General features: G+C 40.3%; 50 protein-coding genes, 1 pseudogene and 1 riboswitch (2 of these 52 cut by a window edge). Of the genes and pseudogenes, 22 read left to right on the top strand and 29 right to left on the bottom strand.

Features of this window, described 5'->3' with window-relative positions; genetic code table 11:
- The 5 genes from H5116_RS10035 to glnA form a co-directional block, all read right to left on the bottom strand.
- Positions 1-343, bottom strand: partial view of a cyclic nucleotide-binding domain-containing protein gene (locus H5116_RS10035; protein ID WP_010554789.1) — the 5' portion only. It extends 116 nt beyond the left edge of the window; the window shows 343 of its 459 coding nt (coding positions 1-343); the start codon lies at positions 341-343; its stop codon lies off the left edge, out of view.
- Positions 344-372: 29 nt separating this feature from the next.
- The gene (gene ntrC / locus H5116_RS10030; RefSeq protein ID WP_182696281.1) at positions 373-1,758 is read right to left on the bottom strand and encodes a nitrogen regulation protein NR(I); all 1,386 of its coding nucleotides are present in this window, start codon (positions 1,756-1,758) and stop codon (positions 373-375) included.
- A gap of 14 nt (positions 1,759-1,772) precedes the next feature.
- Positions 1,773-2,843: a nitrogen regulation protein NR(II) gene (gene glnL / locus H5116_RS10025; RefSeq protein ID WP_002961118.1), complete on the bottom strand. Its 1,071-nt coding sequence runs from the start codon at positions 2,841-2,843 to the stop codon at positions 1,773-1,775.
- Between the two features lie 82 nt (positions 2,844-2,925).
- Positions 2,926-3,447: a DUF4124 domain-containing protein gene (locus H5116_RS10020; protein ID WP_182671859.1), complete on the bottom strand. Its 522-nt coding sequence runs from the start codon at positions 3,445-3,447 to the stop codon at positions 2,926-2,928.
- Positions 3,448-3,560: 113 nt separating this feature from the next.
- The gene (gene glnA / locus H5116_RS10015; protein WP_002961121.1) at positions 3,561-4,967 is read right to left on the bottom strand and encodes a glutamate--ammonia ligase; all 1,407 of its coding nucleotides are present in this window, start codon (positions 4,965-4,967) and stop codon (positions 3,561-3,563) included.
- Positions 4,968-5,474: 507 nt separating this feature from the next.
- Between glnA and typA the strand changes: the two genes are divergently transcribed.
- Together typA and H5116_RS10005 are read left to right on the top strand one after the other, a co-directional pair.
- Entirely contained in the window at positions 5,475-7,298 is a 1,824-nt protein-coding gene (typA, locus tag H5116_RS10010; RefSeq protein WP_002961123.1) for a translational GTPase TypA, read from the top strand.
- A 214-nt stretch (positions 7,299-7,512) separates the two neighbouring features.
- Positions 7,513-7,830, top strand: a complete 318-nt coding sequence (locus H5116_RS10005) for a hypothetical protein (protein ID WP_182716056.1) — start codon at positions 7,513-7,515, stop codon at positions 7,828-7,830.
- 156 nt (positions 7,831-7,986) lie between these two features.
- Here the strand turns inward: H5116_RS10005 and H5116_RS10000 are convergent, their stop codons facing one another.
- The 3 genes from H5116_RS10000 to H5116_RS09990 form a co-directional block, all read right to left on the bottom strand.
- Positions 7,987-8,715 (bottom strand): CBM9 family sugar-binding protein, encoded by a 729-nt coding sequence (locus tag H5116_RS10000; RefSeq protein WP_182716055.1) that lies wholly within the window; start codon positions 8,713-8,715, stop codon positions 7,987-7,989.
- Between the two features lie 67 nt (positions 8,716-8,782).
- On the bottom strand, positions 8,783-9,862 hold the full coding sequence (locus tag H5116_RS09995; protein ID WP_182716054.1) for an MBL fold metallo-hydrolase: 1,080 nt from the start codon (positions 9,860-9,862) through the stop codon (positions 8,783-8,785).
- 74 nt (positions 9,863-9,936) lie between these two features.
- Entirely contained in the window at positions 9,937-10,593 is a 657-nt protein-coding gene (locus H5116_RS09990; protein WP_182716053.1) for a DUF2959 domain-containing protein, read from the bottom strand.
- An 87-nt stretch (positions 10,594-10,680) separates the two neighbouring features.
- Between H5116_RS09990 and H5116_RS09985 the strand changes: the two genes are divergently transcribed.
- Together H5116_RS09985 and dtd are read left to right on the top strand one after the other, a co-directional pair.
- Positions 10,681-11,586 carry a virulence factor BrkB family protein gene (locus H5116_RS09985; protein WP_002961130.1) on the top strand — a complete coding sequence of 302 codons (906 nt, stop codon included), beginning with the start codon at positions 10,681-10,683 and terminating at the stop codon, positions 11,584-11,586.
- Positions 11,587-12,024 (top strand): D-aminoacyl-tRNA deacylase, encoded by a 438-nt coding sequence (gene dtd, locus H5116_RS09980; protein ID WP_024597209.1) that lies wholly within the window; start codon positions 11,587-11,589, stop codon positions 12,022-12,024.
- Here the strand turns inward: dtd and H5116_RS09975 are convergent.
- Positions 12,013-12,726, bottom strand: a complete 714-nt coding sequence (locus H5116_RS09975; protein ID WP_024597210.1) for a spermidine synthase — start codon at positions 12,724-12,726, stop codon at positions 12,013-12,015. The genes dtd and H5116_RS09975 overlap by 12 nt on opposite strands.
- A 246-nt stretch (positions 12,727-12,972) precedes the next feature.
- Between H5116_RS09975 and H5116_RS09970 the strand changes: the two genes are divergently transcribed.
- Complete coding sequence (locus tag H5116_RS09970; protein ID WP_002961136.1) at positions 12,973-13,866, top strand: bifunctional GNAT family N-acetyltransferase/hotdog fold thioesterase; 894 nt, start codon at positions 12,973-12,975, stop codon at positions 13,864-13,866.
- Positions 13,867-13,938: 72 nt separating this feature from the next.
- Here the strand turns inward: H5116_RS09970 and H5116_RS09965 are convergent, their stop codons facing one another.
- The 5 genes from H5116_RS09965 to dapA all read right to left on the bottom strand — a co-directional run bounded on the left by H5116_RS09965 (position 13,939) and on the right by dapA (position 19,324).
- Entirely contained in the window at positions 13,939-14,973 is a 1,035-nt protein-coding gene (locus H5116_RS09965) for a phospholipase A (RefSeq protein WP_165723666.1), read from the bottom strand.
- 378 nt (positions 14,974-15,351) lie between these two features.
- Positions 15,352-16,473 (bottom strand): succinylglutamate desuccinylase/aspartoacylase family protein, encoded by a 1,122-nt coding sequence (locus H5116_RS09960; RefSeq protein ID WP_182716052.1) that lies wholly within the window; start codon positions 16,471-16,473, stop codon positions 15,352-15,354.
- A 5-nt stretch (positions 16,474-16,478) separates the two neighbouring features.
- Positions 16,479-17,684 carry a PLP-dependent decarboxylase gene (locus H5116_RS09955; protein WP_182716051.1) on the bottom strand — a complete coding sequence of 402 codons (1,206 nt, stop codon included), beginning with the start codon at positions 17,682-17,684 and terminating at the stop codon, positions 16,479-16,481.
- Positions 17,684-18,424, bottom strand: a complete 741-nt coding sequence (locus H5116_RS09950) for a 2,3,4,5-tetrahydropyridine-2,6-dicarboxylate N-succinyltransferase (protein WP_002958799.1) — start codon at positions 18,422-18,424, stop codon at positions 17,684-17,686. Before H5116_RS09950 ends, H5116_RS09955 begins: the two co-directional genes overlap by 1 nt.
- Before the next feature lie 15 nt (positions 18,425-18,439).
- Positions 18,440-19,324 (bottom strand): 4-hydroxy-tetrahydrodipicolinate synthase, encoded by an 885-nt coding sequence (gene dapA, locus H5116_RS09945; RefSeq protein WP_182716050.1) that lies wholly within the window; start codon positions 19,322-19,324, stop codon positions 18,440-18,442.
- Positions 19,325-19,514: 190 nt separating this feature from the next.
- Positions 19,515-19,715, bottom strand: a riboswitch (Lysine riboswitch).
- A gap of 191 nt (positions 19,716-19,906) precedes the next feature.
- Between dapA and H5116_RS09940 the strand changes: the two genes are divergently transcribed.
- The 6 genes from H5116_RS09940 to H5116_RS09915 all read left to right on the top strand — a co-directional run bounded on the left by H5116_RS09940 (position 19,907) and on the right by H5116_RS09915 (position 28,445).
- Positions 19,907-20,605, top strand: a complete 699-nt coding sequence (locus H5116_RS09940) for a DNA-3-methyladenine glycosylase I (protein ID WP_182716049.1) — start codon at positions 19,907-19,909, stop codon at positions 20,603-20,605.
- Between the two features lie 8 nt (positions 20,606-20,613).
- Positions 20,614-22,023: a YdiU family protein gene (locus H5116_RS09935; protein ID WP_182716048.1), complete on the top strand. Its 1,410-nt coding sequence runs from the start codon at positions 20,614-20,616 to the stop codon at positions 22,021-22,023.
- A gap of 390 nt (positions 22,024-22,413) precedes the next feature.
- Positions 22,414-23,475 carry an OmpA family protein gene (locus H5116_RS09930; RefSeq protein WP_154903746.1) on the top strand — a complete coding sequence of 354 codons (1,062 nt, stop codon included), beginning with the start codon at positions 22,414-22,416 and terminating at the stop codon, positions 23,473-23,475.
- Between the two features lie 292 nt (positions 23,476-23,767).
- Positions 23,768-26,365: a bifunctional aconitate hydratase 2/2-methylisocitrate dehydratase gene (gene acnB / locus H5116_RS09925; RefSeq protein WP_182695894.1), complete on the top strand. Its 2,598-nt coding sequence runs from the start codon at positions 23,768-23,770 to the stop codon at positions 26,363-26,365.
- A gap of 200 nt (positions 26,366-26,565) precedes the next feature.
- The gene (locus H5116_RS09920; protein ID WP_002958808.1) at positions 26,566-27,198 is read left to right on the top strand and encodes a 2OG-Fe dioxygenase family protein; all 633 of its coding nucleotides are present in this window, start codon (positions 26,566-26,568) and stop codon (positions 27,196-27,198) included.
- An 11-nt stretch (positions 27,199-27,209) separates the two neighbouring features.
- Positions 27,210-28,445 carry a cysteine desulfurase-like protein gene (locus tag H5116_RS09915; RefSeq protein ID WP_182716047.1) on the top strand — a complete coding sequence of 412 codons (1,236 nt, stop codon included), beginning with the start codon at positions 27,210-27,212 and terminating at the stop codon, positions 28,443-28,445.
- A gap of 20 nt (positions 28,446-28,465) precedes the next feature.
- Here the strand turns inward: H5116_RS09915 and H5116_RS09910 are convergent, their stop codons facing one another.
- Complete coding sequence (locus tag H5116_RS09910) at positions 28,466-29,170, bottom strand: 2OG-Fe(II) oxygenase (protein ID WP_182716046.1); 705 nt, start codon at positions 29,168-29,170, stop codon at positions 28,466-28,468.
- 33 nt (positions 29,171-29,203) lie between these two features.
- Between H5116_RS09910 and H5116_RS09905 the strand changes: the two genes are divergently transcribed.
- The 7 genes from H5116_RS09905 (at position 29,204) to H5116_RS09875 (ending at position 40,354) form a co-directional block, all read left to right on the top strand.
- Positions 29,204-29,602, top strand: coding sequence for a thioesterase family protein (locus H5116_RS09905; RefSeq protein WP_002958811.1), 399 nt, complete (start codon positions 29,204-29,206; stop codon positions 29,600-29,602).
- Between the two features lie 363 nt (positions 29,603-29,965).
- Positions 29,966-30,940, top strand: a complete 975-nt coding sequence (locus tag H5116_RS09900; protein WP_182716045.1) for an aldose epimerase family protein — start codon at positions 29,966-29,968, stop codon at positions 30,938-30,940.
- Positions 30,941-31,127: 187 nt separating this feature from the next.
- Positions 31,128-33,875: a TonB-dependent receptor gene (locus H5116_RS09895; protein WP_182716044.1), complete on the top strand. Its 2,748-nt coding sequence runs from the start codon at positions 31,128-31,130 to the stop codon at positions 33,873-33,875.
- Between the two features lie 192 nt (positions 33,876-34,067).
- The gene (locus H5116_RS09890; protein WP_182716043.1) at positions 34,068-35,594 is read left to right on the top strand and encodes a tryptophan halogenase family protein; all 1,527 of its coding nucleotides are present in this window, start codon (positions 34,068-34,070) and stop codon (positions 35,592-35,594) included.
- Positions 35,595-35,606: 12 nt separating this feature from the next.
- Entirely contained in the window at positions 35,607-36,368 is a 762-nt protein-coding gene (locus H5116_RS09885; RefSeq protein ID WP_182716042.1) for a SapC family protein, read from the top strand.
- Positions 36,369-36,421: 53 nt separating this feature from the next.
- Entirely contained in the window at positions 36,422-37,900 is a 1,479-nt protein-coding gene (locus H5116_RS09880; RefSeq protein WP_002958818.1) for an SLC5 family protein, read from the top strand.
- A 321-nt stretch (positions 37,901-38,221) separates the two neighbouring features.
- Positions 38,222-40,354 (top strand): alpha-galactosidase, encoded by a 2,133-nt coding sequence (locus H5116_RS09875; protein WP_182692451.1) that lies wholly within the window; start codon positions 38,222-38,224, stop codon positions 40,352-40,354.
- Positions 40,355-40,514: 160 nt separating this feature from the next.
- Here H5116_RS09875 and recG read toward each other — a convergent pair whose 3' ends face one another.
- Genes recG through asnC form a run of 3 tightly spaced genes read right to left on the bottom strand, consistent with a single transcriptional unit; the run spans position 40,515 to position 43,841 of the window.
- Positions 40,515-42,596 carry an ATP-dependent DNA helicase RecG gene (gene recG / locus H5116_RS09870; protein ID WP_182716041.1) on the bottom strand — a complete coding sequence of 694 codons (2,082 nt, stop codon included), beginning with the start codon at positions 42,594-42,596 and terminating at the stop codon, positions 40,515-40,517.
- A 58-nt stretch (positions 42,597-42,654) separates the two neighbouring features.
- Complete coding sequence (gene trmH, locus H5116_RS09865) at positions 42,655-43,341, bottom strand: tRNA (guanosine(18)-2'-O)-methyltransferase TrmH (protein WP_007580009.1); 687 nt, start codon at positions 43,339-43,341, stop codon at positions 42,655-42,657.
- Positions 43,342-43,382: 41 nt separating this feature from the next.
- Positions 43,383-43,841, bottom strand: coding sequence for a transcriptional regulator AsnC (asnC, locus tag H5116_RS09860; protein WP_024595831.1), 459 nt, complete (start codon positions 43,839-43,841; stop codon positions 43,383-43,385).
- Positions 43,842-44,038: 197 nt separating this feature from the next.
- On the opposite strand from asnC, the gene asnA reads away from it, so the two are divergent.
- Positions 44,039-45,034: an aspartate--ammonia ligase gene (asnA, locus tag H5116_RS09855; RefSeq protein WP_182716040.1), complete on the top strand. Its 996-nt coding sequence runs from the start codon at positions 44,039-44,041 to the stop codon at positions 45,032-45,034.
- A 39-nt stretch (positions 45,035-45,073) separates the two neighbouring features.
- Here the strand turns inward: asnA and H5116_RS09850 are convergent, their stop codons facing one another.
- From H5116_RS09850 to gmk, 5 genes are all read right to left on the bottom strand, one after another.
- Complete coding sequence (locus tag H5116_RS09850) at positions 45,074-46,681, bottom strand: DUF342 domain-containing protein (protein WP_182716039.1); 1,608 nt, start codon at positions 46,679-46,681, stop codon at positions 45,074-45,076.
- A 151-nt stretch (positions 46,682-46,832) separates the two neighbouring features.
- Positions 46,833-47,225 carry a RidA family protein gene (locus tag H5116_RS09845; protein WP_024600049.1) on the bottom strand — a complete coding sequence of 131 codons (393 nt, stop codon included), beginning with the start codon at positions 47,223-47,225 and terminating at the stop codon, positions 46,833-46,835.
- Positions 47,226-47,237: 12 nt separating this feature from the next.
- A complete protein-coding gene (gene spoT, locus H5116_RS09840) occupies positions 47,238-49,343 on the bottom strand; it encodes a bifunctional GTP diphosphokinase/guanosine-3',5'-bis pyrophosphate 3'-pyrophosphohydrolase (protein WP_182716038.1) in 2,106 nt (701 codons plus the stop codon).
- 387 nt (positions 49,344-49,730) lie between these two features.
- Complete coding sequence (gene rpoZ / locus H5116_RS09835; protein ID WP_002958829.1) at positions 49,731-50,006, bottom strand: DNA-directed RNA polymerase subunit omega; 276 nt, start codon at positions 50,004-50,006, stop codon at positions 49,731-49,733.
- A 124-nt stretch (positions 50,007-50,130) separates the two neighbouring features.
- Positions 50,131-50,751: a guanylate kinase gene (gene gmk / locus H5116_RS09830; RefSeq protein ID WP_182695900.1), complete on the bottom strand. Its 621-nt coding sequence runs from the start codon at positions 50,749-50,751 to the stop codon at positions 50,131-50,133.
- A gap of 248 nt (positions 50,752-50,999) precedes the next feature.
- On the opposite strand from gmk, the gene H5116_RS09825 reads away from it, so the two are divergent.
- Positions 51,000-52,475, top strand: a complete 1,476-nt coding sequence (locus H5116_RS09825) for an NAD(P)H-hydrate dehydratase (protein WP_182716037.1) — start codon at positions 51,000-51,002, stop codon at positions 52,473-52,475.
- Positions 52,476-52,488: 13 nt separating this feature from the next.
- Here H5116_RS09825 and H5116_RS09820 read toward each other — a convergent pair whose 3' ends face one another.
- From H5116_RS09820 to H5116_RS09795, 6 genes and pseudogenes are all read right to left on the bottom strand, one after another.
- Positions 52,489-52,926, bottom strand: coding sequence for a hypothetical protein (locus H5116_RS09820; RefSeq protein WP_182716036.1), 438 nt, complete (start codon positions 52,924-52,926; stop codon positions 52,489-52,491).
- Between the two features lie 6 nt (positions 52,927-52,932).
- Positions 52,933-53,352: pseudogene (locus tag H5116_RS09815) on the bottom strand (VOC family protein).
- 200 nt (positions 53,353-53,552) lie between these two features.
- Positions 53,553-53,966 carry a nucleoside diphosphate kinase regulator gene (gene rnk, locus H5116_RS09810; protein ID WP_010555031.1) on the bottom strand — a complete coding sequence of 138 codons (414 nt, stop codon included), beginning with the start codon at positions 53,964-53,966 and terminating at the stop codon, positions 53,553-53,555.
- A 184-nt stretch (positions 53,967-54,150) separates the two neighbouring features.
- On the bottom strand, positions 54,151-55,800 hold the full coding sequence (gene groL, locus H5116_RS09805; protein ID WP_002958835.1) for a chaperonin GroEL: 1,650 nt from the start codon (positions 55,798-55,800) through the stop codon (positions 54,151-54,153).
- Positions 55,801-55,848: 48 nt separating this feature from the next.
- The gene (locus H5116_RS09800) at positions 55,849-56,136 is read right to left on the bottom strand and encodes a co-chaperone GroES (protein ID WP_002958836.1); all 288 of its coding nucleotides are present in this window, start codon (positions 56,134-56,136) and stop codon (positions 55,849-55,851) included.
- Positions 56,137-56,246: 110 nt separating this feature from the next.
- Positions 56,247-56,723, bottom strand: a complete 477-nt coding sequence (locus tag H5116_RS09795) for an FxsA family protein (protein ID WP_002958838.1) — start codon at positions 56,721-56,723, stop codon at positions 56,247-56,249.
- Positions 56,724-56,901: 178 nt separating this feature from the next.
- Here H5116_RS09795 and cutA point away from each other — a divergent pair, with 178 nt between their 5' ends.
- Positions 56,902-57,222, top strand: coding sequence for a divalent-cation tolerance protein CutA (gene cutA, locus H5116_RS09790; RefSeq protein WP_002958839.1), 321 nt, complete (start codon positions 56,902-56,904; stop codon positions 57,220-57,222).
- Positions 57,222-57,671 carry the beginning of a protein-disulfide reductase DsbD gene (locus tag H5116_RS09785; RefSeq protein WP_182716035.1) on the top strand. Its footprint extends 1,380 nt past the window's final position, so the window shows 450 of its 1,830 coding nt (coding positions 1-450); the start codon lies at positions 57,222-57,224; its stop codon lies off the right edge, out of view. Before cutA ends, H5116_RS09785 begins: the two co-directional genes overlap by 1 nt.

The following is a 57,671-nucleotide window of genomic DNA, read 5'->3' as shown; positions in this document are numbered from 1 at the left end:
GGGTAATAGCAAGAACTATGCTGTCGGTTTTAGCGCGTGCGCTAGTGCTGCGTTCTCGGTTATTTATAAAAGCGCCTTCACCTATAAATTCACCGGGCTCTATAGTACCAAGTTCTAGCAAATGATTATGTTTAAATACTAATAGCGCGCCGCTAAGTACAATATATAAGCGCTTGTCGTTATCGTATTGTTTAAATAAAAACTGATGCTGACTTACTAAATATAACAGGCCGAACGACTCCAATAAGACTTGGCGCTCGCTGAGCGTAAATTCCTTAAAAAAGTGCAGCCTGTTTATAATTTCCATTTGTTTAAACAAAGGAATATGTTCGATTAGCTTCATCAATAACCAAATATGTTAAAAGCGTTTAATCAGCTAATATTGCGCTCTTTTAATTTTCGGGTCAACGTGTTGCGTCCCCAACCAATTTTTATAGCAGCATCTTGCTTATGACCAGAACAATTAGCCAGGGCGGTTTTAATTAAACGAGTTTCTAGCTGGGCTTGAATGTCAGGCCAAATATTTTCTTTGCCTTGTTTAAGCTCTTGATTAAGCCATTGCTGAAACGCATCTAGCCAATCACCTTCTTCTTGGGTCGGTGAAGCATCCAGAATTTCCGGCGGTAAATCTTGCTCGCTTACAAGCTCACCCGGTGCCATAACTGTCAGCCAGCGACACGTATTTTCTAATTGGCGTACATTACCTGGCCAATTAAATAAACGTAATTGCTCAGTCGCTTTAGGGCTCAGTACTTTACTTTCTACTTGTAGCTCTTTAGCGCTTTTATGTAAAAAGTGTTGCGATAAGCTTTCTATATCTTCAGTACGCTCTCGAAGAGCGGGTAAACGTAGGCGCACAACATTAAGACGATGAAATAAATCATCCCTAAACTTGCCTTGTTTAACTAAATCTTCAAGGTTTTGGTGCGTAGCTGCAATAATGCGTACGTCCACTTTTATACTTTGATGGCCACCAACGCGATAAAACTCACCATCGGCAAGAACGCGTAATAAACGTGTTTGCACATCAAGTGGCATATCACCAATTTCATCTAAAAATAGTGTACCGCCATTGGCTTGCTCAAAGCGGCCTTTACGTACGCTATCGGCGCCCGTAAACGCGCCTTTTTCGTGGCCAAATAACTCTGACTCAACAAGCTCTTTTGGAATGGCCGCCATGTTAAGTGCAATAAATTGATTTTCTTTACGTGGGCTATGGTTGTGCAGGGCGCTGGCGACAAGTTCTTTACCTGTGCCAGATTCACCATTTATTAATACGCTCATGCTAGAGGCCGATAGTTTACCTATCGCTCTAAACACTTCTTGCATAGCGGGTGCTTCACCAATAATGTGGGCACTTTTTGGTGGAGCTTGCTTTCGCTTAGTTTTTTTAGTGGAATTTGCTCTGCATGCGCTCTCGACTAGCGCCACTGCTTCGTTTAAATCAAACGGCTTAGCTAGGTATTCAAAAGCACCTTTTTGGAATGCATTAACTGCAGAGTCCAAATCTGAGTGGGCAGTCATTATAATAACTGGCAGCCCAGGGTTTTGCTCTGCTATAAGCTCAAGCAACGCCATGCCATCCATACCAGGCATTCGTACGTCCGAAACTAAAACAGTAGGTTGACTAAACTTTAATGCGCTTAATACATCTTGCGCATTAGCAAAGCTTTCTGCGTTAAACCCTGCACGGGTTAGTGCTTTTTCAAGTACAAATCGAATAGAAGCATCATCATCTACAAGCCAAACTGTTTTCATGCAAACTCCAAACATTAATCTGCAAAGGGCAGATAGATATTAAATTCAGTATGTCCAGGCCAGCTATCACATTCTATATAGCCATCATGTTGATCTATCAGCGTTTGCGCTATTGAGAGTCCTAACCCTGAGCCATCTTCTTTATTGGTGATCATAGGGTAGAACAGTGTTTCACGTACACTGGGATCAATACCTGGTCCGTTATCAGATATTTGGATCAACAAGGCTTTTTTAGGTGCTTTACCTGGGCGACGATGTTGATGATTAATGCGGGTTTTTATTGTTATTTCACCGCCATCTACAAGCGCCTGCTGAGCATTTCGAACAATGTTTAATACTACTTGCTGAATTTTACCTTGATCAATGTATACATCAGGAATGCTTGGGTCGTAATCCTTAACCAAGCTAATGTTAGAACAATTATCTAACGTACTTAGTCGTGCAACTGATTCAAGTGATTGATGTATATTGCCATACGATTTTTGCGGAAGCTGATTTGGCCCTAAAAGCCTATCTACTAATTCGCGTAATCGGTCAGCTTGCTCAATGATAAGTTCAGCACATTGGTCTCTTTCTTGTTGATCAACCTCATACTGCAATAACTGCGCCGCTCCGCGAATTCCACCTAAAGGATTTTTAATTTCGTGAGCTAAGCCTCTTATTAGATTTCGGGCTGCTTGGTATTGATGCATTTGATTAGACGCTTGGTCGTGCTTAATTTCGTCATCGGTTTGGCGCCACTCAAATAAAATATAAAGTGAGCCATCAAACTTAATTTGTCGTGTACTTACGGCTACTTTTGCATGGCGAGAATCGCTAAAAACCACGTCAGCTCTGTGCTGCTGGCAATCTACACCTTCAACTAATGAGTATTGTTCTATACGCTGCAAATCGATTGAATGGTAATTAAAAAGACTATCGAAAGGCTGATCTAATAGGCGCTTGTTACCAAGGCCAAGCAGTTCGCTAGTACTGGTATTGGCATAGACAACGGTGAAGTTTTTATCAAGCAACATGATAGCGGTTGTTTGATTTTGCCAAATAGCATCGAGTAGCTCAGGGCTAAAGTTTTTATTATTAATCATAGCTGCACCATTTTAGTGCGTGAATATTTACAAGCAAGTTATATAGTAAAATACACTGCTGCACGTTTAGTAATGCCCCAATTTAGTTACTTAGGTTTAGCCCTTTTCGGTGCATAAAAAATATGCAGGGCTCACTTATAGCAATAACTTGGTTTTTACTATTAAAAAGCTTTAATTGTAGTGTGTGCTCACCACGTTCTACATCTCTTATTGCAAAGGTTGAACTGTCACTGGCTGGGCCATGTGCTTTGCCATCAATAAAAAGTTGTATAGTAAAACCAGTTTCAAAGCGTGGTTTTATTCGGCTAGTAACATAAACAGTGCCGGTATTTTCACGAATAGTCTGGTTATGATCAGGTGAGGAAATGGCAATACTAAAGGCCGCTTGTTGGGGCTGGGGTTGCTCGTCAAAAATGTCAGTATTTGTTGCAGGCATATTAAGATCTTGGCTGGTAAGCTTTACCTCTTTAGCACCTTTATGAGGGGTGTCAGAGAACACTAATACGCCATTTTTATCTTTCCAAGCGTATATCTTTGTTTCACCAGCGTAACCATAATTGCTTAATCCTAAAGCAATTAATAGTAATAAAATCTTGTTGTTCACTCTGCAGCCCTGCATTTTTGTCGGTAACTTAACTTTAGTGGAGATTGATTAATTTTACCATTAAAAAAGCCCGCAAAGCGGGCTTGAGAACACACATATTTTATACAGCTAAATTAACAGCTGTAGTACATTTCAAACTCAACTGGGTGAGTTGTCATGTTAAGCTTTTCAACTTCTTTAGATTTAAGTTCGATGTAAGCATCGATTAAGTCGTCAGTGAATACACCACCTTGAGTTAAGAATTCACGGTCTGCGCTAAGTGCAGATAGTGCTTCGTCAAGTGATGCTGCAACAGTTGGGATTTCTGCTGCTTCTTCAGCTGGTAAGTCATATAAATCTTTATCCATAGCATCGCCAGGGTGGATCTTGTTTTTGATACCATCAAGGCCAGCCATAAGCATTGCTGAGAAAGCAAGGTATGGGTTAGCTGTTGGATCTGGGAAGCGTACTTCAATACGACGACCTTTTTCAGATGGAACCACTGGGATACGGATTGATGCAGAACGGTTACGTGCAGAGTATGCAAGCATAACTGGTGCTTCAAAACCTGGTACTAAACGTTTGTACGAGTTAGTAGAGGCGTTTGCAAAAGCGTTAATTGCTTTAGCATGCTTGATGATACCGCCAATGTAGTAAAGCGCATCTTCAGAAAGGCCGCCGTACTTATCACCAGCAAAAAGGTTTACACCATCTTTAGCAAGTGACTGGTGACAATGCATACCAGAACCGTTATCACCAACAACTGGCTTAGGCATAAACGTTGCTGTTTTACCGTATAAGTGAGCCATGTTATGGATAACATATTTCATTTCTTGGATTTCATCCGCTTTTAATACCATTGTATTAAAGCGAGTAGCAATCTCGTTTTGACCTGCTGTTGCAACTTCGTGGTGATGTGCTTCTACTACTTGACCCATTTCTTCTAGAACTAGACACGTAGCTGAACGCCAATCTTGGAAGTCATCAACAGGAGCAACTGGGAAGTAACCGCCTTTAATACCTGGACGGTGACCTGTGTTGCCATCTGCATATTCTTTATCTGAGTTCCAAGCAGCTTGCTTAGAATCAATTTTGTACATAGAACCAGACATATCTGATTTGTATTTAACGTCGTCAAATACGAAAAACTCTGGCTCAGGGCCAAATAAAACTGTATCTGCAATACCTGTAGAGCGCATGTAATCTTCAGCACGCTTAGCAACAGAACGCGGGTCGCGCTCATAACCTTGAAGCGTTGAAGGCTCTACTACGTCACAACGTACGATTAATGTTGATTCTTCAGTGAAAGGGTCTAGTTTGATTGATTCAGCAACTGGCATTAATACCATGTCTGATTCGTTTATGCCTTTCCAGCCTGCAATTGAAGAACCGTCAAACATTTTACCGTCTTCAAAAAAGTCTTCATCAACTTGGTGATGAGGAATAGATACATGTTGTTCTTTACCCTTAGTGTCAGTAAAGCGTAAATCAATGAACTTGACGTCATTTTCTTTAATAAAATCTAAAACCGATTGTGACATGTGTCCTCCAACTATTGGGTTTTGTTATTGCTGCATAATTGCTTTGGGATTTACTAAGCTGATTTTGTGCCATTTTTATAACTAGCTGTTTATAAATTAAAAAAATATCGTTGCATCAAAATGGAATGTACAAACGCACTATATTGGTGCGTAAATTTTCCTTTTTGGTGCAAAATTTACAGGGCACAATTTGCTGCTAATTTAATCGCTCGGAAATAGCATAACCTAAATGCAAAAGAGTACCAAAAAGATCAGCAAAATAGCCAAAAAGGCTGTTTTTCAAAAAAAATTTGAAATTTAATTCATATAATTGTCATATATAAAACAGATACTTAGTAAAAGTATTGAGAAAGTTTTGAAATTTATATTGGATAAACTTTCATCCATGTCATTAATGAGGGATAATATGCGCCCTTTTAAATCCTATGCTGGGACATCTCGCGAAAGCGTGGATGAGTGCGTAGATCTTGCAGGATCAATGAGAATTTAATTTCTCTGAGTAAATATATGAGCATCGAACAGTTAAGAAATATAGCGATTATCGCGCACGTTGACCATGGTAAAACAACACTGGTTGACAAACTACTTGAGCAATCAGGTACATTAGAAACACGCGGCGGTAACGAAGAGCGCGTGATGGACTCAAACGACATTGAGAAAGAACGTGGTATTACCATTTTGGCTAAAAACACAGCCATTTCTTGGAATGACTACCATATCAATATCGTAGATACCCCGGGACACGCCGATTTCGGTGGTGAAGTTGAACGCGTACTTTCGATGGCTGACTCAGTATTATTACTTGTTGATGCTCAAGAAGGTCCAATGCCGCAAACGCGTTTCGTTACGCAAAAAGCATTCGCGCAAGGCTTAAAGCCAATCGTCGTTATCAATAAAATTGATAAGCCAGGCGCTCGTCCAGATTGGGTTATGGATCAAATCTTTGATTTATTCGACAACCTTGGCGCGACTGACGAACAGTTAGACTTTAAAGTAATCTACGCTTCAGCAATCAACGGTTGGGCAACACTAGATTTAGACGAACCATCAGACAACATGGAACCTATGTTCAAGATGATCGTTGAAGAAGTATCACCACCGGATGCAGATCCTGAAGGTGACTTCCAAATGCAAATTTCTCAACTAGATTACAACTCTTATGTTGGTGTAGTTGGTATTGGTCGTATTAAACGTGGTTCTGTTGCTCCTAACCAACAAGTTACTATTATCAGTGCTGATGGCACTACACGTAATGGTAAAATTGGTGCAGTACAAAGCTACCTAGGTCTTGAGCGTATCGAAACTGATAGAGCTTACGCTGGTAACATCGTAACTGTAACAGGTATTGGTGAGCTTAAGATTTCTGACACAGTTTGTTTCCCAGGAAACGTTGAAGCATTACCACCACTAAGTGTTGATGAGCCAACTGTAACAATGACATTCTCTGTAAATAACTCACCTTTCTGTGGTAAAGAAGGTAAGTTTGTAACGTCACGTAATATCCGTGAGCGTTTAGACAAAGAATTAGTACACAACGTAGCACTTCGCGTTGAAGATACTGCAAGCCCAGATAGCTTCCGTGTTTCTGGTCGTGGTGAATTACACCTAGGTATCTTAATCGAAAACATGCGTCGTGAAGGTTACGAGCTTTCAGTTTCTCGTCCAGAAGTTATCTTACGTACTGTAGATGGCGTTCTAGAAGAACCGTTTGAAACAGTGACTATTGACTGTCAAGAAGAGCATCAAGGTTCTGTTATGGAACAAGTTGGCCTACGTAAAGGTGAACTTACTAACATGACTCCAGATGGCAAAGGCCGTATGCGTTTAGACTTCATGATCCCAAGCCGTGGTTTAATTGGTTTCCAAACTGATTTCATGACGCTTACTTCGGGTTCTGGTCTTATGTACCATACGTTCGATCATTATGGTCCTCATAAAGGTGGCGCTATCGGCGTTCGTAAGAACGGCGTAATGATTGCAAACGCAACTGGTAAAGCACTTACTAACGCATTATTCAACTTACAAGAGCGCGGCCGTTTATTCATCGGTCACGGTGTTGAAGTATACGAAGGTATGGTTATCGGTATTCATAACCGTGATAACGACCTTACAGTTAACGCCCTTAAAGGCAAGCAGTTAACTAACGTACGTGCATCTGGTACTGATGAAGCGCAAACGCTTTCTCCACACCTTAACTACTCACTTGAGCAAGCGCTTGAGTTCATCGATGATGACGAGCTAGTTGAAGTTACTCCACTAAACATTCGTATCCGTAAGAAACACCTTACAGAAAACGAACGTAAACGTGCGGGTCGTGCACCTAAGTCATAATCTATTAATTTAGAATAATGATTTTAAAAGCCGCTGTATTGAAAAACACAGCGGCTTTTTTGTGAATAATAGTTAGCGAGAAAAGAGCTGTAAGCTCTCAGGTTAGAAGAACATCGCGGTTGGTTCGATACCGTTAAACAGTTTTTAATATTGAACCTAAAAAAGGTATTAAGTTATTATCAAAGCTATATTTAATATGTGCGAGTAAGCTAGTGTGAATACCGAAAATGAAATGAAGGCAAAACTAGAGATAGAACATATTGCTGAACTGCAAAAATATAAAGATGAATTTGAAACGTTAGGAAAAAATGATTGGGGCTTGAAAGATCTCATATCAATTTTTTTACCGTTTGTTTTGTTATCAATTGCTAATAGCTTCTATGATATTGAAACTGAATTATTTCAAATAATATGTTTTATTTTTCTTGCTTCAGCTATGGTGCAGGGAATGATTAGGGAGCAAACCAAAAAAACAAATCGCAGAATTGATTTGCTTCTTAAAATTATTAAACATGAGCAAAAGGGTGGCTGAAATTAGCTTTATATTAGGGCGCAGCGCTCTTTGTCTAAGCAAAAACGTGCTTGAGAATTAAATAATCGATATTGCAAAGTCTATGTTTTTGTTGGTAGGATATTTTTCGTTGGGTTTCGCTTCGCTCAACCCAACCTACTTATTGGTGTTGGGGGCTTACTTTTTAGGGAGTAGGGTTATTTTGCCAAATACGTCGGCATCTATAAAACCACGATTTCTGTCGCCATTTACCGGCTGTACTTCGTGTGAGCCCATAAAATGCTCGCGCACCTCACTGCCATCGTTATCGCAATACGCTAACATAAAGCCGATTACTTGCTTTTCGCTAAGTGTAAGTGGGGTGTTTTTAGCACCTTCTTTATAATCATTAGGGTAGATCTTTATCGCTACTTCCCAGGTGATGTTAAAAGGCGCGGTGGTATTGCGCTTCCAGTTACTAACTAGGTGGTCGGTATACAAATGGGCTTTTTTATCAGGTCCGTAATCGGCAGCTTGGTTATCAAGGCCAATATGGTACGCCAATGCGGTGTGATTAAATTGATGATTACCGCCCGATGCATCGCTATCAATAAATACTTCAAGCGCATCGTCATCCCAATATTTATAGGTTGGATCTGCGTGTGTATCTATTAGAACATCATCCACAATATCGGCTTGTAGGTATAAATAGTTTCGATCCCACAATAAACGATAACGCCCTTTAAAGTCGGCATCGTTTGATGGCAGTGTGCCATCCATTAAATAAGGCATGTCGTGCCAAGCGGCTTTATCCCATACGCTTTCTGATACGCCATCAATAGTAATTGGAGTTGATGTATGTTCAACATCAATAGCCATTGCTGGCGTGCTTAATAAAAAGCTTAAGGCGAGTGCTAATTTCTTCATTAATCTCTCAATTTTATTGTCGATTCGTCTTAATGTAATAACAATCTTAAAACAGCTAAGTAAATAGTTACAGTGAAATACTTTCGCCTTCGTTTAAAATATACAGCGGTACTTTTGAATCCATTTTATTGTACATATGCAATAAGCGCAGCAGGGCTGAATGACTGCTGTGGTCGCCCATTTTCCAACTTGAGTTACCGTATCCCCACGGTATCATTACTTTGCAGTTAAGCTCTTGTGCTGCGTTGAGCGCGTCTTCTGGTGTGGTGTGAACGTAACGATAAAATTTACCACTTTCTTTACTGTAGTAAGAAGCGATTGGGATTAAGCATACATCTATATCGCCATATTTTTGCTGTATGTCTTTAAAATGTTTTGAGTAGCCTGTATCGCCTGCAAAAAATAAGGTGCTACCGTTTTGTTCAAGCAGCCAGCCATTCCATAAGTCTTTATTGTTATCTTCGTAAATAAAGGGCACTAATACGCGAGCGCTAAAATGATGAGCTGGCACGGCGTTAATAACTAAGTCGTCAATGTTGGTTGTTGAGTACCACGGCATTTCGCTAATGTTAAAACCGCCGGTAGGGAAGTTGTCGGCCATCCCGAGTGGTGTTAAATAGCGAGGTTTATTGCCAATGCTTTGTATGTCGGCTTTATTAAAATGATCGTAATGAATATGCGAATACATTACCGCATCAATATTTTCGAGTTCTTGCTCACTAGGCCAAGCGCCTGCTTTACGATAAATGCCACCGCCGAGTTTAAAGCCAAGTGCCACTGGAGAATCAAACTGATTTTTTACCGGATCAAACAGCACACTTTGACCATTTGGAGTGTTAATAACAAAACTAGCGTGACCAAGCCAGCGTACGGTATAGCCAGTGCTAAGTTGTGGTTTAGTTTGCTGGCCTTGGTACTGGCAGTTTTCGCTGCCGGTTTTGCATAGTAAGTCTGGGTGAGCTGGGTAGCAGTTTTCAGTACAGGTAGTGGGATATGTTTTTTCACCTGTGTATAAATTTTTATAACGACCGTTCTTATCATTAATAACAACAACTGAGTCAGAGCTGGTAATACGATTAATATTATTAGGTGCACCGCAGGCCGTTAATATACATAAGAGTATTGCTGCGATTAAAAAGCGTTTCATTGTAAATCCCTTTTAGCATTCCCTTTAACATAAAAAAGCCTGCAATTAAGCAGGCTTGTTAAAGTAACAAATGATTAGCCAGCGCTATTCATTTGTTCAATAAATTTATTTGAATCGGCAATCGATTTGTTCATGTCGTTCATCAACAATTGAATATCGCGCTTAAGGTTAGTGAATTCACCTTTAATAGCCGATACCGCTTGTGCATTTAAGTTATGCTTTAAGTATAAAACGTTATCATGAAGCGAGGTTAATACTGGCTCCATTTTACTCTCTGCGCTGCGCATTGAGCGTAATAGCTGATCAAATTGACGCTTAGTCGCGGTTAGCTTTTTGCTGCTTTCACGCTTAAGTGACGCGCTTTTGTATTGCTCTAACTCATCGCTCCACTCATCAAATAGCGCTTCTGCCACGTCTTCTACTTTATTGATGTTAGTTGACACTTCGTTAGCGGCATTTAAGCTCGACTCGTAATCGTCATTTAACTGATTATAAGTGTCTTGTAGTTCGCCACCATTAAAATCGATTAGAGTCGTTAAGCGCTCTAGTGCCGATTTAAATTCTTCTTGTGACTCTTGTTGCGAGTCTTTGGTTTCTTCTACGCGGTCAATAAGAATATCGCGTTTGTGAACACCCACTTTTTCCATCGCAGAATAATAAGCTGATTGGCAGCCAGTTAAAGTAAGTGCTACGACAAGCATTGAAACACTGAGTAATGTTTGTTTTTTCATTTGAATTCCTGTTTACGAGCGTTAGTGCTGTAAATTATGGCGCTGATTGTTATTATAATCAAAACTATATAAGCACAAGTCAATTGTATGAATGATAAGCTCTCACATTACAAACAGCAAGTTAAGTCCTTTATACGCCAGCAGCCTGGTTGGTGGATGCAGTATTTTAATCGGTGTATAGACGATCAAATAACGGTTAATGCAGGTTACCTTGCTTACGTAACCCTTCTTTCTTTAGTGCCTTTAATTGCGGTGGGTGTTGCTATATTTTCAGCTTTTCCGGGCTTTGAATCTACTCGCATGGAAATTGAGAGCTTTTTGTTTACCAACTTTGTCCCTACCTCTACCGATGTTATTAGAGAGCACATTAGCTCCTTTGCCGGTAACGCTAATCAAATGACGGCGGTAGGTATTGGCTTTTTAGCTGCAATAGCCTTGCTGTTAATACGTAATGTAGATGCCACACTAAATCGAATTTGGCGAATTAAGAAAAAACGCCCAATGATGATCTCATTTGCTGTGTACTGGATGGTTTTGAGCTTAGGGCCTGTATTACTCGGAGCGAGTATTGGTGTTACCTCTTATATTGTATCTTTGGTATCGTTTGCTGATCAGGGTATTCCTGGGTTTAGCGGGTTTTTGTTAAAGTTATTGCCGTATGGGATTTCGATGGTGGGCTTTATTATGCTCTACACCTTAGTGCCTAATACGCGTGTATCGTTCAGAGCGGCAATACCTGGCGCTTTTTTTGCGGCACTTTTATTTGAGCTGACTAAAAAAGGGTTTGCACTTTATATTAGCCATTTTCCTTCGTACGAAGTTATTTACGGCGCAGTAGCAACCATTCCTATTTTGTTTGTATGGGTGTATTTATCGTGGGTCGTTGTTTTGCTTGGCGCTGAATTTACTGCGTGTATTAGCCCAAATGATATTCCAGAAACACCAGAACTTGAACTAGAAGATGATGAACCAGCAGTAAAGGACACAGTTTAAATGCAAGGTTTAATACAACGCGTAAAGCATGCCAAAGTAGAAATTAACAACCAAGTAGTAGGTGAAATTAGCCAAGGTATATTGTTGTTGCTGGGCGTTGAAAAACACGACGATACGCAAACGGCCGATAAGCTTTTACACAAGGTAAGTAATTATCGTATTTTTACTGACGAAAACGACAAAATGAACTTAAGCCTTAAAGATATTAAAGGTGAGTTACTGGTGGTTTCGCAATTTACGCTAGCGGCTGATACTAAAAAGGGTATGCGCCCTAGCTTTTCATCTGCGGCAACGCCAAGCCAAGCTAATGAGCTTTACGAGTACTTTGTTGCTCAAGCTAAAGAGTTGGGGCTTACAATAGCCACCGGTGAGTTTGGTGCCGATATGCAAGTAAGCTTGTGTAACGATGGGCCCGTTACGTTTAACTTATCTGTTTAAGTTTTTGGTTACCACGACAATATGATTTACATAGCCCGTAATTTTTTGCGGGCTAACATTACAACCAAATACATCGAGTAATAGCTGCTGAAGTTGCTTTAATTGCGACTCATGCTGCGATAAAAAGTTAATAAATAGCACACCGTTGTTATTTAAAGCCGAGTAAATTTTTTTATAAAATGCCTCTTCAAATAAAAATCGAGGTGCATCTATCTGGCTAAACAAATCTAAAATAATCCAATCAATATTTTGCGCACTTTTTAAAATCTGTTGCGCATCGGCGCAAAGCAGTTGCTCATTTTTATTTGACGAAAAAAATTGGGTATAGCAATCAATAATATCGGCGTTTTTTTCAACCGATGTTATTTGTGCTTTAGGGTATTTGTATTGTAAATAATTACGAATTGCTCCGCCGCCGAGGCCTAGTTCTAACACTTTTTGTGGCGGCTTAAGAGCCTGCCAATGCTTACCTAGGCATAATAAATGTGGAAAAAGTAATAAATCCGGGTTATTTAAATCAATAACAGATTGAAGAGTGTCGTTAATCAGTAACCAGCGTAACGGCTCGTGCTCACGTACTTGAATGTGATCGCCACTGCATTTATGCCAATAGATTAACTGACCAATGCTGTGGCTATTTTCAATAAATTGATCGCCCAGCAAACCCGTCAGTGAATTTATATAATTGATTTTTTCCATCATATTCTCAGCATAAACTAGCAACGTTAAAGCGCAATGGCCTTTGCCATTATTTTTTACGTTATTTTACAGCCATCACCAAAGTCGTATTTGCAGTTTTTTTAAGATGGAGTATGGTATTTGCCATAAATAATACCAACGGACTTAATTATTTAAGCTTTTTAGTTTGGTAGATAATCAATACTATTAGTATAGCGCCGTAGCCTTTTTTGACTTTTATTTACGGCTTATATAACAACAGGAGTATGTATGTTTCAGGTAAGCACCCCACAAAGTAGCGAAGATTGGCAAGCCTATTACCAGTTGCGTTGGCAAGTATTACGCGCGCCTTGGGGCGAGCCTCGTGGCTCTGAACAAGACGATATGGAACAAGACTCTGAGCACCGCTTTATAAAAAATAAAGAAGGCGAAGTGCTAGGTGTAGCACGTTTGCACTTTAACAATCATGAGCAAGCACAAGTGCGCTATATGGCGGTTGCAGAGGGTAATCGTAACCAGCATATTGGTAGTCGCTTACTGCACGAGCTTGAAAAAATTGCATGGGTTCAAAACGCAGGCGAGCTTGTATTGTTTGCACGCGAACGAGCGCTTGAGTTTTATAAACGCCACGGTTACGAATTAAAAGAAAAAGCGCACTTAGCGTATGGCGATGTTCAACACTTTAAAATGGTAAAGCAAAAACCGTCTGAGCCAGGTTGGTTTCGTCACCCTAATTGGACGCAAGTACTACAAAATACGTGGCGTGAGTCTATTCCAATTAGTGACGCGATGGGTATTAAGGTAGAAAGCTATACCGATTGGCAATTTACAACCAGCGCCGACCTAGACGCTAACTTAAACCTACATAACACAATGTTTGCAGGTTCTATTTATAGCTTGGCCACGCTAACAGGTTGGGGCGCTACGTACTTAGCACTTAAAGAAGCTGGGCTTGAAGGTAATATTGTATTAGCCGATGCTAACATTAAGTACTTAAAACCGCTTACTACCGACCCACGTGGTTGTGTTGATATACAAACCTGTAAGGGCAAGTTAAGCGATTTAGAAACCGACGGTAAAGCAAGTTACGTAGTGCCAGTAACTATTTACGATGGTGATAACGTGGTTGCAGAATTTGAAGGGCAGTTTGTAGTAAAAAAATAACTGTTTAGCTGTTCAAAACACAAAAAAGCCAAGCAATGCTTGGGTTTTTTGTGCGTAAAATTTAGGGAAGTATTACAGCAAATCGGTTAATAATATACCGACACCAATACGTTCTACATCCGCATTGTAATCAATTAAGCTTTCGCCATAACCGTTAAAGTATTGTGCATAACCACGAACGCGACCCCATAAAGGAAACGACCAGTCGAGTTGAATTGCACCGCGATTATCTGAATTTAAATTGTTACGCGTCATAAAGCTAAATTCATGGTCATGAAAACGATACGCGCCGCTAAATTCAAAGTAACCCATGTATTTGTATATGTCTGGGTTGTCGTCGCCATTGGCTTCTAAAATATCTTCTTTTTCGTCCTCAGCTATTCGGTACCAAGGTTTAAAGCTAAAAACAAAGCCCCTATTTTCCCAAATAAAGTCTGCGTAAATACGGTTCCACGAACGCGAGTTTGGTTGGCTTCGACCGTTTGATTGGTGCGAAATACCTAATGCGATTGCCATTTCGTCGCCCCATAATACGTTTTCTGGGTCGAGGTAATTTATCCAAAATATCTCTGGTTCGTAGTTTGTTTCACGAAATGGAGACGAAATTTCTGAGTTATAAATCTGCCAATATGATTGCAGTGTAAAGCCAAAAAATATGGCTTGGTCTTTATCCGAAAAATCATCGTAAAGAGGCACTTTTATCGATAGCTGATATTTGGCTTCTAGATTGTCGAGCGGTTCGCCGTCGCTATCATCTGTTAGTGCATCAAAACCATCAAAAGGGCGATCGTTTGGGTGTGATACGTACGAAAGCGGTAAAATATAGTTACGCTTATGTGGCGTAATTACATTTCTATTTTTTTTACCTACTTCTTCACGGGCTTGGCGTTTATCAAGCGCGGTAAGTTGTTTATTTTCTTCAAGAGCTGAACACTTTTTACGAAGGTCGTCTAATGTCTGTTTACCATCTCCGCCAATTACCTCATTTAAAATACACTGTTTTACAAGCTCGATGTCGTTGTCTTGCTCGTTTGTAGCAACTTCTTCTTGTGCGAAGGTAGCGGTACTAATTAAAGCAGAAAGAGTTATCCAGTGGCGCCAGCTCATTGTAATTCCTTGTGAGTTTGGGTTGTTGTATGCGTTAATTTAATTATAACGTCTTTTTACATATGTAACGGTGAACTTTTACTGAATTTGTATTTATAACAAGGTTTATACGTATACAGAGTAAATATAGATCAAAAGAAAAGCGGCCTAAGCCGCTTTTCTAATGCAAATTAACTACTTTAGTTAATTTATACCAATTTTGTTAAAAACATGATCATTCTAGCGTATTAAATAACTCACTAACTACGTTAAAAATTATTTATATAGAACAACTATGTACCATAGTTTTAGCCTTGTTATTAAGCTATTTCCTTATCGCTATAATAGATCACTAATTTAATGCAATTGGTATTACTCTCACGCAATGAGAAGGGTGAGCTAAAGCTCAAATATTTTAGTAAAAAACTTATAAAGCTCGGTACCTTGATTAACACTCGCTGAGGCAAAGTGCAAAATAGCAATTGCATCGCAATCAAGAGTAAGTGTTTGCAATGGTTGCTCACTTAAGTAGCGCTCCATGCGTAAAATATTGGCAATAGGCTCACCGGCTTTAATGTGCCCGCCAAGTGGGGCTAAGTATTCAACCATGCCGCCAATAGGGGCGTAATAGGCAAAGTAGTCATCTAAATTACATGCATAACGAGTCATATTAACTGGCGTATGCGGTGCGTTTTGTAATACGCCTTTGTGATTTAAGTAACTTAAAATGCTGTTTGCATCGTTTAATGCTTCTTTTAAGTCTATTTTTTCTTGGCTGCCTAGCTCTACAGTAAATGCTTCTACAGCTATTGATAATTCGCGACCTTGTCCGCTAAGCGCATCACTTAAATGCCACCATGGGCAAAAGTTAGCTTCATCCATAGCGCCGTCAAAATCACTAGGAATAAGCAATACATGTTCAATATTAAAGTAACGTGCGCTGTCGGTTGCATAGGTTGGGCAGTACAGATGCTTGCTTGAAATAGGGCCTGTGTGTAAATCGAGTACTATATCAGCCTGATGAGCGAGCTTTTGTAAGTTAAGCGCAATGCGTTTACCCGTATTGAGTAAATAAGCAGGGCCGTTAAGTTTGCTATCTACTTCGTCAATAAGTGCCTGTTTGAAGTTACTTTTTAATGTAGCGTCGTCATACTGAGTATGATTTTGTGCAAACTGTGCCACTAAATTTTTATTGTAGTGATACATGCGATTCCAATTAGTGCCCGTAATCGGATCGAACCTGCCAAGGGTAAACTCGCCAGATTTTTGATTACAGCCAATCGGATTTGCATAAGGTACAAGGGTAATATCGCCACTAAGGTTAAGGTGTTTTAATTGCTCAAGCAGCTGAAAAATAACTGCGTTACCTTGCACTTCAGCGCCATGCATATTGGCCTGAATGTAAACACTTGGCCCTGTGCCATCACCTTTTAAACGATACACAGGAATTGTAAGTGGTAAGCCGTTTGCAACTTCCCCTACTACAATGTTCTCTTGGCTAATGTGTGTTGTATTACTCATACTTGTTACCTTAAATAATGGCTGGCATTTTCGGCTTGGCGAACACAGGTAAGTGTACCGTTTTGCAAGGTGTACTCAGCAGCTAGCTCATGGCATAAAAAATACGGCATACTTTCGGTAAAGCCGTAAGCACCGCATTGGCTAAACACTAGCCAGTCGTGCTCATTTAAATCGCTTGGTAAGTTATGTTCACCCAAGCAATCAAGCGCTGTACAAAGTGGGCCATATAAAGTGACCGCTTGAGTTTTAGCATTGGATTCACGCAGTAATGCAGCAGGAAAGTCCTGGCTGGTAACAGCAGGGCGTAATAAGTGATTTATACCGCCGCTTAAAATTACTTGTTCTTGATTGTAGTTTTGTTTGCGCTCTACTACTGGGTTTGCGTAATGACCGCATTCGCCAACGGCATAGCGACCAAGTTCCATCCATAGCTCTTCTACACCCGCATCATTTTTAATTTTAGCGAGCGCAGCAATCAAGTCATCCCAATCAAGTGTTGCTTCGTTTTGTGTATAAGGAACACCTAAACCGCCACCTAAATCTAAAATTTTAAGGCTAATATTTAAATCGCTGGCAAGTTGGCTAAGAGGTGCAATCATTTGTGACCACAAGTCGCTTAGTTTTTGCGTGCTAAGCATGTTGCCCCACTGAAAGATATGCAAGCCGTCAAATTTAAGCGCAGGGTAGTCAGCTACATTGAGTGCTTGCCATTCATTACAACCCAAACCAAACGGCGTAAGGCTGTCGCCGCCCAGTGGGTTTTTTTCACCTTCAGGCCAACGTAATTGTACACGCAGTAATACTTGTAACTGCGTGTTTTGTAGTTGCGCTTGTTGGTTTAACCAACGTACTTGATTGAGGCTTTCTGCTACGAATATACGCACGCCGCGCTCAATAAAGTGTTTTATTTGTTTAGGGCTTTTTGCAGGCCCTGTGTTGAGCACGCGCTGCGAGCTAATACCTTGTGCTAGTACTTGCTCAAGCTCACCTTTACTTGCTACGTCAAAATTAAAGCCAGCACTGTCTAAGCTTTGAATAATTTTAGACAGTGGGTTTGCTTTTACCGCGTACCACAGTTTTACATCGGTTTGCGCAACTAAACGCGCAAGATGCGTGTTTAGTTGATCTAGGTCGTAAACAAAAAAAGGTGTATCAAGTTGTTGTGTAATCGTATTTACAGCGGTTTTGATAGGCGTGCTCAAAAAGCTCATTATCGTAAAACCTCTTCAAGCAATAACGATGCATCGCTTTTCTCGTCGCGGTATTTAACTATTAACGCACACGACATGCTTAGGCCTTGCTCGCGCGCCCATTCGTTTGATGCAGGGCGAGAGCCCGGTATTACAATCGCGTACTCTGGGATTGGCTCGCCTTTATCTAGTTGGCGCTCGTTTACGCAGTCGTATACTGGAATAGTTGCTGATAAACGCACGCCAGGGGCAAGTACTGCGCCTTTTTTAATGACTACGCCTTCAACAATAATACAGCCTGCACCAATAAATGCGTCATCTTCAACCACTACTGGGCTTGCACCAATTGGCTCAAGTACACCACCAAGCTGAACTGCAGCACTTAAATGTACGTTTTTACCTACTTGTGCACAAGAACCCACCAATGCGTGGCTATCTACCATTGTGCCTTCGTCGATATATGCGCCAATGTTTACATACGCTGGTGGCATAATAATCGTGCCTTTAGCAACATAAGCACCACGGCGAACACTTGAGCCACCTGGTACCATACGGACGCCATCATCAGTACTAAATTCTTGCGGAGCTAGGTTATGTTTATCAACAAAGCCGCCTGCAAATTCAGTATTAGTGCCATTTTTAAAGGCTTCTAAAATGCCTTGCTTTACTTCTACGTTAGCTTGCCATTGGCCGCTTTCGTTTTGTGATGCAGCGCGTACTGCGCCCGATTCTAAATTATTTAATAGTTCTAACCAGCTCATTATAAAAACCTGTATTTAATGCCAAGATAAAATGGTGTTGTTTGCAGTTGTAATGCAATCGGTTTGAGTTAACTCAAGATGTGTTAAAGGTGGACGAAGTTGCGGGCTGCTTAAGCGGCCTTGCAAATGCATCAGTACCTTTACGGGAATAGGGTTTGCGACAGCAAATAGGCTATTAATAGCGCTTGACCACTGGGCAAATAAATTAGGGTGTTGACCACTTAAACTGCGCTTAACAAACTCGTGAGTTTGTTCAGGCCATGCGTTTGCAGCTACCGACACCAAACCTTTTGCGCCAGCTTGAGAAAAATAAGGCATTAGCGCATCGTCGCCACTAAAAATAGCTAAATTAGGCGCCGCTTGGCGGTAAGCTTCAAACTGAGCAATACTACCGCTCGCTTCTTTTAACGCCCATAAGTTTTTATTGTTTTGTAAGTTTTGAATTGTTGCCGCTGGGATGCTAACAGCGCTTCGACCGGGTACGTTATAAAGCATACATGGATGAGCGCTTGCATTTAGTAGGCTTTCAAACCAATGAGTTTGACCTACAGCGCCAGGCTTTGCATAAAGCGGTGAGCCAAGTAAAAAGCTATGAATTGGGAGTGTATTACAGTAGTTAACCCACTCAATTTGTTGCTTTAAGTTACTACCGCCCACAGCTACCATGAGTGGTACTGTTGGTTTTAGCTGGCATACGTGCTCAACAATGGCTTGTTGCTCTTTTAGCGTTAGTGCTAAACCTTCGCCCGTACTGCCAAGTAGCAAAATACCGTTATGTGCCGCTTCTTGATCGCTAACCAACTTAGTTAACGTGTTGTAGTCAACATCGCCGTGTTGATCAAATGGCGTTACGAGCGCGGTCCACAGTGAGTAGTCGTTTAAATTGAAGTTGTTGATCATCTCTCACGAACTTATAATTTGTACCAATTTTATTAAAAACGTGATCATTTTAGCGATAACTAATTTAATGCAATTGGTATTATTCGAAGAGTTAAAAAGCTTTATGGAAGGAGCCGCATTAACGTCGTTCGAACTAATAATTCGAAGAGCGAATGGGCTTAAAATAATAGGGCGCACGGCCTTAATATTTAAGACCAGAAGCTCTCCACCAAACTAACAAGCTGCTTTTTATAAGCAGCTATTGGTGACAGTCGCTAGGGTTCAACCTAGTCGCCCGAAATAAACACCTCGCAAAAGTGGTTACTTCTCGGCGTTAATTCCCCTCACGTATGCTTACTGGAGTTTGCGCTCCTAACATACGCTACCTGAATAACGCACCTCTTCTAGCCCTTTGCACCTGTTTGTAGGGTAAAACTTACAAACCTGTGCAATTTAAATAGGGTAATTACGGCGATTAAAGCATTTTAGCCGTCTAGGTGTCAAGCGACTAAATACAGATTAATTCATCGAAAAGAGGGGTGGTTACGTATTAGGTGCTTTTCTCGTACACTAGCAATATAAGTAGTGAGGTATTTAATTAGTATGGAAAAATTTAGCGATATTTATAAGCGAGCGGTAGAGCGAAAAGGCTCTGAAAAAATTCTTAAGTTATTACTTGCAAAACCGCTATCTAAAAAACAACTAAGCACGTTAAGTGACGACGATTGGCTTGAAGAATTTACTCGAAAAGTATTTCAAAGCGGCTTTTATTGGTCAGTCATAAATAATAAGTGGGCAGGCTTTAGAGAGGTTTTTTGGGATTTTAGCGTTGATAAGTTATTAATGATGCCACCAGATATGCTGGAACAAAAAGCAACGGATGAGCGCATTGTTCGTAACTATAAAAAAGTAAAAACAATTACCGAAAATGCTTACATGATCCACGAAATAGCAGGGGAACATGGCAGTTTTAGCCAGTTTATCGCTAATTGGCCGACAGACGATATTATTGGTTTGTGGGCATATTTAAAAAAGCATGGTTCGCGTTTAGGCGGAAATACAGGGCCTTATGCGCTGCGAGCACTTGGTAAAGATACATTTTTACTATCACGCGATGTAGAGAATTATTTGCGTGCCCATAAAATTATAGACGGCGGCTTACAAACTAAAAAGTCACTAAATGCAGCCCAAGCTTTTTTTAACGAAATGCAAGAGCAAAGTGGCTTAAGTATGCAAGAGTTAAGCTTAATTGTTGCTTATGGCGTAGGTGACAACCGTGTTGGTATAAGTCAGCAACAATAGGAATTACAATGAAATTAGTGCCAAGATACACAGATGTTGCAGAAAACTTCGCGATAGAAGATTTCCCTGCAAGTGTCGCCTCTCCTCAGTTATTGCTGTGGAACGAGAGTTTAGCAAAAGAGTTTAATATTAACGTTGCGGCTGATTTACGTGCCAGCACTTTTAGCGGTAACGAAAAACAGGCGATTCCTGCAGTAGCACTTGGTTACTCTGGGCACCAATTTGGACATTTTTCACCACGCTTAGGCGATGGACGAGCGCACTTACTGGGCGCTATTAGTGATGATGAAAACCAGTTATGGGATATTCAATTAAAAGGCTCTGGTGCTACTCCTTACTCAAGAGGTGGGGATGGACGTTGTGCTCTTGGTCCTGCTATTCGTGAATACGTAATGAGCGAAGCAATGCATACACTGGGAGTTAAAACCACACGCTGCTTAGCGGTTGTTGGTAGTGGTGAAACGGTTTATCGTAATCCGCCACAAGCAGGGGCTATCGTTACGCGTGTAGCAACGAGTCATATTCGTGTTGGCTCGTTTCAATATTTAGCGACGCAAGGCGATGTTGAAGGGCTTAAAAATTTAGCCGATTTAGCTATAGAGCGGCACTACCCAGAAATAACCGATACAGGTTCGCAGCGATACTTAGCATTTTTAGGCGCTGTGATTAAAAACCAAGTTAAGCTAGTTGTGAGCTGGATGCGTGTTGGCTTTATTCACGGAGTAATGAATACAGATAATACGCTAGTTAGCGGAGAGACTATTGATTACGGCCCGTGTGCCATGATGAATAGCTTTGATTTTGATACCGTATTTAGCTCTATAGACAAACAAGGCCGCTATGCATTCGGTAATCAACCTAATATAGCTAACTGGAACTGCGCACGCTTAGCTGAGAGTTTAATACCGCTTATTAGCGATGATGACGAGCAAGCAGTTTTATTAATGACGCCATTTATTAATAGTTTTGCTGAGCAGTTTAATGCTGAGTTTACGGCTATGTGGGCACAAAAACTGGGTTTAACTGAATCTAGCGATAGTAGTGGCGAGTTAATAGCAGAGCTGTTAACGCTATTAAAAGATAATCAGCTCGACTACACCAATACCTTTGATGCGCTTACTGAATCCTTAAAAGGAGAAAAAAGCGTACCTGAGTCGCTAATTGAATGGAGAGCTAAGTGGGTAAGTTTAACTGACGATAATAGTTATGAAGTAATGAGAGCTGCAAATCCTCGTGTAATACCGCGTAATCATGTGATCGAAGAAATAATTGCACAATATAACGCTACAGGGTCTAGTGAGTTGCTACATCGCTTTATAAAAATAGCCAGCAATCCATATTCTAACAGTGAAGAGTTATCAGAGTTTTGCTCTCCACCGACGAATGATAATGACTACCAGACTTTTTGTGGTACTTAATACTTAACTTTAAATATAACCACATGATTAAAAAGAGTCATTTTTTAATCAAACATGCGCATATACCTAGGGGAATGCTAATTCTGGTGGTATTATGCGCACAATTAAAACCAAGCAATATTTCTTTGCATTTATAAGTGCATTTAATTTAATTGCTCTTACATTCCTTGCTAAGTACTAATTTACAAAAAACTACTATATTTATTTTTCAATAAAGTTTTAATTTCGCCTATAGTAAGTGGATGTGTGTTGCGACAAGGCATAGAAAAAAGTAATAAACTTTATTTTTCGTTAAGTATTGATTAACAAAGGCTCAGTTAGTCTATATAAAACTGATTGAGCTAGTATCGATTAGCTACAATTTAAAATTGTTCAAATGGGAAGAAAACAATGAAATTAAAATCACTTACAATTGCAATCGCGTTGGCTGCAACTAGCGCATCTACATTCGCTGCTGATAAAGAAGAAGGTTTCTACATTGGCGCATTTGGCGACTACTATGACGCATCTTGGAAAAACATGCGTGACCAAGCCGGTCTTGACGTAAACGAATCAACTGGCTGGGGTGTTGAAGCTGGTTACCGTTTCAGTGATTACTGGAGCGCACGTCTTGAATATGCAGACATGGATTTTAATGCTTTTGATAAAGTTGCTGGCAACCGTAACAATATTGATGGCGAGCGTTACGGTATTGATGCTCTTTACCATTTAGACGGCGGTCCTTTCTATGGTCTTTTCGGTATTAAAGAAATTGACGTAGTTGATGACAACACATTCTTAAATGCAGGTGTTGGTTACCAACATTTCATTACAGATGGCTTATTTGTAAATGCCGAAACAGCTGTATACCAAGGTCTTGACCGTGGTTACACAGATGTTGGTGCTAAAATTGGTATTAACTACTTATTTGGCCAAAACTCTGCTCCTGTAGAGCCAGTAAAACCAGCTCCAGAGCCTAAAGTAGTTGAAGTAGCTGTAGCTCCTGTAGACAGCGATAACGATAACATTCCTGATGCAGATGATAAGTGTGCTAACACACCTATGACTGATGCTGTAGATGGTACTGGTTGTACTTTATATGAAGATAAAGAAGTAACAGTAAGCTTATTAGTGACTTTCCCTAACAATGCTTCTGCAGTATCTACTCAATACTTAAATGATATTGAAAAAGTATCTGCATTCTTAAAAGAGTACCCAGATACAACAGTACTATTAGAAGGTCACACTTCTGCTGTAGGTAAAGCAACTTACAACAAATGGTTATCTAAAAAACGTGCTGATGCTGTAGCTAAGCAACTTGTTGCTGATGGTATTGCTGAAGACCGTATTACTACAGTTGGTTTAGGTGAAGAGCGTCTTAAAAATGATGCAAACACTAAAGCTGCAAACGCAGAAAACCGTCGTGTAGAAGCGCATATCAAAACTATCAAAAACGTTAAAGTTTTACGTTAATTAAATAGTTTGTAATAAAAACCCAGCCAAGTGCTGGGTTTTTTTATGCCTGTAATAAATTAATATTAGTTAATGGTAATGATTCTTACTTAATAAGTATTCATGAAAATAGTTTTTACCACAACCACTATTCATAGTATTTATAATCGGTATAATCAGTTGCGCAACTGGATGGATTTTCATCTATCCATAAAAGCTTTATAATTACGCGTTAGAATACTATAAGTATTGGGTAACTTATTTGCGCCCAAAGCGCTACCGGATACTTTCACGTCACCAAGAGGGCAATATTGTGCTACAAGAATATCGTAAACACGTAGAAGAACGTGCCGCGTTAGGTATCGTACCAGCGCCATTAGATGCTCAGCAAACTGCTGATCTTATTGAATTAATAAAAAACCCACCTGCAGGTGAAGAAGAATTCATTTTAGATTTGTTCATTCAGCGTATACCAGCTGGTGTTGATGATGCTGCTTATATTAAAGCGGGATTTTTAGCAGCTGTAGCTAAAGGTGAAGCTAATTCTCCACTTGTTTCTAAAGAAAAAGCGGCAGAATTATTAGGTACAATGCTGGGCGGTTACAATATCGCGCCAATGATTGACCTACTTGATGACGAAACACTTGCACCAATCGTAGTTAAAGGCCTTTCAAATACATTACTTATGTTTGATGCGTTCTACGATGTTGAAGAAAAAGCAAAAGCGGGTAATACATTCGCTAAGCAAATTATTGAGTCTTGGGCAAATGCAGAATGGTTTACTAATAAGCCAGCTGTTGCTGAAAAGATCTCAGTTACTGTATTTAAAGTAACTGGCGAGACAAATACTGATGACTTATCACCAGCACCAGATGCATGGTCTCGTCCAGATATCCCACTTCATGCTTTAGCAATGCTAAAAATTGAACGTGATGGAATTACACCAGACAAGCCAGGCGAAGTAGGTCCAATCTCTCAGCTTGAAGAATTAAAAACTAAAGGCTTACCACTTGCATATGTAGGTGATGTTGTTGGTACTGGTTCTTCTCGTAAGTCTGCAACTAACTCTGTACTTTGGTTCATGGGCGATGATATCCCATTCGTACCAAATAAGCGTGTTGGCGGTGTATGTCTAGGTAATAAAATTGCTCCAATCTTCTTCAATACAATGGAAGATTCAGGTGCATTACCAATCGAATTAAATGTTGATGAGCTTAACATGGGTGAGCAAATCGATATTTACCCGTACGAAGGTGTTGTTAAGAGCCACGGTACTGACAAAGTAATCTCAACTTTTGAACTTAAATCTGATGTAATTTTAGATGAAGTTCGTGCTGGTGGTCGTATACCACTTATCATTGGTCGTGGTTTAACTGATAAAGCACGTACATCACTTGGCCTAGGTCCAACTGATGTATTTAAAGTACCAACAGTGACAGAAGTTTCTAAAAAAGGCTTCACACTAGCGCAAAAAATGGTTGGTAAAGCGTGTAACGTTCCAGGTATTCGCCCAGGCCAATACTGTGAACCTAAAATGACAACTGTTGGCTCGCAAGATACAACAGGTCCTATGACACGTGACGAACTTAAAGACTTAGCATGTTTAGGTTTTTCTGCAGATTTAACAATGCAGTCTTTCTGTCATACGTCGGCTTACCCTAAACCAATCGATGTAAACACTCACCATACGCTTCCTGATTTCATCATGAACCGTGGCGGTGTGTCACTTCGCCCAGGTGATGGTGTAATTCACTCATGGTTAAACCGTATGTTATTACCAGATACTGTAGGTACTGGTGGTGATTCACATACACGTTTCCCATTAGGTATTTCATTCCCAGCAGGTTCGGGTGCAGTAGCATTCGCAGCAGCTACAGGTGTTATGCCTCTTGATATGCCTGAGTCAATTTTGGTTCGCTTTAAAGGTGAAATGCAACCAGGTATCACTTTACGTGACCTTGTACATGCAATCCCTTACTTCGGTATTAAAGAAGGTTTATTAACAGTTGAGAAAAAAGGTAAAATTAACGAATTCTCTGGTCGTGTACTAGAAATTGAAGGCGTTGAACACCTAACTGTTGAGCAAGCGTTTGAACTATCAGATGCATCTGCAGAGCGTTCTGCAGCAGGTTGTGCGGTTAAACTTTCTAAAGAGTCTATCGCAGAATACCTAGAATCAAACATTGTTATGCTTAAATGGATGATCTCTGAAGGTTACGGCGATGTACGTACTATTGAGCGTCGTATTACTGCAATGCAAGATTGGTTAGCTAACCCAGAACTAATGGAAGCTGACGCTGATGCAGAGTACAAACATGTACTTGAAATCGATTTAGCAGACATTAAAGAGCCAATCCTTTGTGCTCCAAATGACCCAGATGATGCACGTTTATTATCTGATGTTACTGGCGAGAAAATCGACGAAGTATTCATCGGTTCTTGTATGACTAACATCGGTCACTTCCGCGCAGCAGGTAAGTTACTAGATGGCTTTAAAGGTCGTATCCCAACTCAGCTTTGGGTTGCCCCGCCAACTAAGATGGATAAAGATCAGCTTACAGACGAAGGTTACTACGGTATCTTTGGTCGTGTAGGTGCACGTATCGAAACTCCAGGTTGTTCACTATGTATGGGTAACCAAGCACGCGTTGCAGACAAAGCAACGGTTGTGTCTACCTCTACACGTAACTTCCCTAACCGTTTAGGTAATGGCGCGAACGTATTCTTAGCTTCAGCAGAACTTGCTGCAGTAGCGGCTATTTTAGGTAAACTACCTACTCCAGCTGAGTACCAAGAATACGCAGCGAAGATTAATGCAACGGCTGCAGATACTTACCGTTACTTAAACTTCCACCGTATGCCTGCTTACACTAAAAAAGCAGACAACGTGATTATTCAACAAGCTGTATAACTTTTAGAGTTTGTTTAAAAACCCGCTTCGGCGGGTTTTTTATTGGCTAAAACAAATATTAGATAGTTCATGCTTCTTTTTTTATATTATTGTATTAACTCTAGTCTTAAATTGCTTTTAAAGTAATTAATCGCGCAAAAATTCCTATCAAAATGCATTAAAATCCTTATCAATATTCTCATTATTTTAGGCGAGATTTTATGACAGCATTAAACAACCAGAATTTATTGCAACTACGTTTTGTTAACCAAGCAAATATTGATTTGGTTAAACCTTCTTTTGATAACCTTCCTGCAAACCTTTATGCAGATGGTGCCTTTCGTAAACGTCGTTATTCAGTAGTAAAAATGCAAAATGGTGAAATAAAGCTACAGCAAGCCAAAGCATTTGTTCAAGATGATTCAATTAATACTTTTCAAGGCAATGTAGAGCGTACTTACGAAAATTTAGAGCAAAGTTTACTTGAGTCAGAGGGCATGAAAAGCATTGTAAATGAGTTTCGCCAACTTACCGGTATTGATGAGCAGCGTGATATTGAAATTCATCAGTTCCGCATGCTTGCCATTGATAGCGATACACCTGCAGCGCCAGAAGGCGTGCATCAAGATGGTTTTGACCATGTATGTATATGCGGTGTTTCTCACGAGAACTTAGAAGGTGGCGAACTGCTTGTATACGAAAACAAGCAAGCTGAGCCTTGTTTTAAAATGGAAATAAAAGACGGCATGTTTGCATTAATAAACGACCGTCAAGTGTGGCATAACGCAACACCTATGAACAAAATTGATGCTAGCAAACCAGGTTACCTGGATTGTTTTGTATTAACGTCTTAAGGAAGTTAGGCATGAACATAACGCAATTACGTGAGCAGTTTCCAGCATTAATGCAGAACGTTGATGGTAAATCGCCAATATTTTTAGACGGACCAGGTGGCTCGCAGGTACCAACATCGGTGCTTACTGCGATGACAGCTTATTTAGGTCATTATAATTCGAACTTAGGTGGCGCGTTTTTTTCAAGTGATAAAACGGTTGAGTTGATGGCGAATGCGCGCCAAGCCGCCGCAGACTTACTTAATGCACCTAGCTCACAACAAATTGTGTTTGGTCCAAACATGACCAGCCTTACGTTTAGTTTTAGCCGTGCAATTTCACGCGACTGGCAGGCTGGCGATGAAATAATTGTAACCAATGCCGATCACTTCTCGAATGTATCGTCGTGGCAACAAGCTGCAGAAGATAAAGGCGTTAAAGTTAATACGGCTTTAATTAACGAAGCTGATTGCAGCTTAGATATGGCGCAATTTGAAAGCTTATTAAACAGCAACACTAAGCTTGTAGCGGTCACTTACGCTTCAAATACCACAGGTTCAATTAATAATATTAAACGTATTGTAGAGCTTGCTCACGCTGTATGTGCACTTGTTTATGTTGATGCCGTACATTATGCACCGCACGAACTTGTTGACGTGCAAGCACTTGATTGCGACTTCTTAGCGTGCTCTGCGTATAAGTTTTTTGGCCCGCATTTAGGTATGGTTTACGGTAAAAAAGAACATTTAGACGGGTTTACGCCTTACAAGGTTGAGCCAGCTAAAGACGTAGCACCAGGTCGCTGGGAAACCGGCACGCAAAGCTTTGAAGCAATGGCGGGCTTTATTGCTGCTGTTGATTACATTGCGGCGATTAGCGAACTTGACGATAGCCATTCACGCCGCGAAAAGTTAAGCGTTGCTTTTGCTAAAACTAAGCAGCACGAAATGGCGCTTAGCGAACACTTTTTAACGCGCTTAGTTAATTATCCACGTATTAAGTTATTTGGTATTGATGATTTTGATCGCTTAAATGAGCGTACACCTACTTTTGCTTTAATTTTTGAAGGGCTTGAGCCACGCGCCGTTTCAGAATTTCTAGGTAAGCAGCATATTTGTGTGTGGGATGGTAATTTTTACGCGCAAGGGTTGTGCAAGCAATTAGATGTGCTTGATAAAGGCGGCGTAGTGCGCATTGGTTGTATGCACTACAACACCATTGAAGAGCTAGATCAGTTGTTTAATTTATTTGATGAACTGCTCGGTTAAATAATACTGATTTTGGTGCGCTAACTCTTAGGCGCACCATATATTTGTTCTGCACGGTTAAACAGTACCCACGAGGTTAAAATATACTTATCGTTTGATACTGGCTTACTGCCTCTATGAGTATGTGTGAAGTAGCCAGGTGCTATTACCATAGTGCCTTTTTGAGGGGCTATTTTACGGTTTTGATAATAAAACTCTGTTTCACCACCTTCCTCTACATCGTTTAAGTAAAACATAAATAACAACACGCGATGCAAAGCTTCATTGTGCTGTAGCTGCGGATAAACTTCACTGTGCCAGTAAGGGTAGCCACCTTTGTTTACTTCGTATTTTTGCGCTTGAATGTTACCGAGTCTAAAAATTTGCTGAACTAAAACGGGTAACTGCGGTTTACCCACTTCTTCAAAATTCTCTTGGGTTAAATCGACTACTTCGCCTGTTTTTGGATGATAAACCTTTAAGCCAAATGCCCCAATCATCATAAAAATATGCTCTTCAACATACTTAAAAACATGCTGTGCAGTCGTTTGTTGTATATGTTTTAATTGTTGTGCATATTCGGGGTGATTATTTAAGTGTAGGTCGTGGCTGTCTTTTTTCTTTAAGTCGACACCGCCCGATGTTACCCCTTGTCTTACATGCGGGCTTTGCGCGAATGTGGAAATAAATTCATCGCAAAACTCATCGCTTAATGCGTTATTAATAACGCGTATAAAGTCCGTCATGGTTTACCTTTATATAATTATTATTGGATTTTTATGTTTATTGAAAAAGTGATGCCGCGCTTTAGCGAAACAGATGCACTCGGACACATCAACAATACCGTACTCCCTGTATGGTTTGAAGTCGCGCGTGGACCTATTTTTAAGTTTTTTACACCGGACTTAAATCCACATGATTGGAAATTGATTATCGCCAAAGTTGAAGTGTCGTTTGTAGGCGAGTTATTTTATGGCCACGAAGTGACAGTAAAAACCTCTGTAGAGCATATAGGGACTAGTTCTTTTACGCTGAGGCAAGAAGCATGGCAACACGATAAATGCTGCGCAATAGGCAAAGCTGTGATGGTGAGGTACGATTTTATTGCTAAATCAAAGCAAGCGCTTAGCATTGACGAAAAAGCAGCGCTTAACGAGCATATTTACCAAGGCAGTTAACCTTACAAAGCTTATATTTTATATAAGCTCATGCTGAGCTAGATTAGTGTAAATAAATAATGGCAGCTGTAATACCTATCCACAATAATACTTAATCAATTTGAGGGATTAAATCTGACGATAACTGCGTTAAAAATTTCTGATATAGAACAACTAAATAACGAAATTTTTGCCTTGTTATCAACACGATTTTCTTACCTCAAAATAGATCACTTAATTAAGTGAAGAGGTATAAATTTTTGTCGAGAAATTTTAACGTATTTAGATTGAGTTGCAGGCTTCAATTATATACTATTTATATTATATATTGTTGCGCCGTTATAACAGGAAATGTTAATTCGGTAATTTGATTGGAGTATGCGTGTGACATCTATTGCCAGTAACCAGCCTTTACAAGTTATTCAGCTCAGTGATGGTGAGAATTTAGCAGCTGAAATTTTGCCGTTTGGCGCAATAATAAAAAGCATTAAATTTAAAAAACAAGAAATGACGCTTAGCGTCGATGACCCTCAATACTATCTTGAAAACCCATTTTACTTAGGCGCTACAGTAGGTCGATACGCTAATCGTATTGCAAAGGGGCGTTTTAACTTATCTGGTACGCAGTATCAATTAGAGGCAAATAACGGTCCTAATAGCCTACATGGCGGTGTTAAAGGTTTTAATAAAGTACTTTGGCAAGTAACCAAACAAACTGAAAGTGAAGTTGAGCTTTATTATTGCTCGCCCGACGGCGAACAAGGTTTCCCCGGTGAGTTGCAGGTTTGGCAAACTATTAGCGCTAAAAACGGCGAGCTTACTCTGCACTTTAAAGCGCTAACCAATAAAGAAACGCTCGTTAACTTTACTAACCATTGCTACTTTAATCTTGATGGCAGCTCATCAATTAATGAGCATCTTGTTCAAATTAATACCGATCGTTACCTTCCTATTGATACAACTAGTATTCCACTTAATGAAGCCGCTTTAGTTTGCGGTACCTGCTTTGACTTTACTAAGCCAGCTCAAGTTGGTGAGGCCTTAAGCGCCGTTCATCCTCAGCTAGAAGCTGGAAATGGCTTTGATCACTGCTATATTTTTAATGATGACAGCAGTTTAAAGACGATGGCTACATTAACTTCGCCACACACGAACGTTAGTTTAACCCTTAAAAGTACGCAGCCAGGCATGCAGCTTTATACCGCAAACTTTGTTGGTTCGCCTTTTAAAGCACGGCAAGCTTTGTGTTTTGAAGCGCAAAATTGGCCAGATGCGCCAAATCGTGAAAATTTTCCAAAGGCTAATTTATTGCCAGCAGAGAAATACGAACAGGTTATTATTTACGCTTTTTCTGAGTGAATACAGTTCTTTAATGTTAATTAAAAGAAAACCAAAAGAAAATATACGGTAATTGAATGCTATCCATAATTAAGGAAAAGGTTGCACTTTTTGCCGGTTTAAAGTATTTATAATATAAATAGTATTTGAAACTATACGCACTACCACAACGACACAACGACTACACACAATCAGGAGTTTTTAAAAAATGGTAATTAACAATAAGTTATCGTTCAACAAGAAAACCGCGCTCAGTATTGCTATCACTGGTATATTGGCAAGCGGAAGCGTTGCAGCTCAAGGCGCTGAAGGCAATACGCCTACAGTAGTAAATGAAGATGTTGAAGTTATCGCAGTAACGGGTATCCGCAGCAGCTTACGTTCATCAATGTTAGATAAAAAAGCATCTAATGTTGTTACAGACGGGATTAAAGCAGAAGATCTTGGTAAATTTCCTGATTTAAACGTAGCAGAGTCTCTGCAACGTATTACAGGTGTAGCAATTGACCGTAGTGGTGGTGAAGGCCAAGCGGTAACTATTCGTGGTTTTGGTCCACAATTTAATACTGTACTTGTTAATGGTCGTCAAATTGCGACAGACAGTGCAGGTCGTGAATTTAATTTTGATGTATTAGCAGCAGATCAAATCACCGGTGCTGATATTTATAAAAGTAATACTGCAACGCTTCAAGAAGGCGGCATTGGTGGTACGGTTAACGTAACTACAGCACGCCCTTTTGATTTTGGTGGTTTACATATTTTAGGTTCAGTTAAAGGTATGTACGAAAGCCTTTCTGAAGAAGTATCTCCATCAACATCATTCTTAATAAGTAATACGTTTAACGATGACAAGCTAGGTGTGCTTTTTGCCATCACTAATCAACAACGTAAACTTCAAAATAACCAAATTTTAACGGCAGGTTGGCGCGGTGGCCAAACAATATCTAACCCAACTGATGGTGTATTGTTTGAAAATGCCTACATTCCACGTAACTGGGACCAAGTAGTTGATGAGCAAGACCGTGAACGTACAAACGCAAGTTTAGTACTTCAATATGCACCATCTGACGATGTTACGATTACGGTTGATGGAATGATTTCAAAATTTGAAGTTGATTCGTCAGTGCGTGATTTAGCATCTTGGTTCGAACCAGACCGTGTAGGCAGCGCAACAATTGATGCTGAAACGGGTACGCTTTTAACTTTCTCTCAAGAAGTTGGCTTAGGCGCACCAAGTGGCGACCCTGCAAGCGACTTTGTATCACATACACGTAACTCACGTGACGTAACTAATAAAGCATTTGGTATTAATGTTGACTGGCAAGTAAACGAGTCACTAAAAGCAAAATTTGATGTATCTCGCTCAACAGCTGAAAACGACCGTGCAGGTAATGATCGTTTTAACGTAGTGGGTATTATTAACAGCTATACTTTTGACGGTACAGGCAGCATTCCTACCGTACAGCATGATGGCTTTGAAAATGGTTCATTGCCAGATCCAAGCCTAGCGCGTCTTCACTACAACGAAATTGGTAATCAATTTACTGATGAAGATGAAATCACTGAAGTAAAAGCCGATTTTGAATACGTGCCAGATAAAGGCCCAGTAGAGCGTATTAACTTTGGTGCTTATCGCCAAGAGCGTGAAAAATCAAGCTTCCAAGTATTTGGTAGCCAATGTCAATTTTGTGGTTACGGTACACAAGCACCGCTTGATGAAATTGATTTTGAAGCATACACAGCGAGTAATTACTTCCCTGGTTTGATCGATACATTTTATAGCTACGATGGCGATAAAATGCTTGATTACTTAGCCGATCAAGGTTTCCCAGTAGAGCCAACGCTACAAAATAACCGTTACACAATTAACGAAGACATCACTAGTTTATACATGGACTTTACGCTTGGTTTTGATTTAGCTGATATGCCAGTAACCGTTAATATGGGTGCTCGTTACTCAGAAACTGATATTGAAGTTGCTGCAATACAAAGCTTTATTAGCGATGTAGTTCCAACTTCAGATGCGACATTGTTTGCTAACGTATTTGGCCCTGCGACTAATATTGAACAAGGTACTAGCTACTCAAACTTACTACCGTCTTTCAACGTTAAGCTTGAGCTACAAGATAATATGATTTTACGTTTTGCCGCGTACGATAGTATTACTCGTCCAACTATGTCTCAGTTATCTCCAGCAACAAACTTTAACGAACCACGTCGTCAAAACTTAACGGCAAGTGGTGGCAATCCAGCACTTAAACCATTCCAATCAGAAAACTGGGATATCTCTTACGAGTGGTACTACAACGATGCTAACTTATTTAGCTTTGCAGTATTTAGTAAAGAAGTTGACGACTTTATTGTTACGTTAACGGGTGCAGAAACATACGAAATGTCTGACCGTTCAGGTCCTGATTTTGCGTGTACTACATGTACAGACCAAACAGATGACGAACTTATTGGTAGCTCAGAAGTTTACACTGTAAGCCGTCCTCAAAATGGTGAGTCTGCTACTGTAACCGGCTTCGAAGTGGGTGTTACTCACATGTTTGAAAATGGCTTTGGTTTTATCGCTAATGCGACTGTTGTGAATAGCGACATTAGTGTAGGTGATGATACAACTCAAACATTTGCACTTGAAGGTTTGGGCGATTCACAAAACTTAGTATTGTTTTATGAGCAAGACAACTGGCAAGCACGTGTTGCATTTAACAACCGTGAAGGCTTTTTACGCTTAGTTGATAACGGCTTCAATGGTGAACCAGTGAACGTAGAAACGTACGGCCAGTGGGATATTAGTGCAAGCTACGATATTAACGAAAACTTCACTATTTTTGCAGAAGGCATCAATATCACTGAAGAAGAGTTAGTACAAACAGGTCGTTTTGCTAACCAAATTTATTCAGTGGAAGATAATGGCTCACGTTACGCGTTTGGTATTCGCGGATCGTTTTAATTAATGTTTGAGGCGAACTTCTCGCCTCTTGTTTCATTGCAGTACATTAGTGCTAATACCAATTAGGTTAATTTAACAGTAATGTATATTAGTTAACCTAATTGGCTAAAATGAAGCCACATTAAATCCAAATGCCCTACCGGGCATTTGTTGTATAAAACGTTATCAAAGATACTCAAAGAGTAGTCCATTATGAATAAAACAATAAAAACAATCGCAGTAATTGGTGGCGGCACAGCAGGATGGTTGAGCGCTGCAATTATAGCTTCGTATCACCAAGGTAAAAATGGTGATGGCTTAAAAGTGATGTTGGTTGAATCGTCAGATATTCCAACAATTGGTGTAGGTGAAGGTACCTGGCCCACGATGAAAAACACACTTCAGCAAATAGGTTTGCGTGAAGTTGATCTATTTAAAGCCTGTAACGCTACCTTTAAGCAAGGTGGTAAATTTGTAAATTGGACGCACGGCAACAATGACTTTTACTACCATCCATTTACTGTACCGCTAGGCTACGGCCGCATAGATTTAGCCCCTTATTTAGATAATGTTGAAGACTTTGCACAGCAAACTAATTTTCAACATGATATTTGCGAAGCAAGCTTAGCCCCAAGAGGTATAGCGCAAGGTGAATATCAAGGTAACTGTAATTACGCTTATCACTTAGATGCCGGCGCTTTTGCAGAAATGCTTAAACAACATTGTAAAAGTAAGCTTGGTGTAGAGCATATTATTGGTACTGTTGATCAGGTAAAACTTGATGACGATGGTGCAATAAATGAGCTTACTCTAAAAGATCAAACCCGCATTATAAGCGCCGATTTATTTATAGACTGTACTGGTTTTTCATCATTGTTATTAGGCCAAGCGCTCAACGTACCGTTTAAAAAAATGGACCACGTGCTATTTAACGACAGCGCACTGGCGATGCAAGTCCCTTACGATGAAAACGATGACTCCTTAGCCAGCCATACCATAGCAACAGCGCAAAACGCTGGATGGATTTGGGATATAGGTTTAACGCATCGCCGTGGTGTAGGGCATGTATATTCAAGCAAATTTTTATCAGACGATGAAGCAGAGCAAAACTTACGAAACTATTTAGGCGATGCAGCAAACGGTTTAACTGCCCGTAAAATTAGCTTTGAGTCGGGCTACCGTGAGAAGTTTTGGCATAAAAACTGTGTTGCAGTGGGTATGTCAGCAGGGTTTGTAGAGCCGCTTGAAGCAACCGCTATTATGCTTGTTGAAATTTCAGCACGCTTTGTAGCAGAGCACATGCCAGCAGATACACAAGTAATGCCTATAGTAGCTAAACGCTTTAACGAGCAGATGGATTACCGCTGGCAGCGTATTATCGACTTTTTAAAGCTGCATTACATGCTAACCAAGCGCCCAGAACCTTACTGGCAAGCACATGTACAGCCCAATACTATTCCACAAACCCTGCAAGAAGATTTACTGCTTTGGGGAAGCCGTGGCCCGCTTATTCAAGATTTTCATGGCGCATTAGAGTTATTCCCAGCCGCCAGCTACCAGTACGTTTTATATGGTATGGGCTTCAAACCAGACTTTACTAAACAGGCTTATTTGTATTCACAAGACGCGCAAGCCAAACAAATAATTGAACGTAACAGCCAGCTTACACAGCAGATGTTGCAAACTTTGCCGCCACACCGCGCTTATATTGAGCAGTGGTTAGCGGCTAACCCAGTTTAAGGATGTGTAACTATGGCTATTAGTGAACTAGTAAACACCAAACACCAAACATTAAAAATTAACCCTAATGCAGGTGTTGAATATGCAAAAACGCAGCATTTAGTTAATTTAAGAGCTAACGAAGTGGCAAAAGCAGCCTGCGACTTACCTATTTTTTTAGCACGTAATACACAAAATGGTAGTTATACCGTATCAGCGTTAACCAGCTTTAGTGCAGGTCAAAGTTTATTGGTTAATAACAACCAATGGCAGGCACTTTACACACCGGTATGTATACAAACTCACCCTCTTTATTTAATGACCCGTGAAGCAAATAGCAGCGACTACTTTATTGCGATTGATGATCAAAGCTCAGCCGTAAATACGCAGCAAGGCGAGGCACTATTTGATGCTAAAGGTAACCCGAGTTTATTTTTAAGTGCACAGCAAAAACTGTTAGAAAGCGATTTAAAAAATGACTATCAAACGTATCAATTTACCCAAGAAGTAGCGCGCTTAGGGCTTATTAAAAACATAGATATTGTATTGCAGTTTGAACAAGGCGAAATCCAAACTATTCAAGGTTTGAGCACCGTTGATGAAGACAAACTGCAAACTTTAGATAGCGATACCGTTGCAAACTTACACAAGCAAGGTTACCTAAGTGTGCTTAACAGTATGCTTATTTCACTGTTTCAGTTAAATGCATTGGTAAAGCTGCACAACCAACGTCCCGAACTTATGCCTTTAAAGCAAATTAAGTTAGAACTAAGTCGAGATGCGCACGCGCTGTAGCGTGCACTTTTTTATTACACAGACATTGCGCGTAACGCGTAGGAGACACACACATGTCAGATAACATTTTACAGCTGGTGGTTTTTGTTTTTGTCACCGCTTTAATTGGTGGCCTTACTTATTGGAAATGCCGAGGTCAAAATCGTAATAACGGACAAAGCCAAACCAAAGAGTATTTTTTAGCGGGCGGTGGCCTTACTTGGATGTTTGTTGCAGGTTCAATAACACTTACTAACTTAAGTACCGACCAACTAGTGGGTATGAATGGTAACCAAATGGCTTTGCTTGTTTGGTGGGAGCTTGCGGCGATTATTGGCTTAATTATTTTAGCCAAAGTGTTTATTCCTGTTTATTATAAATACAACTGTACAACGACCACAGAGCTTTTAGAAAAGCGCTATAACAACAAACATATTCGCGCTGTTATTGGGGGATTATTCTTTTTAGGTAATGCACTTATTTACATGCCAGCGGTAATTTACTCAGGTGCGCTGTTTATGCAAACCATGTTTAAGGTTGATATTCCGCTAATGTATATTGCCACCGCATTTGCCATTGTAGGTGCTATTTATGCGTTTTTTGGTGGTCTACGTGCAGTTGCAGTGTCTGATACTTATAACGGCTTACTGGTACTGGGTATGGCTGTTTTAGTGGTGTTTTTAGCACTAAATGCGATTGATTATGACTTTACGGGTATTCCTGAGGAGCGCTTAACACTCATCGGCGATGCTGATTCACCTATTCCATGGCCAACACTTTTAACCGGTATGATCTTTATTCAAATGTATTACTGGGGTACTAACCAAACAATTACGCAACGAGCCATGGCTGCTCCTAATGTTAAAGAAGCGCAAAAAGGTATATTTGCCGCAGCGGGAATTCGTTTTTTAATCGTCCCTGCCATTGTGGTATTACCGGGTATCATTTCGTTTAAACTTTACGGCGATATTGGCGACGCTGCTTATGGTCGAATTGTAGGTGATGTAATGCCAGCATGGTTAACCGGTGTGTTTGCAGCGGCAATGGCGGCGGCAGTGCTGTCTACTTACAACAGCTTATTAAATTCAGCTACAGCACTATACGTGTGTGACATTCACGAAGCTTACTTTAATAAAGAGCCAAGTGTTGTAAAGCTAAGTGGTTACGTAACATTGCTACTAACAAGCTTAACACTGGTACTTGTACCAATTTACCAGCAAGCCGACAGTATTATTAACTTACTACAGCAATTAAACGGCTTATTAAGTATGCCTATATTCTCAATTTTTGTAGTGGGCTTATTATTTAAAAATGTTGATGCACGTGCAGGTATTGCAGCAGTAATTTTAGGTGTTGTAATGTACGGCATGCTTACGTTTGCAAACTCACCACTACATACTGACATTCATTACATTCATTTAATGCCAATTACACTGATTGTATGTGTAGCTTTTGCATTGATAGTAAATAAAGTGGTATTTGGTTTGAATGCGCAGTGGGCAGGTAAAACACCGGCACTTGATGACGCAGGACAAGTACAAGTACAAAAATAGATTGTAAATAGTTTAAGCTGATAAAATCGGTCATGGGGCAACTCTGGCCGATTTTTTATATATATTAAAAGCAATAACAGAGCTTTAAAGTAAAGGTTAGTTTAATACCTTTTATTACAGTGGTACTTCCAGTGAGTTTATCTGACTATTTGCGATGTAAAGACTATCAAAACCTAATTTGTATGATATATACTATTATTATTGAGTGTCACCATCTGATAGATTGTGGCTCAAGCAAAGAGATACATTTAGTAAATAGTGTAGCTTACTAATTTTCGTTATATTTATAACTCACACAATGAACAAGAGGATAGGAAAATCATGGCCGACACTAAATCATTTTATCGATTAGACAGTGTAAACAGCACCGTTATTTTCGACTGCCAGAGCAAAACACCGGCGTTACTGTACTTTGGTAAACGCCTATCTGAGCAAACAACAGAAACAATGCTTACTCAGCTTGCTACCCGTCAAGAAGTAAAATGTGCCGTGGTTGAAGAAGCGCCTATTTCTTTATCTCCTTTATTAGGCGAAGGCTTTACTGGCGCGCCAGGGCTTGAGCTAGTAAATGATTCAATCGCATGGTCAGTTGGGCCAGAGCTTCAAGAAGTGCGTCAGCCTTCAAGTGCGACTGTTGAGTTTGTAAGTGTAGATAAGCTTCGTGGTATTGAAGTCGTGCACAGCATTACGCTTGACAATAACAGTGACGTACTAAGTGCACATACTGTATTAACTAATTTAGGTGACTCACCACTGGGCGTTAATTTTTGCGCCGCGCCAACATTTCAATTGCCAGATAGCGTAAGCAAAATAGTGAGCTTTGAAGGTCGTTGGTCAAACGAATTCCAGCGTCAATCTGTTGATTTAGTGCTTGGGAGCTTTGTACGTGAAAACCGTAAAGGCAAAACATCACACGATGTGTTTCCTGGTTTATTAGTGCATAACGAAAATGCAGGCGAGCAACACGGCGAATGTTACGGCTTTCATTTAGGTTGGAGCGGCAACAATAAACTACGCGCAGAGCTTTTAGCTGAAGGTCGTCGTTATGTACAAATGGGTGAGCTATTACTTCCTGGTGAGCTTACGCTTGCTAAAGGTCAAACGTATCAAAGCCCGAGCATTTATGGCTCGTTTTCAAGTGAAGGTTTTAGTGCGCTTTCTCGTAATTTCCATCGTTTTGTTAAAGCTAATTTACTTAGCCAAGCTCAACGTGAAAAAGCGCGCCCTGTGCATTACAACACGTGGGAAGGTATTTACTTTGATCACGACGTAGACACGCTTAAGCAACTAGCCGACAAAGTAGCGCCGTTAGGTATTGAGCGTTTTGTACTTGATGATGGCTGGTTTAAAGGCCGCCGTGGCGACAATGCAGGCTTAGGTGATTGGACAGTAGATTACAAAATTTACCCTGATGGTTTATCGCCAGTCATTGATCATGTTAATAGCTTAGGTATGGAGTTTGGTATTTGGTTTGAACCAGAAATGGTTAACCCAGATAGTGATTTATACCGCGCGCATCCTGATTGGGTTTTAGGCTCAGAAAATAACGAGCAGTTAAGCTTTAGAAATCAGCTAGTACTTGATTTAACGCGCTCTGAGGTTGTTGAGTACCTATACAAAGCGATTGACGATATTTTAGTTGAATACCCAACTATTAAGTACATTAAATGGGATATGAACCGCGATATTAACCATGCGGGTAATTTTGATGGCAAGCCTGCTGTGCATCAGCAAACATTGGCACTTTATCGTTTAATTGACCGTATTAAAGCGGCGCACCCTGGTCTTGAAATAGAAAGCTGTTCGTCAGGTGGTGCACGTGTAGATTACGGCGTACTTGCACACACAGATCGTGTATGGACGTCAGATTCAAACGATGCGCTAGATCGCCTTGAAATACAGCGTGGATGTTCTTTCTTTTTCCCATCGTCGGTTATGGGTGCACACGTAGGCCCACGCGATTGTCATATCACAGGGCGTAATGTAAGTATTGAAATGCGTGCTGCGGTATCAATGTTTGGCCACATGGGAATCGAAATGGACCCACGTGAACTGACCGATCACGAATACAATGCACTTAAAGCGGCAATAGCACTTCATAAAGAGCATCGTGAGTTTATTCATGCTGCCGATTTATACCGCCTAGATAGCGACGATTTATCAATTAACTTTGGTTTAATTGATGCGCAAAAAACAAAAGCGTTATTTGCCTATAACAGCGTTCGCGAAACACCGCGTACAGCGCCTAATAAGCTTCGTTTTGTTGGCCTAGATGCCGATGCGCAGTACACACTTAATTTAGTGTGGCCGGTAAAATTTGAAGAGTATCGCCCATCTTCTATTGCTGCGGTAAATGGTCAAACATTTACAGGTGAAGCGCTAATGCAGTTTGGTTTACAAATGCCAATTTCATTCCCGCAAACATCGCTTATATTTGAGCTTAATAAAGCTTAAATTTAACTAAGAGCAGTAAAGGGCGAAAATCGCTTTTATGCTGCTCTATTGAGATATCAGAAGTCAGCTCTATATTGTTTAGAGCTGACTTTTTTATATCCTTAGTAAGCTAATTTAGTAAATTAACTTAGTAAACTCAAAAATATAGAAAATAGAGTGGTTACGCTTGCGCGTAATTTTGCTTATTACCCAACCAACGTTGAATTAGCGGGTCAACAACCTCTGGGTGTTGCTTAAGCATTTGCTGTGCAATCGGTCTAACTTGGTTGAGGATGTGCTTATCGCGGGTAAGATCGGCAATTTTAAACTCGGCTAACCCTGTTTGTTTTGTACCGAGTACTTCACCAGGGCCACGAATTTCTAAATCGCGCTCTGCTATCACAAAGCCATCGTTACTATCGCGTAGTACACCTAATCGCTTTTGAGCGGTATGAGACAGTGGTGCGTGGTATAAAAGCACGCAATGCGATGCAGTAGCGCCACGGCCAACTCGCCCACGTAACTGATGCAGCTGTGCTAAGCCTAAGCGCTCAGGGTTTTCTATAATGATTAAGCTCGCATTAGGGACATCTACACCAACTTCAATAACCGTAGTGGCTACTAATACGTGTATGTTTCCTGCCTTAAACTCGCTCATAATGGCTTGTTTTTCAGCTGATTTCATTCGCCCATGTACTAAGCCTACGTTTAGCTCTGGTAGTGCTTTTTTTAACTGCAGTGCGCTGTCTTCGGCGGCTTGGCATTGCAGTACTTCAGATTCATCAATAAGTGTACACACCCAATAAACTTGGCGGCCTTGCTCGTTACACGCTAATTTAACGCGGGCAATAATATCGTCTCTGCGAGTATCAGGAAGTGCCACTGTTGTGATTGGCGTACGCCCAGGTGGCAGCTCGTCAATCACAGAGGTTTCTAAGTCGGCATAGGCGGTCATAGCGAGTGTACGTGGGATAGGTGTTGCGGTCATAACTAGTTGATGAGGGTAACAATCACCAAACTTACCCTTTTGGCGTAGTGATAAACGCTGGTGGACACCAAAGCGGTGTTGTTCATCAATAACGATAAGCACTAAGTTATTAAACTTAACTTCATCTTGAAATAAGGCGTGAGTACCTACAATCATTTGCGCTTCACCAGAGGCTATTTTTTCAAGTGTTGCTACGCGCTCTTTGCCTTTTGTTTTACCGCCAAGCCAAGCAACTGTTATACCTAGTTGATTAAACCACGTTGTAAAATTAACACCATGTTGCTCTGATAAAATTTCAGTAGGAGCCATTAAAGCGACTTGAAAGCCCTGCGCAATGGCTGTTAGTGCACTAAGTGCTGCTACTAGGGTTTTACCAGAGCCTACATCGCCTTGTACTAAACGCATCATGGGATACGCGTGTTGCATGTCACCTTTAATTTCAGCAACTACGCGGCTTTGCGCATTTGTGGGTGCAAAAGGAAGTTGCTCTAAAAACTGGCTTTCTAATGTGTTTACCGGATTTAATGCCACGGCTTTAACTTGTTGTCCTTGCTCTCGTACTTTTAATAAGCTGAGGTTTTGAGCAAGTAACTCCTCAAATACAAGGCGCTGTTGAGCAGGGTGAGTACCTTGCTCTAATGCAGTTACATCAACATCATTTGGTGGGCGGTGCAGTAATAATAAGGCGTCACTTAGCGGCATATTTGATGGCTGCCACTGTGAAGGCAGTAGTTCTTCTACTGAGTATTTATTTAGTAAATCAATAGCCTGTTCGCTTAAAGCTCTAATCGATAGTTGCTTTAAGCCTTCGGTTGTTGAATAAACGGGCGTTAATGTTGTCGCTACCGGCTGCTCGTTAGAGGTATCGCTGATGCTGTATTCAGGATGACTCATTTCAAAGCCAACACGGCCACGGCGCACTTCACCAAAACAACGTATTATTTTACCAGCGCTAAATGCGTTTTTTTGTGCAGCGGTAAAATTAAAAAATCGTAGTGTTAGCCTGCCAGTACCATCATTGATTTGGCAAACAAGCATGCGCCTTTTTCCAAACGTGATTTGGCTTGTTTCAATTGTTGCTTCAACACTCACGTGGCTATGTAGTGACAACTCATTAATTGCGTATAAGCGAGTGCGATCTTCATAGCGAAGTGGCAAATGAAAAAGCATATCTTGCACAGTTAAAATACCTAGCTTTAACAAACGCTCAGCCATTTTTGGGCCGACCCCTTTGAGCTCTGTAATTGGGTATTGATTTAAGCTAGGTTTAGACAAATTATATCAATCTTATTATTTGTGAATAAGTTAAGTGTACTTACAGAGCTTTAGTCCATCAAGTATGTTTTAAAGCTTGCCAAAATTGCTCGTCAGCGACTATTTCGCCGTTTTCATCAAGTGCAGGATAAGGTAATTTTTTTTGTTTACACTGCCTTGCGATAATAGGGTGGCAGCCTTCAAAGTAAAGTGGATGTTTAACTTCGGCGCTCAACATATCTCTATTATATAAACCAGCCAGCTCGCGTTGGCGCTGTGCTTCAAACAATATTAGCGCAGCAGCAACTGAAACATTTAGCGATTGCACCATGCCTTGCATTGGAATAATAATATTTTGATCGGCATATTCTAGGGCTTTTTCTGATATCCCTGTTTTTTCTTGTCCAACAATAATAGCCGTTGGCTTGGTGTAATCTACTTCTCTAAAATCAACGGCATCTTCTGATAAGTGAGTCGCTAATATTTGTATTTCTGGATTGCGTTCACGCATTGCAGTAACTGCATCATCAATATTTCTATGTAAGTGCGTCTCTAGCCAGTTTTTACTGCCACCTGAGGTATTATTTGTTAGCCATTTTTGCTTTTCAGGCCATACAGCATGTACGTGATGACAACCAACCGCATCAGCACTTCGTACTATTGCAGATAAGTTATGGTGTTTGTGCACGTCTTCTAAGCACACGGTTAAGTCTGTTTGACGGCGCGAAAGTACGTCTTCGATTCTTTGATAGCGAGTTTGCTGCATGGTTATCCTCTTTTTTCGGCAATTATACGAGATTTTTGCAGTTAAGGCATTACCGTACGGCTAATTGGATTTTGTAGAGAAATCAGTGTTTCTGTTGATTGAATGGCTTCTATTGCCTGTATTTTATTAATCAGCACATCTTGTAAGTGATCAATGGACTTTGTCATTACCTTTATAAATATACTGTAGTTACCTGTTGTGTAATAAGCCTCTACCACTTCCTCCAATGCTTCTAGCTTTATAAGTGTTTGTGGGTAATCACGTGCGTTATTTAAATTAATACCTATAAAGCAACACACATCGTAGCCTAGCTGTTTAGTATTAATCGTTAATTGGGTGCCTGTAATGATCCCTGCTTGCTTCATTTTTTCAATTCTTACGTGAATTGTCCCAGCGCTTACATTAAATCTTTTTGCTAATTCGGCGTACGCAGTACGGGCATTTTCCATTAATGCATGAAGTATCTGTTTATCGAGATTATCGATTAAATAATTTTCCATTATATTTTTCTCATAAAATTATCGAATATATGATTTTTATACCACTTAATTGATGGTTTTAATATGTTAAAGCTATTTTTATTATGGGATGTTGAATTAATTCATCAAATCGTTACATTAACCTCATTAAAGGCGCTCATTAGGGCGCTTTTTATAAATTAAGCAAGTAACAATAACTGGGAATGAGGCCAATTATTATGAGTTCACACTATGTGCAGCAACAGCAGCAAATAAGTAAAGTTAAACAATTTTTTTCACAGCAACTAGAAACCCAACTTGGGCTGGTTGAGGTTCAAGCCCCTATTTTGGCTAAAGTAGGTGACGGCACGCAAGATAACTTAAGCGGCCATGAAAACGCAGTTGCTGTAAATGTAAAAGCGATTACAGATAGCCGCTACGAAGTGGTGCATTCATTGGCTAAGTGGAAACGTAAAACACTGGCAACTTATGGCTTTGGTGTTGGTGAGGGTATTTATACTCAAATGAAAGCTTTGCGCCCAGATGAAGATTCATTAAGTCCTATTCATTCTGTATATGTTGATCAATGGGATTGGGAAAAAGTAATTAACGAAACCACAGAGCGTTCGCTGGCAACACTAAAGCAAACTGTTCAATCTATTTATAAAGGGATAAAAGAGACGGAAGCTTTTGTAAGTGAGTCTTATGGTTTGACGCCTTTTTTACCGGACGACATTAAGTTTGTGCACAGTGAAGAGCTACGTAAAATGTACCCTGACTTTAGCGCTAAACAGCGCGAAAAAGCCATTGCACAAGAATATGGTGCTGTATTTTTAATTGGTATTGGTGGCGCGCTTGGTGATGGCAAAATCCATGATGTAAGAGCCCCAGATTACGATGATTGGTCTACGCCAACGTGCGATCAATATATGGGTTTAAATGGTGATATTTTAGTATGGAACCCAGTACTTGAAGACGCATTTGAAATTTCATCAATGGGTATACGTGTAAGTCCTGAGGTTTTAAAAGCGCAGTTAAGTACAACTGGAGATGAAGACCGCTTAGAGTTTGATTGGCATAAAGCGCTACTACAAAGTAAATTTCCGCAAACAATTGGCGGTGGAATAGGGCAGTCGCGCTTAGCGATGCTCTTGCTACAAAAGCAGCATATTGGTCAAGTACAAGTGGGTGTATGGCCGCAGCAAACACATGCTGAGGTAAGCGGTTTACTTTAAATGTGAATAAATTTGAGTGCTCAATAGAGCACTCAGTTATTAGCTTGTTTTGAACTCTATTTCAATTTTGTTATTCAAAAGTTTAACGTTGCACGGAGGGTAATTGCGGATTGTTTTGAGTACTTTATCAAAAATATGAATCTCTACACCTGAATGCAAAACAGAATTTACCGCTAAATTAGCGTCGTTAAGTAAATCGTGTAAGTCGTGATCTAAGTTTGAAAGACGTTTTTCTAATTGCTCTGCCTGCTCACAATAATGCTTTTGAGTAGCACCAATTTTAGTAATTAATAGTTTTTTCTTTTCGGCATCCTTCACTAAATCAGTTTTTTCTAGTGCTGCTTGCAACGTGTCTAGCTGTGCATCTGTTTTAGCTAAGTCTTTAAAGCAATTATCAGTATCAGCGGTTATTTCGGCGCCAGAAGCCGCTAGGTTAATAATCATTTTAGCGCCTGATTCATTCCCTATTTCGCCAGCAATGAGGGTCGTTGCATCGAGTATTTCGCCACCAAATATTTTACCCTTAGGTAAGTCGGATTGACCAACTTGCAGTAAGCGTTTAGCTTTCATTACACAGTGGCTTGTTTGGCGATCAATAAAAATATTATTTGCTTCTAGGTAGCAATACTGTGAATGGGATACGTGAATATCACCTCGTGCAATAAGCTTACAAGACAGTGATTGTTCATCGGCTTTTTGATGGCCAATAATGCCTTGTTTAACGGTGATGTTTCCGCCTGCGGTAAGCTCTCCTGATTCAACAGTGCCAAATATAGTAATATCGCCTTTGGCTGTTACTTTCATTCCAGGGTCTATATTACGGGTAACAATAACACTTCCTTGAAAGTCAATGTGGCCGCTTTTTACGTTTACATCTGAAATGGTAAAAATATCGTCGACACGCATACCATTATTAATTTCAACCGGAACACCTGCAATAGTAGAGACTAGTTCAAGCGGATTTAGCTTTGATATTTCGGTGCCTTCGCCTGCTACTAATTGTTTATTTTCTCCGGGTTTTGCGGGCAGTATGTCACCTATTACGGTGAAGCCTTCTTTACCAGGGGTTGCTGGTTGTTGGCGAATAAGCACAGAGCCTGGCTCTACGCTTGCAAGCTTGCCAAAGTCGCGCATATCCACGCTGCCATCTTCTTTGAGCTTGGGGGTTTTTAAACGGTCTTTTAAAGTCTCTACGGTTGTTATTAGTTTACTGGCCAAACCATCACTTGGTAGCCTACCTTTAGCTAATACTCCCTTAACGACAGAACCCACTGTATGCTCAAACTGTTTTTGCAGTAGCAACTCTAAAAATGCTTGCTTATAGCCACGCACAATTCCTGCTTTAACGAGTTGTTTTTTTGCATCTTCTAAACTTAATAATTTTCCGCCTTGGGCAAGGGTTAGCTCGCCAATGGCCAACATTTTATCGTCGCTAATTGTTACATTTAAAGTGGCATTGTGTTTTGTTGCTACAACCAGAGTGTGTTGTGTGTTTTCGTTTTTAAAAAAATCATTAATAGCGTCATGATCTATTTTGCAGTCGCAAAAAGCTGACTTTTCGAGAGCCTCTAAAATAAATGCAGCGCTGGGAGGAATATGTTCTTTTACATCAAGTAAAACATTTCCATTGTTGGCAAGCTTAAACACGAGTTAATCCTTTTTTACTACTTAAGTTAAGTTTGTTTTTTAAAACACAACTACAGATTGCTAGAAATTTACATTTGAGTCAAGAAGTCACAGAGAACGAAGTGCTAAGAGAGAAAGAAAGGCTATAGAGAGGCTCTATAGCCTGTAATACTTAATTGGTAGAAGGAAGTTCCATTATTCCATCTATTTCAACTTGTGCACCTTTTGGAAGTGCACGAACACCTAATGCAGCTCTCGCTGGGTAAGGTTGTTTAAAGTATTGGCTCATTACTTCATTTACAGTAGCGAAGTTAGATAGATCTGTTAGGTAAATATTGATTTTAACTAAGTCTTGGATTTTTCCGCCTGCTTCTTCACATACCGCAGTAATATTTTTAAATACTTGATGCGTTTGCTCACTAAAGTCTTCTGAAATCATTTCCATCGTTTCTGGAACTAGTGGAATTTGACCAGATAAATAAACAGCGGTACCTACTTTAACTGCTTGGCTGTAAGTGCCAATGGCAGCAGGTGCTTTGTCGGTAGAGATAAATGCTTTATTCATGTGTTTCCTATTTTACTTTTTACGATAGACTTTTTGTACATCAGGCATAACGCGAATGCGGCGCATAATGTTAGCAACGTGGATACGGTTTTTAACGGTAACCCCTAAATCTATCACGTATAAATTACTTTCTTTTTCATCGGTGGTTATTTCTACAATATTGGCTTGGGTTGTAGTAACAACATTGGTTAATTTAGCCAGAGCCCCCTGATGATTAATAATTTCAACTCTCAGAGCTGCAATATATTCTTTCTCTGGGTTATCGTCCCATTTTACAACTAAGTATTTAGAGCGCTCATTTTCCCAGCCACGGATGTTTTTACATTCTTGGCGGTGAACGGTCAGGCCCTTACCTTGGCTTACATGAGCTGTAATAGCATCGCCAGGTACAGGTCGGCAACACTTAGAGTAATTAACTAGCATGCCCTCAGTACCAATAATGGTTGCTTTGGCTTGGTTTGTTATATCAGTTAAATCGTCATTGTCATTTTGCAATAAGCGCTTGGCAATTAACATGCTCATTAAGTTACCAGAGCCAATTTCTACCAACAACTCTAAAACTGTGGAGAGTTCGTGTTCTTCAAGTACTCTCGCTATATTTTCATCAGCAATACTATCTAGTTTGTTTTCGCCTAATGCCGAATCAAGTAAACGACGCCCTAAAAGCATAGCTTCTTCATGATGCTGGCTTCTAAGGTAGTTACGAACACCTAAGCGTGCCTTACCAGTAACAATAAAGTTTAGCCATGTTGCATTAGGGTGGGCACCTGAGCTTGTTATTATCTCTATGGTTTGCCCTGTATCTAAGGGCCTACTTAAAGGGTGCGGCTTGCGATTAACGCGTGCGCCTACACAGGTGTTACCTACATCAGTATGCACGGCATAAGCAAAATCGACTGCGGTAGCACCCATTGGTAGCTCAACAATACGCCCATCTGGTGTAAATACGTAAATTTCTTCTGGGAATAGCTCAGTTTTTACATTTTCAATAAATTCAAATGATGAACCCGCACTTTGCTGAAGCTCTAATAAGCTCTGCATCCACTGGCGAGCACGTTGCTGCGAAGTATTACCTGCGCCATCACCTGCTTTTTTATACATCCAATGCGCCGCTACACCTTTGTCGGCCATATGATCCATATCATGAGTACGAATTTGAATTTCAACAGGTATACCGTGAGGACCAACTAATGAAGTATGAAGCGATTGGTAACCATTTGTTTTTGGTACTGCAATATAATCTTTAAAGCGTGTTTCAATAGGTTTATAAAGACTATGAGCTACACCTAATACACGATAACACGTATCCATAGAGTCAACTGCAATTCTAAACGCGTAAATATCCATAACTTCGTTAAATAGCAGTTCTTTATTAAGCATTTTTTTATAAATACTATATAAATGTTTTTCACGGCCTGACACAGTTGCTTTAATGCCTGATTCTTCAAGACGTGCTTCTATTTCATGTTGGATATTAGTAATAACTTCTTTGCGATTACCGCGTGCTTTAGCAACTTCCGATTTAAGTGCGCGATGACGCATAGGATATAAAGCTTGAAAACCTAAGTCTTCAAGTTCATTTTTAATATCGTGAATACCTAAGCGGTTTGCAATTGGTGCGTAAATTTCTAGTGTTTCACGCGCTATTCTGCGGCGCTTATCTGGGCGCAATGCGCCTAAAGTACGCATATTGTGTGTTCTATCAGCAAGCTTGATTAAAATGACTCGAATATCCTGAGTCATTGCCATAATCATTTTGCGGTAGTTTTCAGCTTGGAATTCTTTTTTATCTTTAAAGCTAAGCTTATCGAGCTTACTCACACCTTCAACTAGCTCTGCAACAGTTTCGCCAAATATCTCGGCTAAATCTTGTTGACTAAAATCAGTATCTTCAATTACATCATGCATTAGCGCGGCCATGAGCGTTTCATGGTCAAGATGCATGCCTGCAAGAATTTGGGTTACTTCTACTGGGTGCGTTATGTAAGGTTCGCCACTCGAGCGAGTTTGTCCTTCATGGGCCTCTCGGGCTACCACGTAAGATTTTTGAACCAGCTCTACATCAGCAGCGGGCAAGTATTCTGAGATTTTCTTTTTAAGACCTTCAAAAAGATACATTCACACTCCAATGTTCTAGGGCCTGTTGACCTTTCAGGATTAAAATTTGTTCAATCTAGGGGCGATTTAATTGTGGCGCGAGGTTTTTAGCCTAGCGGGCTAAGTAAAAATCGAGCAACAAAGAGTAAAGTGCCCCTAGGCAGAACCCTTTAGGCAGCGCATGTTTTGCATTTATGCTGCGTTATCGCCTATTTATGGGGAATAACCACACTACATAGGCTCTGCCTTGCCTAAATACCAAACATACTACTGCAAATTTAACCTCGAAAGATAGACAGCCCTAGTGAAGCAAATTAGGTAAGTTACGAATATACGATGAAATGAAAGGATTGCCAACGGCTATAGTAGAAATACTGCGCCGTTGGCTAAATCAGACCGGGAGGTCGATTATTGGTTGCCACCAACAATAGCGGCAACAGCAGCTAATTCAGCTGCTTCTTGGTGTTGTTGTTCTTCACGGTCAATTAAGTCCATTGAAGAGCTATCAACTAAACCTAGTTCAATTTCACGTAAAGCAACTACCGTTGGCTTATCGTTTTCAGGGTCTACTAGTGGAGTTTTACCACCAACAGCAATTTGGCGGGCACGACGAGCCGCAACTAAAATTAAGTCAAAACGATTACCAACTGCATCTACTGCATCTTCAACTGTTACGCGGGCCATCACAGCACTCCAAAAATAATTTAAATCAAAGACGTAGTTTACTGCAAGCAGCCACTTTCGCCAATAGCCAGTGTTCAATTTTTATCAGTTTTACTTGTCTAAGCCTGATTTAAATAGACTTAAATTATTTAAGCAGGCTATTTAGTAAAACTTGATGGCGTTCTTCTTGCGCTTTTAGGGTTAAGCGCTGAGCCATTACAATCATTTCTATGTCGCCAAGCGCGCTCTCAAAGTCATCATTAACAATTACATAGTCGTATTCGTTATAATGTGATGTTTCAGATTGTGCTTTTGCCATACGAGAGGCAATAACTTCAGCTGAATCTTGGCCACGGTTATTTAAGCGTTGCTCTAATTCTTCTTTTGAAGGAGGTAGTATAAAAATAGTTTGTACGCTTGGCATAATTTTGCGCACTTGCTGAGCGCCTTGCCAATCAATATCTAAAAACACATCAATACCCGCATCAAGTTGCGACTCAATAGCTTGCTTTGATGTGCCGTAGTAATTATCGAATACTTGAGCCCATTCAAAAAAGTCATCTTTGGCAATAAGCGCTTTAAATTCGTCTGTAGATACAAAGTGATAATGCACGCCATTTTCTTCACCTGGGCGAGGGGCGCGAGTTGTATGTGATACAGATACTTTCATGTCAGCGTGTTTTTTTAATAACGCATTGATTAAGCTTGATTTACCAGCACCAGAAGGGGCTGACAAAATAAATAAGTTACCGCGAGTTTGTGCCATTTTTTCTCTACCTAAAAATAAACAGGCCTGGGTTACAAGTAAGCCAAGCCTTTAATTAACTGCATTGTACTTTAATTAGCTCACCTTGCTCAAGTTAGTCGTGCTCATGTTGGTCATGCCCAAATTGGCTTGGGCGTATTTTGCTAAGTTAGATTTTAAATAAAATTGCAGTTTAAAATTGTCAACAGAACTAGCCGCTAGATATAAGTATTTGATAAGGTGAAGTATCACCTAGTAAAGGAGCCTTTATGCTTAATAAAACCTTATTTACCGCACAACAAGTAAGAGACAATGAAGCTTTAGCTGCTAAAAACAGTCATTGTGATTTATTTACACTAATGCAGCGTGCAGGCGAAGCTGTATATAAGCAATGGCAGTTATTTGATGCACAGCATACATTAGTTATTGTTGGCCATGGTAACAACGCTGGAGACGGTTATATTGTTGCAAGGCTTATTATGCAATCAGGTAAAAAGGTAACAGTATGCGCAGCTGAGCCTAATAAAGTATTAACCGGTGATGCAGCAAAAGCGCAGCAGTTATGGATTGAAGCGGGTGGGGTGGTTTCTCATTTTACAAAAGATGCTCTTAATGAGTGCGATATCGTTATTGATGCGCTCCTTGGTACTGGGCTTAATAGCGCCGTGCGCGATAATTTTGCGAATATAATTAACGCTGTAAATAACAGTGGTAAGCCCGTAATAAGCATTGATATTCCATCAGGCATTGAAGCAAATACAGGACAGCCTTTAGGGTGCGCAGTACAAGCTACTTCAACCGTTACTTTTGTAGGTATAAAGCAAGGGCTCACAACGACGGCAGGTAAACAATATAGCGGTAAGTTAGTTTTTGATGATTTAGCAATTGGCGATGCGTTTACTAGTATAGCTCAATCATCAGGAACCTTGATAAATATTAATAGCTTTAAAGGAATTGCCACGCGGGCAATCAATAGTCACAAAGGCAGCCATGGCAAGCTTTTATGTGTTGGTGGCAATCAAGGTACTGCAGGTGCAATTAGGTTAAGTAGTGAAGCAGCTCTTAGAACGGGTGCTGGCATGGTAAGGGTGTATACACACGAAAGCTCAATAACGCCTATTAGTATTGGCAGACCAGAGCTTATGGTAAGCAGTAATAACTTACATCAAGCGCTAGAGTGGGCAAGCTGCGTTGTTATTGGCCCAGGGCTTGGGCAAGACGAGTGGGCACAACAAACATTCGATGAAGTAATGCAATATTGCCAAAACAATAAAATGCCATTGGTTATAGATGCAGACGCCCTTAATTTACTCGCTAAGCAAGCCTCATCGTATGTGTTAGAGCAATGCGTACTTACGCCACATCCAGGCGAAGCTTCGCGACTGCTAAGTGTTAGTACCAGCGACATAGAATCAGACCGCTTTAATTATGCTCGCCTTTGCGCCAAGCGCTATAACGCGACTTGTGTATTAAAAGGCGCAGGAACATTAATAGATAATGCCCAGCACACGTGGGTGTGTGAAGATGGCAACCCAGCACTTGCAGTTGGCGGCAGTGGCGACGTACTCACTGGTATTATTGGGGCATTACTTGCTCAAGGTTTAACTATTGATGAAGCAGCACGCTATGGCGTAACACTGCACGCTAAAGCCGGTGATATCGCAAGTGAGCGAGATGGGCAAAGGGGAATGCTACCCAGTGATTTATTCCCAGTTGTAAGAGAGTTAGTTAATAAAGTGACGTGAGTTACAGCGTCACTCAACTATTAGTCTTCGGCTTTAAATTGTGGAACGTTACTGCACCCATTAAAAAGCATACACCTACATAAAGCCAAGCACTGCTCGCTATAATATTCCACGTATCGGCTCGTATTAATGCAGGGATAATTATTAAGCTTCGTATGATACACAAGGTTGCAATAACAATTAAAGCGGTTCTAGTAAGTACTATGTTACGCACTAAACCAATTGCTGATAAGGCAAATGCAGTACAGGCAAACATAAGTCCAGCTACTGCAATACTGCCTAAAGGCGCAAGGAGCGTACCTTGCTGTGATGATTCTATTATTTGTATTGGAGCGCGAGCAAATATAAACCAACTAGTGCCACCCCATATACAAAGTAAATGCCATACAGCCGCTGCAGATGCAATAACTCCCGCACTTAATAAAAATTTTGCTTTTATATTTAACAGCATTTTATCTCACTGATTATTAAGCTGTAATAAATCCCATTTTGTACCATACAAGTCTTCAAAAACCGCTACGGTGCCATAGGGTTCTACTCTAGGCTCTTCGTTAAATGTAACGCCTTTAAAAAGCATTAAATTATAATCTCGCCAGAAATCATTAGTATGCAAAAATAAAAACACGCGACCACCTGTTTGATTACCAATAGCACTCATCTGTTCGGGCGTTGTGGCTTTAGCAAGCAGCAGATTAGTCCTGCTCGAATTAGTCTCGTTTGAATTTGGAGGTTAAATTAATACCCAGCGTTTACCATCACCTAAGTTAGTATCCTCGACTAACTCAAAGTTGAGCTTTTGAGTATAAAACTCAATGGCATCGCCGTAGTCCTTAATAACTAATGCAATGCTGCTTATATGCTGTTGAACGTTAGTCATGTTTGGTTTACTCCGTACTATTAAATAAATGTGCTTTTTATCATATTAGTTAGCGACTTCGCAGGGTATATGCCCGCAGTATGCAACTTAGTTATAGGTATAAATTAAACAATATCAATCTGCTTTATAATAAAAAGCAAAACCCAGCCGAGGCTGGGTCTACTTTAAATCGATTTTTTAGTACTAAGTGCATAAAGTGTTTATCTGTGTAATTCACCAGCACGTTCTGGTTGATAGGTTACTTCTTTTATTTTTACCTTTATCAAGCCGCCACTCGGTTTAGGCCACTCAATTTCGTCGCCTTGGTTTAGCCCAAGTAATGCGCTACCAACGGGGGATAATATCGATATTTTATCGCCGCTTGAGTCACTGTTTTTTGGGTACACTAAGGTTAACGTAAATTCTTCTTTAGAAGACTCAACAATAAAGTTTACAGTTGAGTTCATTGTTACAACTGACGATGGCATATCTTTAGGTTCGACTATTGTTGCTCGTGCCAGTTCAGCTTCCAATTCTTCTTTATTAGCAAAGCTACCTGCAGGCAATGATTCCATTAAGTCATACAATCTATCTGCATCGAGTGATGAGATGATTAGTTCAGGTTTTTTATTCATCTTAATAATTTTTAATAAATAAAATTAACTCTGAGTATGGCTTGGCATGCATTTAAGAAGCAAAGGGATACGCGAAGTCATTTTATTAATTAGCCACACCTGTGGCTTTTACTTTATTTGTGCCCAATAGCTAAAAACCCAGCCGAAGCTGGGTTTTTATTTGAGCTAGGTGTTTAGGGGATGATTACATCATTCCGCCCATACCACCCATTCCGCCCATGCCGCCCATATCAGGTGCACCAGCAGATTCGTCTTTAGGGATTTCAGCTACCATTGCTTCAGTAGTGATCATTAGACCCGCAATAGACCCTGCAAACTGTAGCGCAGAGCGTGTTACTTTAGTTGGATCTAGGATACCCATTTCAATCATGTCGTTGTATTCGCCAGTTGCTGCGTTGTAACCGTAGTTACCATCGCCGCCTTTAACTGCGTTAATTACAACTGATGCTTCGTCGCCTGCGTTAGTTACGATTTGACGAAGTGGTGCTTCCATCGCACGAAGTGCAACTTTAATACCGTGGTTTTGATCTTCGTTGTCGCCAACTAAATCAACTAGCTTGCTAGCAGCACGTACAAGTGCAACACCGCCGCCAGGTACTACGCCTTCTTCAACCGCTGCACGAGTTGCATTTAATGCATCTTCAACGCGGTCTTTTTTCTCTTTCATTTCGATTTCAGTAGCAGCACCTACTTTGATAACTGCAACACCGCCAGCAAGTTTAGCCATGCGCTCTTGAAGTTTTTCTTTATCGTAGTCAGATGTAGCTTCTTCAATTTGTGCTTTAATTTGAGAAACACGACCAGTAATACCCGCTTCTTCGCCAGCACCGTCAATGATAGTTGTATCATCTTTAGTGATAATTACGCGCTTAGCTGTACCTAGGTCTTCAACTGTTGCTTTTTCAAGCTCTAAGCCGATTTCTTCAGAAATAACAGTACCGCCAGTTAATACAGCGATATCTTGCAGCATTGCTTTACGACGGTCGCCAAAACCAGGTGCTTTAACAGCTGATACTTTAACAATACCGCGCATGTTATTAACTACTAATGTAGCTAGTGCTTCGCCTTCAAGGTCTTCTGCAATGATTAGTAGTGGTTTACTTGCTTTAGCAACCGCTTCTAATGTTGGTAATAATTCACGGATGTTAGATATTTTTTTATCTACAAGTAGAATGAATGGGTTATCTAGTTCAACAGTGCCTTTTTCTGGGCTGTTGATAAAGTAAGGAGATAAGTAACCACGGTCAAACTGCATGCCTTCAACAACATCTAGTTCGTTTTCAAGTGATTGACCTTCTTCTACAGTAATAACACCACTGTTGCGGCCTACTTTTTCCATTGCTTGAGCAATGATATTACCAATCTCTTGATCAGAGTTAGCAGAAATAGTACCTACTTGTGCAATTGCTTTAGTATCAGAACAAGGAACAGATAACGCTTTAAGCTCTGCAACAGCAGCAATAACTGCTTTGTCGATGCCGCGCTTAAGATCCATTGGATTCATGCCTGCTGCAACAGCTTTAAGGCCTTCATTAACAATAGACTGTGCAAGTACTGTAGCGGTAGTTGTACCATCGCCGGCTGCATCATTTGCTTTAGATGCAACTTCTTTAACCATTTGTGCGCCCATGTTTTCAAACTTGTCTTCAAGTTCGATTTCTTTTGCTACAGAAACACCATCTTTAGTGATAACTGGAGAGCCAAATGATTTGTCTAGTACAACGTTACGGCCTTTAGGACCTAATGTAACTTTTACTGCGTTTGCCAGGATGTTTACGCCAGTTAGCATTTTAGCGCGTGCGTCACCTGCAAAAAGTACTTCTTTTGCTGCCATGTTTTAAATTCCTCTAAATTCTTAAATGTTTATAAACGAAAAGTAGGTTTAGCCTACAATGCCTAAAATATTATCTTCACGCATGATCAGGTACTCTTGACCTTCGATCTTTTCAACTTTTTCAACATATGAGCCAAATAACACAGTGTCACCGGCTTTAACTTCTAACGCTCTCACGTCACCGTTATCTAAAACGCGACCATTACCTACGGCTACAACTTCTCCGCGAGTTGATTTTTCAGCTGCAGAGCCAGTTAATACAATACCGCCAGCAGATTTTGTTTCTTCTTCTAGACGTTTAACGATTACGCGATCTTGTAAAGGACGAATGTTCATGTTTTTTAGTTCTCCTAACAGTTTCTGAACAGTACAGAAAAAAGCTTTTCTAATTTGCATTCATTAATGGGGGTAGAGTGTGAAATTCCAAGAGAAAAAATGATAAATTTTTAATCTTTTCGCTCATATTCGCCATCAATAGTCGTTGGTCGTTCCATTTGCCCTTGCTCTCGTTCAGCATGTTGCTGCCCAGCAAACGGCGATGGCCCTTGTTGCCTACCTGCGCTCATTCTAACAGTTGCTTGGCTAGCAAGGCCTGCGGCCAGTTTGTTACGAATTGCAGGCGTTAATAATAGTAACCCAAACACGTCGGTCATAATGCCAGGGGTAAGTAATAATACCCCTGCAATTACAACGCATATTCCGGTAAATAATTCTTTGGCTGGCATTTGCCCTTGCGCCATTTGCGCTTGTACGTTTTGCAGCGCACCCATACCTTGTGTTTTAACCATTTTGGCACCTAAAATCGCGGTAATAACAACAAGTGCAATTGTTGCAAATCCGCCAATCACATCGCTTACTTGAATCAGCAAAGCGATTTCGATAATAGGGATGATGATAAACAACACAAATAAAAATCTAAACATAGCGCTCTCTAAATAATGACACTCAAAAGAGTTGATGAAATATAAATGAGGGTGACTAGGTCTCTTTTCAAGGTTAGGGCATAGGTATAGTCATTTTACTGATATTTAAGCGTCTACACATTGTATCGGCTATCAGATACTATGAAGCTAGACACTGTCCAATAAGAATAGGTTCATAATGACTACGCATTTTAAAATGATTTTTACGACTTGCAAAGACGAAGCAGAAGCACGCAGCCTAGCAAGGGCGTTGGTAGAAAAAAAGCTAGCAGCTTGTGTAAATATTTTACCTAACATGGGCTCTATTTATATGTGGGAGGGCGAAGTAGCAGAAGCAACTGAAGCCAAGCTACTTATAAAAACAAAAGCAGATAAAATGAACGATGTGTTTTTAACAATAAAAGAGCTACATAGCTACGAAGTGCCGGAGATTCAGGTTGTAGAAGTTTCAACTGGTAATTTGGCGTATTTTAATTGGATGGACGAGGTACTGAATTAATGCGTTTTTTCTTTTTATTGTTGGTTACATTATTAACCGTACCCGTAAAGGCTGCGACTAATAATGTGCTTGGTGATCTACTTGGGCCTCCTCAACAGACTTTTTTACCAGTAGACCAAGCGTTTGTTTTTGATTTTGACCAACAAGGCAGTACCTTGTTTGTAGGTTGGGATATAGCGCCAGACTATTATTTATATAAAAAGAAAATAGAAATTATCGCCAAAGGTGCAAACGTTCAAGTAGGCGACTCTGGCCGTGGCGAAATTATTGAAGATGAATTTTTTGGCAAAACAGAGGTTTTTTTTAATTCCGCGAGTGTTATTAGTAAGCTAAGTAATGTAACCGAAGGCGCCGTGGTTAAGGTTCGTTACCAAGGCTGTGCAAAAGCAGGGCTTTGCTATCCACCAGAAGTAATCAGCATCCCACTTAGTGTTATTAGTGGTGCACAG

This window comes from Pseudoalteromonas sp. SG45-2 (assembly GCF_014164115.1).
In the GTDB taxonomy this organism is placed as follows: domain Bacteria; phylum Pseudomonadota; class Gammaproteobacteria; order Enterobacterales; family Alteromonadaceae; genus Pseudoalteromonas; species Pseudoalteromonas distincta.
Note: the sequence above shows the minus strand (reverse complement) of the source record. Positions and strands in the feature narration are given on the sequence as shown.

Excerpts from the sequence above, each read along its gene's own strand:
- H5116_RS09920 (WP_002958808.1), top strand. The coding sequence starts at position 26,566 with ATGACAGCATTAAACAACCAGAATTTATTGCAACTACGTTTTGTTAAC.
- H5116_RS09820 (WP_182716036.1), bottom strand. The coding sequence starts at position 52,926 with ATGCTGTTAAATATAAAAGCAAAATTTTTATTAAGTGCGGGAGTTATT.
- rpoZ (WP_002958829.1), bottom strand. The coding sequence starts at position 50,006 with ATGGCCCGCGTAACAGTTGAAGATGCAGTAGATGCAGTTGGTAATCGT.
- H5116_RS09795 (WP_002958838.1), bottom strand. The coding sequence starts at position 56,723 with ATGTTTAGATTTTTATTTGTGTTGTTTATCATCATCCCTATTATCGAA.
- H5116_RS09960 (WP_182716052.1), bottom strand. The coding sequence starts at position 16,473 with ATGAGTAATACAACACACATTAGCCAAGAGAACATTGTAGTAGGGGAA.
- H5116_RS09965 (WP_165723666.1), bottom strand. The coding sequence starts at position 14,973 with ATGAGCTGGCGCCACTGGATAACTCTTTCTGCTTTAATTAGTACCGCT.
- asnC (WP_024595831.1), bottom strand. The coding sequence starts at position 43,841 with ATGGAAAATTATTTAATCGATAATCTCGATAAACAGATACTTCATGCA.
- H5116_RS09875 (WP_182692451.1), top strand. The coding sequence starts at position 38,222 with ATGGCCGACACTAAATCATTTTATCGATTAGACAGTGTAAACAGCACC.
- H5116_RS09845 (WP_024600049.1), bottom strand. The coding sequence starts at position 47,225 with ATGAATAAAGCATTTATCTCTACCGACAAAGCACCTGCTGCCATTGGC.
- H5116_RS09885 (WP_182716042.1), top strand. The coding sequence starts at position 35,607 with ATGGCTATTAGTGAACTAGTAAACACCAAACACCAAACATTAAAAATT.
- typA (WP_002961123.1), top strand. The coding sequence starts at position 5,475 with ATGAGCATCGAACAGTTAAGAAATATAGCGATTATCGCGCACGTTGAC.
- dtd (WP_024597209.1), top strand. The coding sequence starts at position 11,587 with ATGCAAGGTTTAATACAACGCGTAAAGCATGCCAAAGTAGAAATTAAC.
- spoT (WP_182716038.1), bottom strand. The coding sequence starts at position 49,343 with ATGTATCTTTTTGAAGGTCTTAAAAAGAAAATCTCAGAATACTTGCCC.
- H5116_RS09995 (WP_182716054.1), bottom strand. The coding sequence starts at position 9,862 with ATGAAACGCTTTTTAATCGCAGCAATACTCTTATGTATATTAACGGCC.
- H5116_RS09905 (WP_002958811.1), top strand. The coding sequence starts at position 29,204 with ATGTTTATTGAAAAAGTGATGCCGCGCTTTAGCGAAACAGATGCACTC.
- H5116_RS09975 (WP_024597210.1), bottom strand. The coding sequence starts at position 12,726 with ATGATGGAAAAAATCAATTATATAAATTCACTGACGGGTTTGCTGGGC.
- H5116_RS09930 (WP_154903746.1), top strand. The coding sequence starts at position 22,414 with ATGAAATTAAAATCACTTACAATTGCAATCGCGTTGGCTGCAACTAGC.
- rnk (WP_010555031.1), bottom strand. The coding sequence starts at position 53,966 with ATGAATAAAAAACCTGAACTAATCATCTCATCACTCGATGCAGATAGA.
- cutA (WP_002958839.1), top strand. The coding sequence starts at position 56,902 with ATGACTACGCATTTTAAAATGATTTTTACGACTTGCAAAGACGAAGCA.
- trmH (WP_007580009.1), bottom strand. The coding sequence starts at position 43,341 with ATGCAGCAAACTCGCTATCAAAGAATCGAAGACGTACTTTCGCGCCGT.
- H5116_RS09990 (WP_182716053.1), bottom strand. The coding sequence starts at position 10,593 with ATGAAAAAACAAACATTACTCAGTGTTTCAATGCTTGTCGTAGCACTT.
- glnA (WP_002961121.1), bottom strand. The coding sequence starts at position 4,967 with ATGTCACAATCGGTTTTAGATTTTATTAAAGAAAATGACGTCAAGTTC.
- gmk (WP_182695900.1), bottom strand. The coding sequence starts at position 50,751 with ATGGCACAAACTCGCGGTAACTTATTTATTTTGTCAGCCCCTTCTGGT.
- H5116_RS10000 (WP_182716055.1), bottom strand. The coding sequence starts at position 8,715 with ATGAAGAAATTAGCACTCGCCTTAAGCTTTTTATTAAGCACGCCAGCA.
- glnL (WP_002961118.1), bottom strand. The coding sequence starts at position 2,843 with ATGATTAATAATAAAAACTTTAGCCCTGAGCTACTCGATGCTATTTGG.
- H5116_RS09825 (WP_182716037.1), top strand. The coding sequence starts at position 51,000 with ATGCTTAATAAAACCTTATTTACCGCACAACAAGTAAGAGACAATGAA.
- H5116_RS09910 (WP_182716046.1), bottom strand. The coding sequence starts at position 29,170 with ATGACGGACTTTATACGCGTTATTAATAACGCATTAAGCGATGAGTTT.
- H5116_RS09935 (WP_182716048.1), top strand. The coding sequence starts at position 20,614 with ATGAAATTAGTGCCAAGATACACAGATGTTGCAGAAAACTTCGCGATA.
- H5116_RS09970 (WP_002961136.1), top strand. The coding sequence starts at position 12,973 with ATGTTTCAGGTAAGCACCCCACAAAGTAGCGAAGATTGGCAAGCCTAT.
- ntrC (WP_182696281.1), bottom strand. The coding sequence starts at position 1,758 with ATGAAAACAGTTTGGCTTGTAGATGATGATGCTTCTATTCGATTTGTA.
- dapA (WP_182716050.1), bottom strand. The coding sequence starts at position 19,324 with ATGATCAACAACTTCAATTTAAACGACTACTCACTGTGGACCGCGCTC.
- H5116_RS09955 (WP_182716051.1), bottom strand. The coding sequence starts at position 17,684 with ATGAGCTTTTTGAGCACGCCTATCAAAACCGCTGTAAATACGATTACA.
- H5116_RS09800 (WP_002958836.1), bottom strand. The coding sequence starts at position 56,136 with ATGAACATTCGTCCTTTACAAGATCGCGTAATCGTTAAACGTCTAGAA.
- H5116_RS09895 (WP_182716044.1), top strand. The coding sequence starts at position 31,128 with ATGGTAATTAACAATAAGTTATCGTTCAACAAGAAAACCGCGCTCAGT.
- H5116_RS09880 (WP_002958818.1), top strand. The coding sequence starts at position 36,422 with ATGTCAGATAACATTTTACAGCTGGTGGTTTTTGTTTTTGTCACCGCT.
- asnA (WP_182716040.1), top strand. The coding sequence starts at position 44,039 with ATGAGTTCACACTATGTGCAGCAACAGCAGCAAATAAGTAAAGTTAAA.
- H5116_RS09890 (WP_182716043.1), top strand. The coding sequence starts at position 34,068 with ATGAATAAAACAATAAAAACAATCGCAGTAATTGGTGGCGGCACAGCA.
- H5116_RS09985 (WP_002961130.1), top strand. The coding sequence starts at position 10,681 with ATGAATGATAAGCTCTCACATTACAAACAGCAAGTTAAGTCCTTTATA.
- groL (WP_002958835.1), bottom strand. The coding sequence starts at position 55,800 with ATGGCAGCAAAAGAAGTACTTTTTGCAGGTGACGCACGCGCTAAAATG.
- H5116_RS09940 (WP_182716049.1), top strand. The coding sequence starts at position 19,907 with ATGGAAAAATTTAGCGATATTTATAAGCGAGCGGTAGAGCGAAAAGGC.
- H5116_RS09950 (WP_002958799.1), bottom strand. The coding sequence starts at position 18,424 with ATGAGCTGGTTAGAACTATTAAATAATTTAGAATCGGGCGCAGTACGC.
- H5116_RS09915 (WP_182716047.1), top strand. The coding sequence starts at position 27,210 with ATGAACATAACGCAATTACGTGAGCAGTTTCCAGCATTAATGCAGAAC.